Source organism: Pseudomonas hunanensis, from assembly GCF_013393325.1.
Taxonomy (GTDB): domain Bacteria; phylum Pseudomonadota; class Gammaproteobacteria; order Pseudomonadales; family Pseudomonadaceae; genus Aquipseudomonas; species Aquipseudomonas putida_P.
In genome coordinates, this window is record NZ_QJRC01000084.1 from 56,661 (window position 1) to 112,929 (window position 56,269).

Here is a 56,269-nt window from a genome sequence, read left to right on the forward strand (position 1 = left end):
AGTCGAGCTGGTCGAGCAAGCGCATGCTGCCGTAGCCCCCACGCATGCACAGGATGGCGTCGATGGACGGGTCGGCAAAGGCATCGTGCAGGTCCTGCAGGCGCTGTTGGTCCGGCCCGGCCAGGTAACCCTGGGCTTGCAGGGCCCCCGGGTAGATACGACAACGGTAGCCACGGTCAGCGAACCACTGGCTGACCTTGTGCGTATCCAGACGCGCCGCACCCGCCGGGGCGACAATGGCAAAGCAGGCGTTGGCCGGCAGTGCGGCTGGCAGGCTGGGTTGAAAGGTTTCGGCGCAATTCATCGCGGCTCCTTGCAGCGCGTGTGGCACAAACAAAAATGCCGATGCCGCCTTACGGCGTGCATCGGCATAGGTCGCTCTGCGCTAGGCTCAGAGCTTGATCTTGGCTTCGTGAGCCTGTTGGTCGGCGTGGTACGAAGAGCGCACCAGCGGGCCGGAGGCAACGTTCTTGAAGCCCATCTTGTAACCTTCTTCGGCGAACCAGGCGAAGGTGTCCGGGTGCACGAAACGTTGTACCGGCAGGTGGCTGCGCGATGGCTGCAGGTACTGGCCGAGGGTGAGCATGTCGATTTCATGCTCACGCATGCGGTGCATCACCTCGATCACTTCTTCGTCGGTCTCGCCCAGGCCGAGCATCAAGCCCGACTTGGTCGGTACGTGCGGCACCATCTGCTTGAACTTCTGCAGCAGGTCCAGCGACCAGTCGTAGTCCGAGCCTGGGCGTGCGGCCTTGTACAGGCGCGGTACGGTTTCGAGGTTGTGGTTGAACACATCTGGCGGCTCTTGCGCGGTGATCTCCAACGCAACGTCCATGCGGCCACGGTAGTCCGGCACCAGGGTTTCCAGTTGCACACCCGGCGACAATGCGCGGATTTCGCGGATGCAGTCGGCAAAGTGCTGGGCACCGCCGTCACGCAGGTCGTCGCGGTCCACCGAGGTGATCACCACATACTTCAGGCGCAGGTCGGCAATCGCGACAGCCAGGTTTTTCGGCTCGTCCAGGTCCAGCGGTTTCGGCCGGCCGTGGCCAACGTCGCAGAACGGGCAACGACGGGTGCAGATGTCACCCATGATCATGAAGGTAGCGGTACCACCGGAGAAGCACTCGCCTAGGTTCGGGCAGGAGGCCTCTTCGCACACGCTGTGCAGCTTGTGCTTGCGCAGCAGTTGCTTGATGCGGTCTACCTCGGGCGACACCGGGATCCGCACGCGGATCCAGTCGGGCTTCTTCGGCAACTCGTCGGTAGGGATGATTTTTACCGGGATGCGCGCCACCTTGTCGGCGCCACGCAGCTTGACCCCAGCTTCCACCTTCTTTGGCGCTGGGCGCGGGGTGGCATCCTGGGTAGGTATCAGGTTCGGCACGGCTTCTTGCACAGTTGTCATATTCAGTCGATTCCGCCCGTGAGGGTCGTCTGCTCAGCGTAGTCGAGGTGCTTGACCAGCTGTCCGCGCAGCCTTGTCCTGACCTCGTCGAGTTCGATCGGGCCTGCCAGATCGCGCAGCTGGGTCATGGCCAGCCCCGCATAGCCGCAGGGGTTGATTCGGCGGAATGGCGCAAGGTCCATGTCCACGTTCAGGGCAAGGCCGTGGAACGAACGGCCGTTGCGGATTCGCAGGCCGAGGGAGGCGATTTTCGCTCCATCGACATAGACGCCCGGAGCATCGGGCTTGGCCGATGCCTGCACGTCGTAACTGGCGAGCAGGCCGATCAAGGCCTGTTCGATACGGCTGACCAGCTCACGCACGCCAAAGCCCAGCCGGCGCACGTCCAGCAGCAGGTAGGCCACCTGCTGACCGGGGCCATGATAGGTCACCTGGCCACCGCGGTCAGTCTGCACCACCGGGATGTCGCCCGGCACCAGCAGGTGCTCGGCCTTGCCAGCCTGGCCCTGGGTGAAGACCGCGGGGTGCTCGACCAGCCAGATTTCATCCTGGCTGTCCGGGCTGCGCTGCTCGGTAAAACGGCGCATGGCCTCCAGCACCGGTTCATAGGGCTGCAGGCCAAGCTCGCGAAAACCGAGGCAAGCGGACATCAGAGCACCATTTTCACGATGCCGGTAGCGCGCAGGGCGCTGTTGATATCGTGCAGCTGGTTCTCGCTTTCGGCAACGATGTGCAATTGCACGGTGGTGTACTTGCCTTCCTTGCTCTGGCGTTCGGCCAGGGTGGAAAGGTCGACTTTGGCGTGCTTGCTGAGAATCTCGATGACCGTGTCCTTGAAACCGACAACGGTATCGCCGATTACCTTGATCGGGTAATCGTCGCAAGGGAATTCGATCTTATGCGACTTGACGTCTGGTTCGCTCATGGCGGAAACGGCCTCGTAAGCCGTGGCAACAACAACGCCCCCGCGAGATACGCGGGGGCATGCAGGTCACGTATCAGTTGAACAACCCGTAGAAGAATAGACGGATGCTATCCCACATACGGCGGAAGAAACCACCTTCCTCGACGCCATCGAGGGCGATCAGGTCGGCGCTGTGAACCACTTTCTCGTCCAGTTTGACTTCCACTTTGCCGATCACGTCACCTTTGGCGATCGGTGCGGTGAGCTGCGGGTTCATGGTCATCGAAGCCTGCAGGCGCTTCAATTGGCCTTTAGGCATAGTCATGGTGAGGTCGTCAGCCAGGCCAGCCTTGATCTGGCCGGTGGCGCCCTTCCAGACCGGAGCCTGGGTCAGCTCGGTGCCCTTCTGGTAGAAGGTCTGGGTTTCGAAGAAGCGGAAGCCATAGGTCAGCAGCTTTTGGGTCTCGGCAGCACGCGACTGCTCGCTGTTGGTGCCGAACACCACGGCGATCAGGCGCTGGCCGTCACGAACGGCCGAAGCCACCATGCAGTAGCCGGCTTCGTCGGTGTGGCCGGTTTTCAGGCCATCGACGGTCTTGTCACGCCACAGCAGCAGGTTGCGGTTGGGCTGCTTGATGTTGTTCCAGAAGAACTCTTTCTGCGAGTAGATCGCGTAGTGAGCCGGGTCGACGGTGATGATCGCGCGGGCCAGGGTCGCCATGTCGTGCGCCGACGAGTAGTGCTCCGGGTTCGGCAGGCCAGTCGGGTTCATGAAGTGGCTGTTGGTCATGCCCAGGTCGGCAGCCGTCTTGTTCATCATGTCGGCAAACGCATCTTCGCTGCCGGCGATGTGCTCGGACAAGGCGACCGAGGCGTCGTTACCGGACTGAATGATGATGCCGTGCAGCAGGTCGCTGACAGTCACCTGGCTGCCAACCTTGATGAACATGCGCGAACCGCCGGTACGCCAGGCGTTTTCGCTGACGGTAACCGGGTCGTTCTCACCGATTTGGCCACGGCGGATGTCCAGGGTGGCGATGTAGGCGGTCATCAGCTTGGTCAGGCTGGCTGGCGGCAGGCGCTCGTCACCGTTGTTCTCGACCAGCACGTTGCCGCTGGACGCGTCCATGAGTACGTAGGACTTGGCTGCCAGTTGTGGTGGCGCCGGCGTCATCTGCTCTGCCGCGAAGGCGGCAGGCGTGATCATCAGCAGTACAGGCAGGCAAAGTCGTTTGGCAAGGTTGGTGATGTTCATCCGTCTCTCGAAAATCGCTAATGGTCTGAGATGTTCCCTGGGCAAGATCATGTGCCCAGCGCCAGTCAGTCTAGTTTTATGGCCAGTGGCCTGGCCCGCGAACGTGCGGCTTTATGTCGCTGCGGGCAAAAGCCGTCATTGTACATGGGCGCGCCCGGCAATTCATGACAAAACCGACAGTTTGGAGTTGCCCTGCGGGACCGGGCAAGCCCGCTTCCACAGTCAGTCAGCTGTGACCAGCTTGGCCTGCCCCAAGTTCGCCAGGCGGATGCTGTCTTGTGCTTGCTGGATCTCACCTTGGCTGCCAATCGGCCCCAGGCGCACGCGGTGCAGGGTCTGCTGGTTTCGCACGATCGAGCTGATGAACACCGGCGCGCTGACCATGGTGCTGAGCTTGGAGCGCAGCAACTCGGCAGCGTCCGGGTTGGCGAAAGCGCCTACCTGCAGGAAGCTGCCGCCGTTGCCGCCGGGTACATTGTTGCCACCTACCTGAACCGGCACCACCGGCGCCGCATGCTGCTGTGGCGGCGGGGTCCATTGCTCGACGCGCCCGGTGCTGGCCGGGATCGCTTGGGTCTGCGCCACTTGTGGCTCTTTCAGCACCATCGGCGGCGTCTGGCCACGCTGGGCCCACCACTGCTGCGGGTCGATACCCTCGACGCGCACGTGCGCGGTGCCGATCTCCGCATAGCCGAGCTTTTTCGCCGCGGCATAGGACAGGTCGATGATGCGGTCGGAATAGAACGGGCCACGGTCGTTCACCCGCAGGATCACGCTACGGCCGTTGGCCAGGTTGGTCACCCGCACATAGGCCGGCAGCGGCAGGGTCTTGTGCGCCGCGCTCATGCCATACAGGTCGTACAGCTCGCCGTTAGCGGTGTTTTGCCCGTGGAACTTGGTGCCATACCACGACGCCGTGCCCTCGGCGCGGTAGTTGCGCGAGTCCTGCATCGGGTAGTACGTCTTGCCCAGCACCGTGTACGGGTTGGCCTTGTAGTTGCCGGTATGCACGGTCGGCGTGGCATCGGGGATCTTGTTCACATCCACGTCCCACCACGGTGCGCCGTCCTTGTGCGCCCGGTTGATGTCCAGGCCCGGCTGGCTGCGCACGACATTGCCACTGCTTTGCTGGGCCGGGCGGTTGGAAGAGCAACTGGCCAGCGCCACGCCGACGGCGAGGCAGGTGAACAGCTTGAAAGCGTTGCCAGAGATGATTGCACGCATTACTTGACGCCCCGTACTTGAACCAGCTGTTCCGCGAGCTGATGCACCGCCATGGCATACATCACGCTGCGGTTGTAGCGAGTGATCGCATAGAAGTTCTTCAGGCCCATCCAGTACTCGGGGCCGTTGTCGCCCTCGAGACGGAAGGCGGTAACCGGCAGATCATCGCGCAGCGAATCATGAACCGACCAGCCAAGCCCGCGCAACTCCCCTACCGTTTTCACCGGCTCGATGCCGGTAGTCAGGCCTTCGTCTGCGCGCTCACCTTCGATCCAGGCACGGCTGACCACACCCTCACCAGCCACCCAGCCGTGGCGCTTGAAGTAGCTGGCCACGCTGCCGATGGCATCGTCCGGGTTGTTCCAGATATTGATATGACCGTCGCCGTCGAAGTCCACCGCGTAGTTGCGAAAACTGCTTGGCATGAACTGCGGCAAGCCCATGGCGCCGGCGTACGAGCCCTTGAGCGTCAAGGGGTCGAGCTGTTCCTCACGCGCCAGCAGCAGGAACTCGCGCAGCTCCTTGCGGAAGAATTCGGCCCGTGGCGGGTAGTCGAAGCCCAAGGTCGACAGGGCGTCGATCACGCGGTAGTTGCCGGTATTGCGGCCGAAGAAGGTTTCCACGCCGATGATCGCGACAATGTACTGCGCCGGTACGCCGTATTCCTGCTCGGCACGCGCCAATACCGCTTCGTGCTGGCGCCAGAAGTCCACACCGCGGGCAATGCGCGCATCGGTGAGGAACATCGGCCGGTAGTCCTTCCACGGTTTTACCCGTTCGGCCGGGCGCGAAATGGCGTCGAGGATCGACTGCTTGCGCTGTACCTCACGGAACACGCCCATCAGTTGCTCAGGGGCAAAACCATAGTCGCGGCTCATTTCGCCAACGAACTCGGTTACCTGCGGCGAGCCCTCGTAATCACCGGCATGGGCCAGCTGTACAGCGCCGAACAGGCCCACCGCACCGATCCACGGCGCACAACGGGCAGCCCAGTTACGCACTGCTTGCATGAAATTGTTCACCTTATTCAAACCTGCGCGATCCATTTGCGGTGTGTATGGATCGACATCAGAACGCCAAACGCTGAAAGCAGCGTCACCAACGATGTTCCGCCATAACTGATGAAAGGCAGCGGCACGCCCACCACGGGCAGAAGGCCGCTGACCATTCCGATATTGACGAACACGTATACAAAAAAGGTCATGGTCAGGCTGCCCGCAAGCAGCTTGCCAAACAGGGTCTGTGCCTGGGCGGTGATCATCAGGCCACGGCCGATCAGCAGCAGGTAGACGATCAACAGCAGGCAGATACCGACCAGGCCGAATTCCTCACCAAGCACGGCGATGATGAAGTCGGTGTGGCTTTCCGGCAGGAAGTCCAGGTGCGACTGAGTGCCGAGCAGCCAGCCCTTGCCGAACACGCCGCCCGAGCCGATCGCCGCCTTGGACTGGATGATGTTCCAACCGGTGCCCAACGGGTCGCTTTCCGGGTCGAGGAAGGTCAGCACCCGCTGCTTCTGGTAGTCGTGCATGACGAAGAACCACATCGCCACCGCCACCGGCACCGTCGCGGCCAGCACGCTGAGGATCCAGCGCCAGCGCAGGCCACCCATGAACAGCACGAAGGCGCCGGAGGCGAGAATCAGCAAGGCTGTGCCCAGGTCGGGCTGACGCACGATCAGGATGAACGGCACGCCAATCAGCACCAGGCTGATTGCCACGTGCTTCAAATGCGGCGGCAAGGTGCGTTTGGACAGGTACCAGGCGATGGTCGCCGGCATGATGATCTTCATGAACTCCGAGGGCTGGAAGCGAATCACCCCGGGGATGTTGATCCAGCGCGTGGCGCCCATGGCGTTGTGGCCCATCACGTCCACCACTACCAGCAACAGCACCCCGGCCAGGTAGGCCAGCGGCACCCAGCGGGCCATGAAGCGCGGCTCCAGCTGGGCGATGACGAACATCGACACCAGGCCGATGCCGAACGAGGTGGCCTGCTTGAGCAGCAGGTCCCAGTTCTTGCCACTGGCCGAATAAAGGACGAACAGGCTGCCAGCCGCAAGGGTCAGCAGAATGATCAGCAGGGGGCCGTCGACATGGATGCGCTGCAGAAAGCTGGCGCGCCGACGCATCACATCCTCGCTGGAGAGCATGCGATCGAAATTGTTCATCACAGAGGCGATTCCTGGGTAACGGTGGCAGGCGCGAACTCGGGCTTGAGCCGGCCATTTTCGTCGAGCAGCCAGGCGTCCATGATCTGGCGTACCACCGGCGCGGCGACACCAGAACCGGACTCACCGTTCTCGACCATCACCGACACCACGATTTTCGGGGCCTCGGCCGGGGCGAAGGCGACGAACAACGCGTGGTCGCGGTGGCGCTCCTGAAGCTTGTTACGGTCGTACTTCTCGCCCTGCTTGATCGCCACCACCTGGGCGGTACCGCTCTTGCCGGCAATGCGGTACTGAGCACCGGCAGCGGCCTTGCGCGCGGTACCACGGGCGTTGTGCATCACCTGCTCCATGCCATGGGTGACCTTGGCCCAGTCGGACTTGTCACGCAGCACGATGTTTTCCATCGGGTTGTCGTCCACCGGCGGCTGGCCTTCGATGGTCTTGGCCAGGTGTGGGCGGTTCCACACGCCTTTGTTGGCGATCAGCGCAGTGGCTTGGGCCAGTTGCAGCGGCGTGGCCTGCATGTAGCCCTGGCCGATGCCGAGAATCAGGGTTTCGCCAGGGAACCAAGCCTGGCGACGGGTGGCACGCTTCCATTCGCGCGATGGCATCAACCCGGCAGACTCCTCGAACATGTCGAGGGAAACCCGCTGGCCGATGCCGAACTTGTTCATGTAGGTGGACAGCCGATCGATGCCCATCTTGTGCGCAAGGTCGTAGAAGTAGGTGTCGTTGGAACGCATGATGGCGGTGTCCAGGTCAACCCAGCCATCACCGGTGCGGTTCCAGTTACGGTATTTGTGATCGTAGTTGGGCAACTGGTAATAGCCTGGGTCGAACACCCGGCTGCTGGCATTGACCACGCCACTGTCCAAGCCAGCAATAGCCACCGCCGGCTTGATGGTCGAACCCGGTGGGTACAGGCCACGCAGCACGCGGTTGAACAACGGCCGGTCGATCGAATCGCGCAGCTCGGCATAGGCCTTGAAGCTGATGCCGGTGACGAACAGGTTGGGGTCGAAGCTTGGCTGGCTGACCATTGCCAGCACCTCGCCGGTCCGAGGGTCGAGCGCCACCACCGCACCGCGTCGGCCACCCAGGGCAGCCTCGGCAGCCTCCTGCAGCTTGATGTCCAGGCTCAGCACAATGTCCTTGCCCGGTTTCGGGTCGGTGCGCTTGAGCACCCGCAGCACACGGCCACGGGCGTTGGTCTCGACTTCCTCGTAACCTACCTGGCCGTGCAGGGCATCTTCGTAGAAGCGCTCGATGCCCGTCTTGCCGATATGGTGGGTGCCGCTGTAGTTCACCGGGTCGAGCGTTTTCAGCTCTTTCTCGTTAATCCGCCCTACATAACCCACCGAATGGGCGAAATGCGCACCCTGCGGGTAATGCCGCACCAGCTGGGCCACCACTTCCACGCCCGGCAGGCGGAACTGGTTTACCGCCACCCGGGCGATCTGCTCTTCGTTGAGCTCGAACAGGATCGGCACCGGCTCGAACGGCCGGCGGCCCTGGCGCATGCGCTTCTCGAACAGGGCGCGGTCGTCGTCGGTCAGCTCCAGCACTTCAACGATGGTATCCAGCACTTCCTGCCAGTTACCCGCGCGTTCGCGGGTCATCGACAGGCTGAAGCTGGGCCGGTTATCGGCGACGATCACCCCATTGCGGTCGAAGATCAGCCCGCGGGTCGGCGGGATCGGCTGCACGTGCACCCGATTGTTTTCCGACAGCGTGGAGTGGTAGTCGTACTGGATGATCTGCAGGTAGTACAGCCGCGCAATCAGCACGCAAATAAGCAGCATGATCGCCACCGCGCCGACCACGACGCGGTTGCGCACCAGGCGGGCGTCTTTCTCGTGGTCCTTGAGACGGATCGGCTGCGACATCGGACTGCTTACAGGCTCATTTGTGGTAAGGGTGCCCGGACAGCACGGTCCAGGCGCGGTAGATCTGCTCGCCGATGAGTATCCTTACCAACGGGTGCGGCAAAGTCAGCGGCGACAGCGACCAACGTTGCTCGGCGCGCGCGCAAACCTCGGGCGCCAGGCCTTCCGGGCCACCCACCATCAAATTCACCGTGCGCGCATCCAGGCGCCAGCGGTCCAGCTCGGTGGCCAGCTGCTCGGTACTCCAGGGCTTGCCATGGACCTCGAGGGTGACAATGCGTTCCCCAGGCTGCACCTTGCTCAGCATGGCTTCGCCCTCCTGACGGATCAGGCGAGCGACGTCGGCATTCTTGCCACGGGTATTCAGCGGGATTTCCACCAGCTCCAGCGACAGCTCGGTGGGCAGGCGCTTGGCATATTCATGCCAGCCTTCCTCGACCCACTTGGGCATGCGCGAGCCGACCGCAATCAGGCGCAGACGCACAGCGCTTTCCTTATTCGCGGTCTTTGAGCTTGTCGGAGTACTCGTGAGCATGGTCCGGGCTGTGGTGCTTGCCATCGGCGGCACGGCTTTGCTCGGCACCCTGCCACAGACGCTCCAGGTCGTAGAACTGGCGGGCAGCGGCGGTCATCATGTGCACGATGACGTCGTTCAGGTCCAGCAGCACCCAGTCGCTGTCGCCTTTGCCTTCTTCACCCAGTGGCTGGGCGCCCTTGGCCTTGACCGCTTCACGGACCTTTTCGGCCATCGCGTTGATCTGGCGGTTGGAGGTACCGGTGGCAATGATCATGTAGTCGGTCAGGCTGTGCTTTTCGCGCACGTCGATGACCTGGATGTCCTGGGCCTTGACGTCTTCCAGCGCTGCCTTGGTCACTGCGACCAGTTCTTCGCCGTAAATTTTTTGCTTGGTCATAAAAAACTCGTTCAACTCGTTGGATGAGGCGCCAGAGGCACCGTCAGTTGGGCGCACGATACAGTTCGTGCGCCTCGATATAGGCCAGTACGGCGTCCGGCACCAGGAACCTCACCGATTTGCCGCTGGCCAGCAGCTGTCGGATCTGTGTAGCCGACACCGCAAGCGGCGTCTGCCAGACGAACGAAATATTTCCCGCCGGGCCGGACATGGCGGTGGGATCGCTCTCCGAGCGCGCAGCCAGCAGGTTGCGCAGCTCGTCAGGGGGTTCTACGTCGGCATCCGGGCGTTGCAGCACCAGGATGTGACAGTGTTGCAGCAACTCTTCCCAGCGGTGCCAGGCAGGCAGGCCACAAAAGGCATCCCAGCCCAGCACCAGGAACAGCTGGTCGTTGCCGGCCAGTTCGGCGCGGATCGATTCCAGCGTATCGATGGTGTACGACGGCTTGTCGCGCTCCAGCTCGCGGGCGTCGACGCTCAGGCAAGCGACGCCCTGCACCGCTTCACGCACCATGGCCAGGCGATCCTGCGCGGCCACCTGTGGCGTGTCGCGGTGTGGCGGCCGGGCATTGGGCAACAGGCGCAACTCGTCCAGCCCCATGAGCTCGGCCACTTCCAGCGCGCTGCGCAGGTGGCCGATATGCACGGGGTCGAAGGTGCCGCCTAGAATGCCGATGCGCCGGACTGCCTGGGCCTTGCTCAACTCAGCAGGTCCCCTGGCCGCGCAGCTGGCCGTCACCGATTACCACGTACTTCTCGCAGGTCAGGCCTTCCAGGCCGACCGGGCCACGGGCATGCAGCTTGTCGGTGGAAATACCGATTTCCGCGCCCAGGCCGTACTCGAAGCCGTCGGCAAAGCAGGTCGGAGTGTTGAGCATGACCGACGCCGAATCGACTTCAGCCATGAACTGGCGGGCTTCACCCTGGTGTTCGCTGATGATCGAGTCGGTGTGGTGCGAGCCATAGTGGTTGATGTGCTCGATGGCCTGGTCCAGGCCATCGACGACGCGGATCGACAGGATCGCGTCCAGGTACTCGGTGTGCCAGTCGTCTTCAGTGGCCGGTTTGGCCTCGACCAGCGCGCGAGTACGCTCGCAGCCACGCAGCTCCACGCCCTTCTCCTGGAAGCGGCGGGCCATTTCCGGCAGGAAGCGCTCCGCCACCCGCTGGTCGACCAGCAGGGTTTCCATGGCCCCGCAAATGCCGTAGCGGTAGGTCTTGGCGTTGAAGGCCACATTCCAGGCCTTGTCCAGGTCGGCATGCTGGCTGACATAAACGTGGCAGATGCCGTCCAGGTGCTTGATCACCGGTACGCGGGCATCGCGGCTGATGCGTTCGATCAGGCCACGGCCGCCGCGCGGCACGATGACATCGACGAATTGCGGCATGCTGATCAGCGCGCCCACGGCTTCGCGGTCAGTGGTCTCGACCACCTGCACCACGGCTGCCGGCAAGCCGGCTTCGGCCAGGCCACGCTGGATGCAGGTGGCAATGGCGCGGTTGGAATGGATGGCTTCGGAGCCGCCACGCAGGATGGTCGCGTTACCCGACTTCAGGCACAGGCTGGCGGCATCGATGGTCACGTTCGGGCGCGACTCGTAGATGATCCCGATCACCCCCAGCGGCGTGCGCATTTTGCCGACCTGAATACCCGATGGGCGGTAGCTCATGTCGCGGATGGCACCGACCGGGTCCGGCAGGCTGGCCACCTGGCGCAGGCCGGTGATCATGCCGTCGATGCGTGCCGGGGTCAGCGCCAGGCGGTCGAGCAGCGCTGGCTCCAGGCCATTGGCGCGGCCGGCGGCCAGGTCCAGCTCATTGGCAGCAGTGAGCTCGGCACGGGCGGCGTCCAGCGCGTCGGCGGCGGCTTGCAGGGCGCGGTTCTTCTGCGCGGTGCTGGCACGGCCGATCACCCGGGAAGCCTCACGGGCAGCGCGACCCAGGCGGGTCATATAGTCAAGAACGGACTCAGTCATGGGTTCGGTGTCTTGGCGAAGGGGAAATCGGCTGATTATAACTGCCGCGCAGGTGTACGCCCAGCGGCGGGTGGCGGATGGTAGAAAATGGCAGGGGCAATGGGCAGGAAAGATGTAACCAGGGTTATCGAAAAAATCACCATCCGTTGTGGCCTTTTCGCGGGCACGCCCACGCCCACAGGGCTTTCATAAGGCCTGCCCCCTTACAACGACACTGCCAACATCACGATCGATTCAGCCTCGATTAAGCCATTCATTGCTATCATCCCGCCTCCCCAGCCACGAACCGTCCGCATGCCAGCCCTGCCCGACAGCTTTTTCGACCGTGATGCCCAAACCGTGGCCAAGGGCCTGCTCGGCAAGGTTATCCGCCATCGCCACGGCGACCTGTGGCTGGCTGCGCGGATCATCGAGACCGAGGCCTACTACCTCACCGACAAAGGCAGCCACGCCTCGCTCGGCTACACCGAAAAGCGCAAGGCGCTGTTCCTTGATGGCGGGCATATCTACATGTACTACGCCCGCGGCGGCGACTCGCTGAACTTCAGCGCTCACGGGCCGGGTAACGCGGTGCTGATCAAGTCTGCCTATCCTTGGCAGGACGCCCTCTCGGGGCCCAACAGCCTGGCGCAGATGCAGCTGAACAACCCCGACGCCAGCGGCAAGCTGCGCCCGGATGAGCGCCTGTGCGCCGGCCAGACCCTGCTGTGCCGGGCCCTGGGCCTGAAAGTACCGCACTGGGACGCCCAGCGTTTCGACGCCGAACGCCTGTACGTCGAGGATTGTGGCAACGCCGTGCCCCGGGTGATCCAGGCCGCCCGCCTGGGCATCCCACACGGGCGCGACGAGCACCTCCCGTACCGCTTCGTCGACGCCGAGTACGCGCGCTTCTGCACGCGGAACCCGTTACGTCGCGGCCAAGTCGAAGGCCGTGACTTCTTCATTCTCGAACAAGGAAGCTGAACATGGGCCAATGGCTCGACAGCCTGACCGGCTGGCTAAGCGCCAACCCCCAGTGGCTTGGCCTGGCGATTTTCCTGATCGCCTGCATTGAATGCCTGGCCATCGCCGGCATCATCGTGCCAGGCACCGTGCTGCTGTTCGCCGTCGCGGTACTGGCCGGCAGCGGCGCATTCACCCTGGGCGAAACCTTGCTGCTGGGCTTTCTAGGTGGCCTGCTGGGCGACGCCTTGTCATACACGGTGGGCAAGTACTTCCACCAGAACATCCGCCGCCTGCCCCTGCTGCGTCACCACCCGGAATGGATCGGCAGCGCCGAAAGCTACTTCCAGCGCTATGGCATTGCCAGCCTGCTGGTAGGCCGCTTCATCGGTCCGCTGCGGCCCATGCTGCCCATGGTCGCCGGCATGTTCGACATGCCACTGCCGCGCTTCATCGCCGTCAGCCTGGTGGCGGGCGCCGGCTGGTCGGTCGCGTATTTACTGCCCGGCTGGGCCACCGGTGCTGCCATGCGCCTGCCTCTGCCAGAAGGCTTCTGGCTGGATGCCGGGATCATCGCCGGTACCCTGGCGGTGCTGATTGGCCTGAGCCTGAACAGTAGCCTGCGTGACCAGCGCCACGGTACTCGGCTGGTGGCCGCCCTCAGTTTCATCGCCCTGGTCGGCGTGTTCCTCGGCTGGCCCTACCTGCATGAGTTCGACCAAGGGGTGATGACACTGGTGCAGGAACATCGCAGCCAGGCCATCGATGGCATTGTGGTCCTGGTGACGCGGCTGGGCGACTTCCGCACCCAACTGTTCCTCGGCGGCCTGCTGACCGGCCTGCTGCTGCTTGCCCGTCAGTGGCGGCATGCGTTTTTCGCCGCCGGCGCACTGATGGGCACGGCGATCGCCAACGGCACCCTGAAATGGCTGTTTGCCCGGGCCCGGCCGGAAGTGTTGACCGACCCGCTGACCAGCTACAGCATGCCCAGCGGGCACAGTTCGGCGTCGTTCGCGTTCTTTCTGGTGATGGCAGTGCTGGCCGGGCGCGGACAGCCGCCACGAATGCGCCTGACCTGGGTGATGCTGGGTTGTATTCCGGCGCTGGCGATTGCCCTGTCACGGGTTTACCTGGGGGCGCACTGGCCGACCGACATCCTAGCTGGGGCCTTGCTGGCATGTTGCGTGTGCGCGCTTAGCCTGACCCTGGTACAGCGCCAGCAGACGCTACCGGCCCTGCCGCTGCGGGTGTGGTGGCTGGTGTTGCCGGCGTGCCTGGCCTTGCTGGCGTTCTTTGCCATGCATGCACTGCCACAGGCTTTGCTCAGGTACCAATATTGAGGTCGCCAGTGCCTGCCCCTTCGGGGAGTACCCGCGAAGGGGCAGGCACAAGCAAAACAGAACCATCAGGCGAATAGCTCACCCTGAATCCGCTCCAGCAGCTTTTGGATCTCCCCCAACCGTAGCTGCGGCGAATCGATTGCCAGCAGATCCAGCTTGTCCTCTTCCATGAACGGCAGCAGGTACGCCAGCTGATTGGCCAACGCCTGACGCCCATCCACCGGGCGCGGCATGTCCAGCGCCTCGACCATGGGGTGCTCGCCCAACGCCACCAACAGCGCCATCAGGTCGTCATCGGCCTCGAGCAACGGGCTGTCCACTTGCTCCGGCAGCCATTGCACCTGCCCCACCAGCAACTGGTCCTTCTGCACTTCGGTGCTTCCCAGATTGAAGCGTCGCACGCCCTCGACACGGATACCCAGCAAGCCGTTGTCCTGCTGCACGAAGTCGCGAATGACGGCCTCGCAGCCGATCGAGGCCACCACTGGCGGAGCCTTGCCGACCTGCTCCCCTTCAAGGATGCACACCACACCAAAACCTTCGCCCTGCTTCATGCAGCGCCCGATCATGTCCAGGTAGCGCGCCTCGAAAATCTGCAAATCGAGAAAGCAGCCGGGAAACAACACGGTATTGAGCGGAAACAGCGGTAGCGTCATCACAACTCCTCAAGCCACCAGGCTGACTGCCAGCGGCAGGAACACCGCCGTGGCCACGCCCATCAGGCTCATCGCCAGCGCGGCAAAGGCGCCGCATTCGTCACTTTCCTGCAGGGCCACCGAAGTGCCCACCGCGTGTGCAGTCACCCCCAGCGACATGCCGCGCGCCTCGGGGCTGTGCACGCCAAAGCGGCTTAGCAGGGCCGGGCCGAAGATGGCCCCGATTACCCCGGTAATCAGCACGAACACCGCTGCCAGGGCCGCCACACCGCCAATTTGCTCGGCGACCAGCATGGCGATCGGCGAGGTGACCGACTTTGGCGCCATGGTCATCAGGATCATGTGCTCGGCACCGAACCACCAGCCCAGCACCAGGCAACAGAGCGTGGCGAACAGGCCTCCGACTACCAGCGTAGTAAATGTCGGCCAGAACAGCTGGCGGATACGCCGTAGGTTGAGATAGAGCGGTACAGCCAAGGCCACGGTGGCGGGCCCCAGCAGGATGTTCATGATTTCGGTGCTCTTGCGGTATTCCCTGTAATCGATGCCACACAACAGCAGCACACCGATCACCAGCAACATCGATACCAGTACAGGTTGCAGGAAGATCCAGCGGGTTTTCTCGTAGGCTGCCAGCACCACCTGGTAGGCCCCAAGGGTGATGCCGATGCCGAACAACGGGTGATGCACGACCGCATCGAGTGCACCTTGCCAGTCGAGCATCATGGCTGCTCCTCACGCTTGCCCTGGCGATGGATGAGCTTTTGCATCAGCACACCGACGAACACCAGGGTCATCAGACAAGAAATCAGCAAGGCCCCGGCAATCGCCCAGAAGTCGGCGGCAATGTCCTTGGCATACACCATCACCCCCACTGCCGGCGGCACCAGCAACAGCGGCAAGTAGCGCAACAGGCTACTGGCGGCCTCGTTCAGCGGCTTGCCCACCTCGCCGCGAGCCATGAGGAAGAACAGCAGCAACAACAGGCCGATGATCGGCCCAGGCAAGAACGGCACAAACAGGTGATTGATCGCCGTCCCCAAAAGCTGGAACAGCACCAGCCAGGTCAAACCACGCAACAGCATAAGCATCTCCCTCGGGCATGGCCGCCATTATAAGCACGCGCGGCTATAGACCGATATTCGCCGAAAAGCAGGCAACTTGACTGAAACGGTTCGCCGTGCTGATCTTGCACTTTCGTACCAACTGACAACCCGGAGAGTCCGCGATGCCCTATGTACCGGTTACAGAGCTTTCGCAGTACGTTGGTAAGGAACTGGGCCGCTCTGCCTGGCTGAAGATCGACCAGCAGCGCATCAACCTGTTCGCCGAGGCGACTGGCGACTTCCAGTTCATCCATGTCGACCCTGAAAAAGCGGCAAAAACCCCGTTTGGCGGCACGATCGCCCACGGGTTCCTGACCTTGTCACTGATTCCCAAACTGATCGAGGACATCCTGGTCCTGCCACAAGGGCTGAAGATGGTGGTGAACTACGGGCTGGACAGCGTGCGCTTCATCCAGCCGGTCAAGGTAGACAGCCAGGTTCGGCTGAAGGTGGACCTGGCCGAGGTGGTGGAGAAGAAGCCGGGGCAGTGGCTGCTCAAGGCGATTGCCACGCTGGAGATCGACGGCGAAGAAAAGCCTGCTTATATAGCGGAGTCGCTCTCGCTCTGCTTCGTCTAGGCCGCACGGTACTTGTGGGGGCGGGCTCACCCGCGAAGCATCCGCTGCGTGGCATGGCACCGGCGTTGCCGGTGTTCGCGGCTAAAGCCGCTCCCACAGGGTGTGCGCCCGGCCTCCTCTACAAACCCTGCGCACTCGCGTAAACTGCCAGCCTTCGCGCAGCCAAGGGCTGCCCCTGTCGATTTACCAAAGGTGCCCGCCATGCCCTGGCTGCAAGTACGCCTGGCCATCAGCCCGGAACAAGCCGAAACCTACGAAGACGCCCTGCTTGAAGTAGGCGCCGTCTCGGTCACGTTCATGGATGCCGAAGATCAACCGATCTTCGAACCCGACCTCAACACCACACCGCTGTGGTCGCACACCCACCTGCTGGCCCTGTTCGAGGCCGATGCCGACCCAGAGCAGGTGTTCGCCCACCTGCGCTTGCTGACTGGCGCCGAGCTGCCCGAACACCAAGCCGAGGTGATCGAGGACCAGGACTGGGAACGCAGCTGGATGGACAACTTCCAGCCGATGCGCTTCGGCCGCCGTCTGTGGATCGTGCCTAGCTGGCACGAAGCCCCGGAAAAAGATGCCGTCAACCTGTTGCTCGACCCAGGCCTGGCCTTCGGTACCGGCACCCACCCCACCACGGCTCTGTGCCTGGAATGGCTCGACGGCCAGCAACTCGACGGCACCCAGGTGCTGGACTTTGGCTGCGGCTCGGGCATCCTCGCCATCGCCGCACTGCTGCTGGGCGCCCGTGAAGCGGTAGGCACCGACATCGACGTGCAGGCCATCGAGGCTTCGCGCGACAATGCCCAGCGCAACGGCGTTGCCGATGAGAAGCTGGCACTGTACCTGCCCGAGCACATGCCAGCGATGCAGGCCGACGTACTGGTCGCCAACATCCTCGCCGGCCCACTGGTGTCGCTGGCACCGCAGTTGTCCGGCCTGGTTCGCCCAGGTGGCCTGCTGGCGCTGTCGGGTATCCTTGCCGAGCAGGGCGAGGAAGTAGCCGCCGCCTACGCCGCCGACTTTGATCTGGACCCTATCGTCGTGCGCGACGGCTGGGTGCGCATCAGTGGTCGGCGCCGCTAAGCGGGCCTAGAATACTTTTCTGCACAGCTCCCGGATTGCCGCATGACCGACAGTTTCGTCACCCAGTGCCCGCATTGCCAGACCAGCTTTCGCGTCACCCACCACCAGCTGAGCGTGGCCCGTGGCGTGGTGCGCTGCGGTCACTGCCTGCAGGTGTTCAACGCCGCCAAGCAGTTGCTGGAGCAGAACCGTGCCGGTACCGCCAGCGCGGCTGCGGCACCTGCGCCGGCACCTGCCGCGCCTGCCGAGCCGCTGATCGAGCCTGCCAGTACCCCTGAGCCTACCGTCGAAGTACGCAGCAGTACCCTTGACCAGGACTGGGCGCTTACCGCCCAGGCGCTGGACGAGCTTGACCTCGACAAGGAACTGGAACGCCTGGAGCGTCGCGGCCAAACCGCCCCGACACGCCCGGCCAGCCAGGATGACGGGCTGCAGGCACGGCGCGACGAACTGCACCTGGACGAGCACGCAGACGACCTGTTCGGCACGGCCACCGATGAGCCCTTCGAGCAGCAGCACCCGGCAGAGCCCGCCCCAGTATTGCTGCAGCCGGAACCCCTTGAGCTGGACCTGGGCCCTGCACCCGGCGAGCGCACCGAGCCGACCCTGGGCAGCAACCTTGACCTGGACATCGAAGACGAGCCGCCCGCGCACCGCGCGGCCGAAACCGATGAACAGCCCGCATTCGGCGAACCGCTGCGCGCCAGCGATGACGAAACCCCGGAAAGAGGCCTGAGTGCCCGCGACGATGAGCCGCTGGCGCTGCACCTGTCGGCGCGCGACGACGAACCCGTCGAGGTACTGCCCGGGGAGCGCCTGGAACCGGGCCTTACCGGCAAAGCCGAACGCCCCTCGCGCAAGGAGCCACTGGTCGACGTGGTCGACGATCCGCTGCAACTGGGCTGGGAAAAGCCCGCGCCTAACTGGGGCAAGCGCCTGCTGTGGGGTTTTCTGACCCTGCTGGCCGCCGGCCTGCTGGCGTTTCAGTACGTGTGGTTCCACTTCGACGAAATGGCCCGCCAGGACCAGTATCGGCCGATCTTCCAGCAAATCTGCCCGATGGTCGGCTGCCAGGTACCCACCCGCGTCGACATTGCCCGTATCAAGAGCAGCAACCTGGTGGTGCGTAGCCACCCGGACTTCAAGGGCGCATTGATCGTCGACGCGATCATCTACAACCGCGCACCCTTCGCCCAGCCGTTCCCGCTGCTGGAGCTGCGCTTCGCCGACCTCAATGGCCAGCTGATCGCCAGCCGTCGCTTCAAGCCCAGCGAGTACCTGTCCGGCGAACTGGCAGGGCGTGGCGAAATGCCCAGCCAGACGCCAATCCACATCGCCCTGGACATCCTCGACCCGGGGCCGAAGGCCGTGAATTACAGCCTGAGCTTCCGTTCGCCGGAATGAAGGGCCGGCTTGCCGGGGGCTGCAACACAGTAACAAGCCCCCGCGCTTACCAAATGTCATAAGCCGACAACTGTTCAGATTTTATCCAAATCCATCTTTATCCGGTCACCGAGAGCGGGTATCATGCCAACCCTTTTTCGAACTCCAAGATTCGGCCCCACAACAGGGATCACCTATGTCGGCGGTACGCATCGGCCAATACACACTACGTAACAACCTGATCCTCGCGCCCATGGCCGGGGTCACGGACCAGCCTTTCCGTACACTTTGCCAGCGCCTGGGCGCCGGCATGGTGGTGTCGGAAATGGTCAGCAGCGACATGAGCCTGTGGAACAGCCGCAAGTCGAGCCTGCGCCGCATCCATGAAGGCGATCCCGAGCCACGCTCGGTGCAGATCGCCGGCGGTGATGCGCAGATGATGGCGGCGGCGGCGAAGGCCAACGTCGAAGCGGGTGCCCAGATCATCGATATCAACATGGGCTGCCCGGCAAAAAAAGTCTGCAACAAAGCTGCAGGCTCTGCTTTATTGAGAGATGAAGCCTTGGTCAGTGAGATCCTCCATGCCGTGGTCGGCGCTGTGGACGTTCCGGTGACCCTGAAGATCCGCACCGGCTGGGACCGGGCGAACAAAAACGGCCTGAACGTGGCGAAGATCGCTGAACAGGCCGGCATCCAGGCGCTGGCGGTGCATGGCCGCACACGCGCCGACCTGTACACCGGCGATGCCGAATACGACACCATCGCTGCCATCAAGCAGGCGGTGTCAATCCCGGTTTTTGCCAACGGCGATATCACTTCGCCAGAAAAGGCCCGAGCGGTGCTGGACGCCACCGGGGTCGATGGCCTGCTGATTGGCCGGGCTGCCCAGGGGCGGCCATGGATCTTTCGCGAGATCGAGCATTACCTGCGCACTGGCGAACATTTGCCAGCGCCGCAGCTGGACGAAGTGGAACGCATCCTGCTGGAGCACCTGGCCGCGCTGCATGCCTTCTATGGCGATGTGATGGGCGTTCGTATCGCCCGCAAGCACGTTGGCTGGTACCTGGCAACACGACCCGGCGGCAAGGAGTTTCGCTCCCGGTTCAACGCTTTGGAAGACACACAAGCGCAGTGCGCCAACGTTCGCGCGTTTTTCAGCGAACGTCGACAGAGCCTTGAGACAGAGGACGGACAAGGGGTGGCCGCATGACGATGATGACCGAGACATTTGTGAGTGGAACAACGCCCGTGAGCGACAACGCCAACCTGAAACAGCACCTCAACACGCCGAGCGAAGAGGGCCAGACCCTTCGCGACAGCGTCGAGAAGGCGCTGCACAACTACTTCGCCCACCTGGAAGGCGCGACCGTGACGGACGTGTACAACCTGGTGCTCTCCGAAGTCGAGGCGCCCCTGCTCGAAAGCGTGATGAACTACGTGAAGGGCAACCAGACCAAGGCCAGCGAGATGCTCGGGCTGAACCGAGGCACCCTGCGCAAGAAGCTCAAGCAGTACGACTTGTTGTAAGCCAGAATCCCATCCAGAAAAGGCGGCTCCCTGAACAGAGGCGCCTTTTTTGCTGACTCCACCGCGTTATTGGAACCCGAAATGACCGACCAGACTACCCGCCTGCCAGTCCGCCGCGCCCTGATCAGCGTCTCCGACAAGACCGGTATCCTCGAATTCGCCCGTGAGCTGCAGCAGCTCGGTGTCGAGATCCTGTCCACCGGCGGCACCTACAAGCTGCTCAAGGACAACGGCGTGAACGCGGTGGAAGTGGCCGACTACACCGGCTTCGCCGAAATGATGGATGGCCGGGTCAAGACCCTGCACCCGAAAATCCACGGCGGCATCCTCGGCCGTCGCGGTACCGACGACGCCATCATGAGCGAGCACGGTATCAAGCCGATCGACCTGGTTGCGGTCAACCTGTACCCGTTCGAAGCCACCATTTCCAAGCCTGGCTGTGACCTGCCGACCGCCATCGAGAACATCGACATCGGCGGCCCGACCATGGTCCGCTCGGCAGCCAAGAACCACAAAGACGTCGCCATCGTGGTCAACGCCAGCGACTACGCCGGCATCGTCGAAGGCCTCAAGGCCGGCGGCCTGACCTACGCCCAGCGCTTCGACCTGATGCTCAAGGCGTTCGAACACACCGCCGCCTACGACGGCATGATCGCCAACTACATGGGCACCATCGACCAGGCCAAGGACACCCTTTCGACTGCCGATCGCAGCGAATTCCCGCGCACCTTCAACAGCCAGTTCGTCAAAGCCCAGGAAATGCGCTACGGCGAAAACCCGCACCAGAGCGCGGCGTTCTACGTCGAAGCCAAAAAAGGCGAAGCCAGCATTTCCACCGCCATCCAGCTGCAAGGCAAGGAACTGTCGTTCAACAACGTGGCCGACACCGACGCCGCGCTGGAGTGCGTGAAGAGCTTCGTCAAGCCAGCCTGTGTCATCGTCAAGCACGCCAACCCATGCGGCGTGGCCGTTGTGCCTGAAGAGGAAGGCGGCATCCGTAAGGCCTACGACCTGGCCTACGCCACCGACACCGAGTCGGCATTCGGCGGCATCATTGCCTTCAACCGCGAACTGGACGGCGAAACCGCCAAGGCCATCGTCGACCGCCAGTTCGTCGAAGTGATCATCGCCCCGAAAATTTCTCAGGCTGCCCGCGACGTGGTAGCGGCCAAGCAGAACGTACGCCTGCTGGAGTGCGGCGAGTGGCCAGCCGAGCGCGCTGCCGGCTGGGACTTCAAGCGCGTCAACGGTGGCCTGCTGGTGCAAAGCCGCGATATCGGCATGATCACCGCCGATGACCTGAAGATCGTCACCAAGCGTGCCCCGACCGAGCAAGAAATCCACGACCTGGTATTCGCCTGGAAAGTGGCCAAGTTCGTCAAGTCCAACGCCATCGTCTACGCCAAGCAGCGCCAGACCATCGGCGTCGGCGCTGGCCAGATGAGCCGCGTCAACTCCGCTCGCATCGCTGCAATCAAGGCCGAGCATGCTGGCCTGCAGGTGCAGGGCGCGGTCATGGCATCGGATGCGTTCTTCCCGTTCCGTGATGGCATCGACAATGCGGCTAAAGTGGGTATCAGCGCCGTGATCCAGCCGGGTGGCTCGATGCGTGATGCTGAAGTCATTGCCGCTGCCGACGAAGCCGGCATCGCCATGGTGTTCACCGGTATGCGCCACTTCCGCCACTAAATAGTTGTCGGGCCAATCCCGACCCTTGTGTCGCGATAGGGCCGCAGAGCGGCCCCAGCAAGTTCTGCTGCGAAGCTGAAACCCAGGGGCCGCTACGCGCCCCTTTCGCGACACAAGGCCGCTCCTACAGAAAGCGGGATCGGCGCCAAACAGAATTCGAGGTTTTGACATGAAAGTTTTGATCATCGGTAGCGGCGGCCGTGAGCACGCCCTGGCCTGGAAAGTCGCCCAGGACCCACGCGTGGAAAAAGTCTTCGTTGCCCCTGGCAACGCCGGCACCGCCATTGAAGCCAAGTGCGAGAACGTCGCCATCGACGTCTGCGCCCTGGAGCAACTGGCCGACTTCGCCGAGAAAAACGTCGACCTGACCATCGTCGGCCCGGAAGCGCCACTGGTCATCGGTGTGGTCGACCTGTTCCGCAGCCGTGGCCTGGACTGCTTCGGCCCAACCAAGGGCGCGGCCCAGCTGGAAGGTTCCAAGGCCTTTACCAAGGACTTCCTGGCGCGTCACAAGATCCCGACCGCCGACTACCAGAACTTCACCGAAATCGAACCGGCCCTGGCCTACCTGCAGGAAAAAGGCGCGCCGATCGTGATCAAGGCCGACGGCCTGGCCGCGGGCAAGGGCGTGATCGTCGCCATGACCCTGGACGAAGCCGAAGCCGCCGTGCGTGACATGCTGGCTGGCAACGCCTTCGGTGAAGCCGGTTCGCGTGTGGTGATCGAAGAGTTCCTCGACGGCGAGGAAGCCAGCTTCATCGTCATGGTCGACGGCCACAACGTGCTGCCCATGGCCACCAGCCAGGACCACAAGCGCGTCGGCGACCAGGACACCGGCCCGAACACCGGCGGCATGGGTGCCTACTCCCCTGCCCCGGTGGTTACTGCCGACGTGCACCAGCGCGTGATGGACCAGGTGATCTGGCCAACCGTGCGCGGCATGGCCGAGGAAGGCAACGTCTACACTGGCTTCCTCTATGCCGGCCTGATGATCGACAAAGCGGGCAACCCCAAGGTCATCGAGTTCAACTGCCGCTTCGGCGACCCAGAGACCCAGCCAGTCATGCTGCGCCTGGAGTCGAGCCTGGTGTTGTTGATCGAAGCTGCCTTCGCCAAAGCGCTGGACAAGGTCGAAGCACAGTGGGACCCGCGCCCGAGCCTGGGCGTGGTCCTGGCCGCCGGCGGTTACCCAGGTGACTATGCCAAGGGCGACGTGATCAACGGTCTGGACGCTGCCGCGAAGATCGAAGGCAAGGTGTTCCATGCCGGTACCGCGCTCAAGGATGGCCAGGTGACCACCAACGGTGGGCGCGTGCTGTGTGCCACCGCCATGGGCAGTACTGTCGCCGACGCGCAGCAGCAGGCTTATCGCCTGGCCAAGGAAGTCAGCTGGAACGGCAGTTTCTACCGTACCGACATCGGCTATCGGGCCATCGCCCGCGAGCGCGGTGAGCACCAGCAGTAAGAAACACCGGAATGCCGCAGCACTTTCAGGCTGTGGCATCCGGCTCGTCGACAGGGCCCGGCATGGGCCTTGCCTTCGACTTGGCGCGCCGCGCATAGTTAGTACCCGGCACATCGGCTAAGAAGGGATTTCGTAGTGCGTCGGCTTCGGATTGCCTCAGCTCTGATCGTCAGCTTGCTGACCCTGCTCTTCATGTTTCCGGCTGCGGCCGAACATGACGGAGGCTGGACCGTACTGCTTGACGAACAGGCCAACCTGCAACTGAGCGATGTGCGCTCCGAGCGCTACCGCAACCAGTTCAGCCCCCTGGTCCTCGCCGAGCTGGATGCTGCCCCAGCAGAACAGGCCCTGTGGCTGCACTATCGCCTGCAACCAGGCGACCAGGAACAACTGCTGCGGGTATTCGCCCCAGACCTGTCTGGCCTGGACCTCTACGCCCTGGAAGGCGACCAACTTCTGCGTCAGCTGCACCACGGGCGGCAGGCAGGCAATGCCAGCCCTACCCTGCGCGGCAGCGACCATGTACTGCCCCTGCCCAACAGCAAGCAGCCGCTGGACATCTACCTGCGCCTGGTTTCCGAGCACCAGCTGCGCCCGGCCATCAGCCTGGAGCCGGCGGCCGAGGCCGCGTCGGACCAACGCCAGCCGCTGCTGTTCGGCATGCTGTTCGGCGGCCTGGTGATGCTGATCATGCACAACCTGATCCGCTTCCTTTACAGCCGCTCCAGCACCACCCTGATCCTGGCGCTGTACCACGGCCTTATGCTGCTCAGCGGCCTGATCCTGCTGAACCTCAGCGGCCCCTGGTGGCATGTGTGGCACAGTGCACAAACGCCTGCTGCCTACCTGACGCTGGTCCTGGCTGGCCTGTCCGGACTGTATTTCACCCAGCATTTCTTCTCGCCATGCAACTCGCCACGGCTTAACCGCTTGCTGCAGGGTGAAATGTTGATTGTCGGGGTCAGCGGCCTGGTGTTGCTGTTCGTCGATACGCTGCCCCTCAACCTGATGACCTACGCCCTGATGGCGCTGGGCAGTGTGAGCATGCTGCTGGTCAGCAGCTATCACTGGTACAAAGGCTATGCACCCGGTCGCCTGTTCAGCCTGGCCATGGTGGTGTTCAACCTCGGTGGCCTGGTGCTGCTGCCAGCCCTGCTGGGCCTGACCCGCACCTCGACGCCCTGGCTGTTGTGTATCCTGCTGGGCCTGACCGTGGTCAGCGGCCTGCTGCTCAACCTGGCCGTCAGTGAACGCCTGCGGCGCATGAGCGAGGAGCGTTTCAGCGCCAGCCGCGCGCTGGCCGCCAGCGACGCCGAAATCAATGCCAAGGCCGAGTTCCTGGCCAAGATCAGCCACGAAATCCGCACCCCCATGAACGGTGTGCTGGGCATGACCGAGCTGTTGCTGGGCACACCGCTGTCGGTCAAGCAGCGCGACTACGTGCAGACCATCCACAGCGCCGGCAACGAGTTGCTCACGCTGATCAACGAAATTCTCGATATTTCCAAACTGGAATCCCGGCAGATCGAGCTGGATGATGTGCAGTTCGATCTCAACGCGCTGATCGAGGATTGCCTGAACATCTTCCGCGCCAAGGCCGAGCAACAAAACATCGAACTGATCAGCTTCACCCAGCCGCAAGTACCACGGGTCATCAGCGGTGACCCGACGCGGCTGCGCCAGGCCTTGTCGAGCCTGCTGGAAAACGCCCTGAAAAACACCGACCAGGGTGAAATTCTGCTGGTGGTGGCACTGGATCAACGCGGCGAGCTGCCACGCCTGCGCATTGCCGTGCAGGACAGCGGCGAGCCGCTGCCCGCCGCCGACCGCGACGCTTTGCTGCAAGCCGAACTGCACAGCCACCACTTCCTGTCCAGCAACAAGCTGGGCGGGCATCTGGGCCTGGTCATCGCCAAGCAACTGATCGGCCTGATGCAGGGCGAGTTCGGCATCAAGAGCAGCACTGGCATGGGCAACACCCTGTGGCTGACCTTGCCGCTGGACCCTTCGCGCCTGGAACAGCCGCCCGCCGACCTCGACAGCCCGCTGCGCGATGCCCGCGTGCTGGTGGTGGACGACAACGACACCTGCCGCAAGGTACTGGTCCAGCAGTGCAGCGCCTGGGGCATGAACGTCAGCGCGGTGCCGTCTGGCAAGGAAGCCCTGGCCCTGCTGCGCACCAAGGCGCACCTGCGCGACTACTTCGACGCCGTACTGCTGGACCAGAACATGCCCGGCATGACCGGCATGCAACTGGCCGCCAAGATCAAGGAAGACCCAAGCCTGAACCACGACATCCTGGTGGTGATGCTCACCGGCATCAGCAATGCGCCGAGCAAGGTCATCGCGCGCAACGCTGGGGTCAAGCGGATCCTTGCCAAACCAGTGGCCGGCTACACGCTGAAGACCACCCTGGCCGAGGAACTGGCCCAGCGCGGCCGCGAGCAGGCAGTGCCTGCCAGCCTGCCTGGCATCCCGCAGGCGCTGGACCTGCCTGGCGACTTCCGCGTGCTGGTCGCCGAAGACAACAGCATTTCCACCAAGGTTATCCGCGGTATGCTCGGCAAACTCAACCTTGAACCCGACACTGCCTGCAATGGCGAAGAAGCCTTGCAGGCGATGAAAGCGCAGCACTATGACCTGGTGTTGATGGACTGCGAAATGCCGGTGCTGGACGGCTTCTCGGCCACCCAGCAGCTGCGGGCCTGGGAAACGGCCAACCAGCGCCAACGCACACCGGTGGTGGCGCTGACCGCGCACATTCTTGCCGAGCACAAGGAACGCGCGCGGCTGGCGGGCATGGACGGCCACATGGCCAAACCGGTGGAATTGTCGCAGTTACGCGAGCTGATCCAGTACTGGGCCAACCAGCGCGAAGCCAAGGCAGACCCGGCGCATACTTCCTAGGCTACGCTGTCGCACAGAGAACAGTATTCGAAAGCCCGATACGGCCCCTGTGGGAGCGCAAGCTTCAGATTGCCCAAGGAATAGTGCTCATGCTCCATGAGTTGTTCAGCGTCTACCTGAAAATGCTCGTGCTCTACAGCCCGTTCTTCGTGCTGTCGTGCTTCATCAGCCTGACCCGCGGCCACTCCAGCAAGGAGCGCAAGCAACTGGCCTGGAAGGTCGCCTTCGCAGCCTTGGTCGCCAGCGTGCTGCTGTACCTGTTCGGGCGGGTGATCTTCGGCATTTTCGGCATCACCGCCGACGCCTTCCGCATCGGGGCCGGTAGCGTGCTGTTCATTTCTGCCTTGGGTATGGCCCAGGGCAAGCCGGCGGTGCAGGCCGACAACGTGCAGCAGGATGTGACCATCGTGCCGCTGACCATTCCACTGACTGTCGGCCCTGGCACCATCGGCGCCCTGCTGGTCATGGGCGTGGGCCAGCCGCATTGGGATGACAAATTGCTGGCCATCGTCAGCATCGCGCTGGCCAGCTTTACCGTCGGCCTGGTGCTGTACTTGTCACACGGCATCGAACGCATCCTTGGCGACCAAGGGCTGCAGATCGTCAGCCGGCTGATGGGGTTGTTCGTCTGCGCCTTGGCTGCGCAAATCATCTTTACCGGCATCAAGGGCTACCTGGTGCCCTAAAGGGCGTAATCCAGAATGCGTTGCAAAGAGACCTGAACGACACGTTCCTGCACTTTTGGCAAAAAGCTGTGCTCGAACGCCAGCATGTTGAAACGTATCAACTCCGCACGCACATTCCGATGGCTGCGCCTATGGCTGACGAAGCCTGCACGGAAGGCCGAACGCACATCCGCTTCATGGTAAAGCACCATGTCCACCCGGTTGACACCGGCCGGAGCGCAAGGCAGCAGCTGGAAATGCTGGCGTTCGTAGGCGCACCGCTCAAGCGACTGCAGCACCGACGGGTTGGCCAACAGCTTGCGCATGGAAATGCCGATCGCCGAGGCAAAGTGCTCGCCAGCCGTTGCCGCAATGGTTTCCAGCACCTGGTCGGCCTGACGGGCGCGCTGTCCATCCGGCCAATGAACCTGCTCGGCAGACACTGCATCCCAGCCCATATATTTGAGCTGGTTGCGGTAGTAGGCAAACCAGTCCTCGATCAACCCTTCTCGAAACGCCGTCTCGGTAGCACGTTCGGCCATTGCCAGGGCCAGTTTCACCTTGTTTTGCAAAGCGGCCGGAATACCTGGCAAGAACGAAACGATGCCCGCGCCGATCACGGCAGACGTGGCGTCACTCATGATGTGCTCCCGTTATCGGCGCATAAGGGTCAAACCGGTAAGCGCCTTGTGCATCCTTGGTTTTCATCAACGCCTGCAGTTCATCGCGCTGGCGTTGGAACCGACTGTTATCCAATGCCAGGGAAACGCCGTTGAACTCTGCCTCTCCTTGAAGCACCTGTTCACTCAGCCAAGTGCCCAGCGGGATATTCGAAATCGACTTGCCGACCTGCATCGAGATGCTGCACAGATCCAGCACCGGCCCTGCCTTGAGCACGCCCAGCTCGATCACAAGCTTCGCCCCCTGCGTCTGCTCCTGCGTGCTGTACTTCAGCAAGTGGCCAAAACCTTCCAGTGATCGGCTCAAACCCGTTTTCACCGCTGCCAGCACGGCCTCGTGACGGATAGAGCGCATTCTCAGCCATGCCTCAAGTGGCTGCACCGGCGCGGTGCGCAAGGGCTGCCCCAAGTGCTTGAGGTCGTGGGTAGTGGCCAGTTTGATCCAGCCAAGTTGGCGGTATGCATCCCTGTAGGCGGAGTACCAACGCTCGTAGTCGTTGAAGCGTGGCCCGGCATTCTTGTTGGCCAGCAACTGCGCATAAAGTATCGAATCGAACGCAGCTTGGCGTTGCTCCTCGGTGGCGCCTGTGGAATACAGCAATGCCGTCCCACCAATCAACATCAGCTGTTCAACTGAACTATTCATAGTCTTGTCTCATTGCAAACAAGCGAACAAGGCGGCGTTGGTGCAACGCCGCCGCGCTATCAGATGTCGTATTGGAGTACGTTCTCGACGCTGCGCACGCCGAGTTTGTTTTCCACGGTTTCGCGAACTTTGTCGTACACGAAGTTGTTGAGCGTGAGCACCGCGGTGCCGGCGTAGTAGTGGGTCTTGTCCAGCTTCCACTGGATGCCCAGCACGTCATCGTCCAGTGTCGGGGCAGATGCCTGGATGCAGCTCACGACCATGACCACATCGTTGCTCTCTGTTTCGATGCAGGCAGCCAGGCCAACCATGCCCCTGGATTTGTTCTTGCGTTTGTGGTCGAGCACCTTGGCGTCGTTTTCGACGGTGGTCATTTTATCGAAGGCCATCTTGGCCAGAGCACCCAGCTTGGTGCCCCCCAGCAGTGCGTTGCCAGCAACACCGATCGCCCGGACGGCAACGGCGCCTACGGTGACAGACAGCTCCGCCGACGTTTCCAGCTCGAAGGTGCGTCGAGGGATGGTAAAGCCAAGATCACGCATCACATCGATGAATTTGTCGTACCACTCCCGGCTCTGCTTTTCGGCATCGAACGCTTTGTCGGCCACTAATGTGGCGAAGTGGAAGGCGTTCTTGACGTCGTGACGGCTTTTCGCAGACATACCTGCGCCGCAGGCCAGCAGGTTGCCTTCGACCAGGATGGCGGTGTTGTTGGTGGTGACTTGTGTTTCATCGGACATGTAGAAACTCCTTGATGGTTGCCCCTTGAGTCAGGGGCAATCACCTTATCCAGCCCGCTGGCGATTCAGCGCGCTGAAGAGTTTCCGAAGCAACTAGTTGGTGGTGGGGTACCAACGCGGGGTGTAGGCCCATACCCCGCCCGACAGACGAGGGAATACGCAGGTTGTAGAGGAGCCGACCAACACCATGGTGCGCATATCGACCATTTCTGGCTGCAGCTCGGCCAAGGTGACTACCTTCAGCGTCTGCCCCGGCCTACCGATGTCACGCCCAAGGACTACAGGCGTGCTCCCGTCGCGGTGCCGACGCACCACCTCCAGCGCCACCCCTAGCTGGTGCGGCCTGGCTTTGGAGATCGGGTTGTAGAACGCCAGCACCAGGTCGGCCTGAGCCGCCAGGTCCAGGCGCTTTTCGATGATCGACCAGGGCTTGAGGTTGTCCGACAGCGACATCACGCAGAAGTCATGCCCCAGCGGTGCTCCCGCCTGGGCGGCGGTTGCCAGCGAGGCCGACACCCCTGGCAGAATCTCAAGGTCCACGCGGTGCCAGGCGGGGTCGCTGGACTCATGCAACGCTTCAAGCACCGCAGCGGCCATGGCGAACACGCCCGGGTCACCCGACGAAACCACCACCACCGAACGGCCCTGGGCCGCCAGCTCGAAGGCATGCCGGGCGCGCTGCATCTCTTCACGGTTGTCGGTGCAGTGCAGGATCTGGTCATCACGGAACGGCCCGGCCATGCGCACGTAGGTTTCGTAGCCGAGCACATCCTCAGCCTGTGCCAGTTCGGCCTTGACCGCCGGCACCATCAATTGCGCCGCACCTGGACCAAGGCCGATAACCGCCAGACGACCGCGACGGCGGCCGATTTGTGCTACATCGACCGGCGCAGGCGCCACCGCGATGACTACATCCCCATGCGTTATCAACTCGGCATTGGGCAATGCCGCAGCAACCATGCTGGCCACGTCGCCTGGGTTGCTGGCAAAGCGCAAGGCGACACCCAAGGTCTGCGCAGCCTCGTGCAAGGCACTGTCGGCCATGGCGCGCTCGTCCGCCAGCACGCAGGCTACCGATGGCTCGGCGATGCCGGCCTGCTGCAATGCCGCACGCATGCTGTGCAGGTTGCCACCGGCAACACCCACGACCACCGAGCGCGGGTGGATCAGCAGTTCGTCGCGGTTGGCCGGGCGCACCTGATGCCCCACATGGATGGTGCGCTGCGCCGCTTCGCTGGCGGGCAACTGCACCTGCTGCAACCACGGGGCGTCACCCTCGATGCGCACCGACTCACCTGCCAGCAAATCGGAAACGAAACGCTTGCCTTGCTCGATGTCCGCCAGTGCGTAACCTTGCGGCGGGTTCAACAGGCAAGTGCCGAAGCGCAGCTCACCACTGGTGGTAATGGCGGCGGCAACGCCCAGCGCTTCTGCGATTTCGCGCGCCATCAGGTTGACCCCACCGAGGCCACCGAGCAACGGCACTACCGCGCTGCCATCCTCGGCCACGGCCAGTACCGGCGGCTCGCTGCCCTTCTCGCTAAGCACGCTGGCCAGGCTGCGAATGACGATACCGGCAGCACACAGGGCAATGATCGGCGTGTCCTGCTGGTACAGCCCGCGCAGGGTATCGCCGAACGCGGTGTACGACTGGTCTGCCCCCTCGACACGCCCCTGCAGGCCATGGATTGTGGCCTGTGGGTAGCACTGCTGGATTCGCTGCGCGGTGGCCAGGCTACCCGGGCCAAGGATGACGATTGCCGGTGCCTTGTGCATGTTCAACCCTGCCATTTTTCCCCCGGCACGATGATCAGCGAGAAGTACGGCGACGACTGCGGGTCGACCTGGTCCAGCGGCACGATCTTCTGGTTGGCCATGGTCGCCCGTTCCACATACAGCGCACGCCCGTCCAGGCCCAGTTCGGCCAGCACTTCGCGCACCTTGGGGAAATTGCGCCCAAGCTTCATGATCACCGCTGCATCGGCATCGGCCAGGCGGCGCTTGAGCTCTTCGGCGGGCAACACACCAGACAATACCGACAGGCTCTGGTTGCGGTACACCAGCGGCGCGCCCAGTACCGAAGCACCACCAAGCATCGAGCAGACACCGGGGATCACTTCGGCCTCATAGCGCTGCGCCAGGCGGTCATGCAGGTACATGTAGGAGCCGTAGAAGAACGGGTCACCTTCGCAGATCACCGCCACGTCGCGGCCAGCATCCAGGTGCTCGGCCACTTGCACGCTGGCTTCGTCGTAGAAGTCGCTGATCACCTGCTCATAGGACAGCGGCGCCGGCAGGGCTTCGGTGGTTACCGGGTAGACCAGCGGCAGCAGGGTCTGCTCGGGCTGCAGGTGTGCTTCGATGATCCCAAAAGCGTTACCACGCTTGCCCTTGGCCACGAAGTAACCGACCACCGGCGCCTCGCGCAGCAGGCGCAAGGCCTTGAGGGTAATCAGTTCCGGGTCGCCAGGGCCCACGCCCAGGCCCAGCAGTCGTCCACGCGGCAGCATCATTCCACCTCCGTGGCCAGGGCGTTGACCGCGGCGGCAGCCATCGCGCTACCGCCCAGGCGGCCTTGCATGATCACGAACGGCACGCCGCGGCTGTCGGCGGCGAGCATGGCCTTGGACTCGGCAGCGCCGACGAAACCGACCGGAAAGCCGAGGATCAGCGCAGGCTTGGGTGCGCCAGCATCGAGCATTTCCAATAGGTAGAACAGGGCGGTGGGGGCGTTGCCGATCACCACCACGCTGCCTTCCAGGTACGGCCGCCACAGCTCCAGGGCCACGGCGGAACGGGTGTTGCCGGCGTCTTTGGCCAAGCCCGGCACGCTGGGGTCGCGCAGGGTGCAAATGACTTTGTTGTCTGCTGGCAGCCGGGCCCGGGTAATGCCTTCGGCCACCATGTGCGCATCGCACAGGATCGGCGCGCCGTTGAGCAGCGCCTCTCGCCCGGCCCGTCCGGCACCTTCGGAAAACTGCAGGCCATCGATGGCGTCGACCATGCCGCAGGCGTGGATCACGCGCACGGCGAGCTTTTCCAGGTCGGCGGGGATCCGCTCGAGCTTGGCTTCCTCTCGGATGATCCGAAAGGAATTGCGATAGATCTCCTGACCATCGCGGATGTAGTCAATCATCAAGGTGCTCCGTCGGCAGGTCGAGCATGGCGCCTGCTTCATTCAAGGTAAGGTCGGTGGCGCGCAGGGCACCGAAGCCCGGCTGGCGCGCATCACGCAGGTACAGGTCGTAACGGCCCGGCGAACGGGCCAGCAGCGTGGCCGGGGCAACATGGGCCACGGCGCAGGAACGAGGGCAACCGGACAGGTGCACGCTGGCGGGCACGCCAGGGCCCAGCAGCGCGGCCAAGGCAACGGCGTCGGCCTTGGTCTCGCCAAGGGCCTTGGCGCAGCCGCTGGCACCGGTGCAGGCGCTGATGCGCGCCAGGGGTTCGTGGTCATGGCACAGCAAACCCAGCGCAGACAGTTCGGCTTGGGCTTGGTCGATGTGTTGTGCTTGCAGGTTGGTCAGCACCAGGCTTTGCCAGGGGCTCAGACGCAGGCTGCCATCGCCCAGTTCGCGGGCAATGCGCGCGGCACCACGCAGCATGGCGGGGGTCAGGCGGCCTTGCGGCGGGGCCACGCCAAGGGCAACACCGTGCGTCTGGGGCAGCGTGCCCAACCACGAGGCGCGGTGCTCTTCACGGCGCCATCCGAGCACGGCGGCATCACGGCGGATATCCAGGCCCAGCCCGTCGACGAAATCAGTTGCCGAGTGCACTTCAAGCAACTGGCGCATGCGCGACTGCGTCGGGGTTGCCAGGTCGAGGAAGCGTTCCAGCACTGCGCGCACCAGCGCCAGGCCCTGCGCCAGCGGCACCGCGCCGAGCACTTTGCCGTCCGCCGGGCAGCCCGCCAAACCAAACGCCAGCCAGGTCTGCTGCAGCAGGCGTAGGGGCGATAGCCACAAGTCATGGGGGTGCTCAAGCATGGCCAGGCGTTCGCCAGCATCCAGTTGCACGGCGAACTTGGCCGACAACTGGTGAAAGCGCGGGGTGCCTTCCAGCAGGTCGAGGATCTGCCCGGCCAGCGGCCGCGCGTCCAGCAGCATGGCCGGGTCATGCCCGGCCAGCGGGCTGAGCATCAGGTTGCGCACATCGTCACCGGCCGCCTCGCGCGGGCCCAGGCCGGCTGCGAGCAGGGTCTCGACCAAAGCACGATGCTCGCTGCCAATGCCGCGGATCTGCAGGTTGCCACGGTTGGTGGCCTCGATCACACCACCGGCAAAACGCTCAGCTGCCGCCGCTACCGCTTCGGCCTGCTCGGCCAGCAGCAGGCCGCCAGGCAGCTTGATGCGGCAGATGCCGCCATCACGGGCACTGACGATGCGCCACAACCCCGGGCAGGCCGAGGGGCGAGACGAAACGTTGGGGGCATGGGCCTGCGTCAAAGGGGTATCCGGCAATCTGTGAAAATGCGCTTGAGTGTAGAAGGCGCGGTATTATGCCTGCTTTGTCCGGCGGCATGAAAAGCCGGTGGTCGAGCACCGTTCGAGTTTTAGCTGAAATGTTGGGGCTGCCATGCAGCTCCAACATATTGAAGAGGTACACATGGCACCCTGGCTGACAGTAGTAGGCATCGGCGAAGACGGCTTCAGTGGCCTGGGCAAACAGGCCCGGCGTGCGCTGTTGGGCGCTGCGCGGATCTTCGGCAGCCCACGCCAGCTGGCCCTGCTACCGCGCTGCGTGCCCGGCGAGCGGCTGGGCTGGCCAAGCCCGTTTTCGCTGGCCCCGGTGCTGGCCCTGCGTGGCGAGCCCGTGTGCGTACTGGCCAGCGGCGACCCGATGTTCTACGGCGTCGGTGCCAGCCTTGCACGCCAGGTACCCGCCGATGAAATGCGCGTACTGTCGATGCCCACCTCTTGCGCACTGGCCGCCGCCCGCCTGGGCTGGCCGCTGCAGGATGTGCAGGTGGTGTCTCTGGTAGCCCGCCCCCTGGCGGCGCTCAATGCTCACCTGCACAGCGGCGTACGTTTGCTGGTGCTGAGCAACGACGGCGACAGCCCGGCGGCCATTGCCACGCTGCTGCGCGAGCGTGGCTACGGGCCAAGCCGCCTGCGTGTGTTCGAACACCTGGGAGGCCCGCACGAACGTGTGTTGGCCGGCACCGCCCAAGACTGGCCACACGCCGATATCGCAGCGCTCAACCTGGTGGCCATCGAATGCCTGGCCACGCCCGAAGCGCCGCGTCTGCACCGGCTGGCCGGGCTGCCGGACAGCGCCTTCCGGCATGACGGCCAACTGACCAAACGCGATGTTCGCGCCATCACCCTGGCGCGCCTGGCGCCGCAGCCCGGTGAACTGCTGTGGGACGTGGGCGCGGGCTGCGGCTCGATCGGCATCGAATGGATGCGCGCCCACCCGGCCTGCCGCGCGCTGGCCATCGAGGCCGACGAAGGCCGCCAAGGCTTCATCGAACATAACCGCGATGCATTGGGTGTACCCGGCCTGCAGCTGGTGCGCGGCAAGGCCCCAGCGGCACTGCAAGGCCTGGAACGCCCGGATGCGATCTTCATCGGCGGCGGCGTCACCCGCGAGGGTGTGCTCGACCTGTGCTGGGCCAGCCTGCGCCCCGGTGGCCGGCTGGTAGCCAACGCGGTAACCCTGCAAAGCGAACTGGCCCTGGCGTCTTTTCGCGAGCAGCACGGTGGTGAGCTGACCCGCATCCATGTCGCCCACGCCCAGCCCTTGGGTGCGTTCGACACCTGGCGCCAGGCGCTGCCGATCACCCTGCTGGATGTGGTGAAGCCCGCCGATGCGTGAAGAGACCCGCGAACAGCCCGCGCCCCTGCGCAGCGGCCTGACCACCGGCAGCTGCGCCACCGCCACCAGCCTGGCGGCCGCTCGCTTGCTGCTGAGCGGCGAAACCAGCGATGCCGTCAGCATTACCTTGCCCAAGGGCAAGGTGGTGCAGATGCGCCTGGAGTTCTGCCGATTAGCCGGCGAAAGCGCCGAAGCCGGCACACTCAAGGACGCTGGCGACGACCCGGACGTGACCCACGGCGCCCTGCTCTACAGCCAGGTGCGCTTGCTGGACGAGCCAAGCATCCGCTTTGTCGCCGGCAGCGGTGTCGGCACCGTGACCCGGCCGGGGCTGGTGCTTGCGGTGGGTGAGCCGGCCATCAACCCGGTGCCGCGCCGCATGATCAGCGAGCACCTGCAACGCCTGGCCGACGAATGCGGCTACTTCGGCGGCTTCGAGGTCACGGTCAACGTGCAGGGCGGCGAACAGCTGGCACTCAAGACCATGAACCCGCGCCTGGGCATCCTCGGCGGGCTGTCGATCCTCGGCACCAGCGGCATCGTGCGGCCGTTCTCCTGTGCGGCCTATATCGCCTCGATCCACCAAGGTATCGACGTGGCCCACACCAACGGCTACACGCATATCGCCGCCTGCACTGGCAACGCCAGCGAAGACACCATGCGCCGGGTCTACGGCCTGCCGGAAATCGCCCTGATCGAAATGGGCGACTTTGTCGGCGCGGTGCTCAAGCACCTGCGCAAAGTGCCGGTGCCGCGCCTGACCCTGTGTGGTGGTTTTGGCAAGATCAGCAAACTGGCCGCCGGGCACATGGACCTGCACAGCCGCCATTCCAGCATCGATCTGCCGCAACTGGCGGGCTGGGCTGCAGACATTGGTGCTGACGCAGCGCTGCAGGCCGCCATCATCGGTGCCAACACTAGCCAGCAAGCGCTCGCGCTGGCGCATGCGGCCGGCATTGCCCTCGGGGACGCGGTATGCGCCCACGCCCTGGCGTTCGCCCGCAGCGTGGTGCCGGCGCAGGTGCAAGTGGAAGTGTTCGCCATCGACCGCCAAGGCGGTATCGTTGGCCGGGCAGGTGTGCAATGACTGCGCGCATCCTGCTGCTGGGCGGTGTCACTGAAGCCCTGGCCATCGCTCGTCGCCTCGGCCCGCAGCATGTCTACAGCCTGGCCGGTATCGGCCGCGTACCGCAGGACCTGCAATGCCAGGTACGGGTCGGCGGCTTTGGCGGCGCCGAGGGGTTGGCCAACTACCTGCGCGAGGCGTGTATCACCCTACTGGTCGATGCCACCCACCCCTACGCTGCACAGATCAGCCGCAATGCTGCCAGCGCTGCGCGTAGCGCCGGCGTCACGTGCTGGGCCTTGCGCCGCCCGGCCTGGCAAGCGCAAGCGGGGGACGACTGGCGTGAGGTCGAGGACTGGGCGGGGCTGAGCGAGGCACTCAAGCCGTTCCGCAGGCCTCTGTTCACGCTAGGCCGCGAGCCGTTGCAACACCTGGGCGAGATTCCGCCGGAGCAGTTCTGGACGTTGCGGGCGCTGGAAGCCTGCCCAGGCAATGAGCGCTGCGAAGTGATCGGTGCACGCGGGCCGTTCCATATCGAGGATGAACGGGCATTGTTCCAGCGTCGCAGCATCGATGTGCTGATCAGCAAGAACAGCGGCAGCGTGGCGACCGAACCAAAGCTGGAGGTAGCACGGGAGCTGGGCGTACCGGTGTTGGTCCTGAAGCGGCCAGCTTTACCGGATGTGGACCGCGCTTTCGAATCACCCTCAGACCTGGCTGCAGCGCTCGACCTGTAATCTCAAACTACGTACGGCGGCGGTCCTACAACCATTTCGGATCTTTCTGGCAACTTGTCAAATGGCGCTGCATCACTGTCCTCCCTTAAACTCAACACCCCTCCCCCGCAAGGTTTCACCCATATGGAAATGCAATGGTGGATCTGGCTGGTCTTCGGCATCGCGCTGATCCTGCTCGAACTGGTCCTGCCGACGTTCTTCATCCTCTGGTTCGGCATCGGTGCCGTGTTGGTCTCGCTGATCTCGCTCGCTGCTCCCAGCCTGCAACTGGACATGCAGGTGCTGCTGTGGGTACTGCTGTCATCAGTCACCACGGCGCTCTGGTTCAAGCTGTTCCGACGCAAGCAGCCAGATGTGCGCTGGACCGCCGACAGCGTGATCGGCGAAGTGGGCCTGCTGACCGCTGGGGTGTCGGAGTTCCACAAAGGCCGCGTGCGTTTCCAGAAGCCGATTCTCGGCAACGAAGAATGGACATGCATCGCTGACAGCGAAATCCCGGCCGGCGAACGGGTGCGCCTGACCGCCATCGAGGGGAACACCGCCCGCGTCGTCCGGGCCTGAATCCGCACAAAAAGGAATTAAAGCACCATGACCAGCCTCATCGTCGTCGGCGCCATCGCCCTGTTCGTCCTGATCACCGTGTTCAAAGGGGTGCGCATCGTGCCCCAAGGCGAGGAATGGATCGTCGAGCGCCTGGGCCGCTATCACAGCACGCTCAAACCGGGCCTGAACATTCTCATCCCGTACATGGACGTGGTCGCCTACCGCCTGCCGACCAAGGACATCATCCTCGATGTGCAACAGCAGGAAATCATCACCAGGGACAACGCCGTAATCGTCGCCAACGCCCTGTGCTTCGCCAAGGTGGTCGACCCGCAGAAAGCCTCGTATGGCGTGCAGAATTTCTCGTTCGCTGTCACCAGCCTGACGATGACCTCGCTGCGCGCCATCGTCGGCGCCATGGACCTGGACGAAGCGTTGTCCAGCCGCGAGCAGATCAAGGCCCGCCTGCGCGAGGCAATGTCCGAGCAGACCGAAGACTGGGGCGTTACCGTGCGTTCGGTGGAAATCCAGGACATCAAGCCTTCGGAAAACATGCAACTGGCCATGGAACGCCAGGCCGCCGCCGAGCGTGAGCGCAAGGCCGATGTAACCCGCGCCGAAGGTGCCAAGCAGGCAGCGATCCTTGAAGCCGAAGCACGCCTGCAGGCAGCCAGGCTGGATGCAGAGGCGCAGATCAGCCTGGCCGAGGCCTCGGCGCGGGCGATTTCGCTGGTCAAGGAAGCGGTGGGCAACGAGACCGTGCCGGCCATGTACCTGCTGGGCGAGCGCTATATCGGGGCCATGGAGAACCTGGCGGGCAGCAACAATGCCAAGGTGGTGGTGTTGCCGGCGGACCTGCAAGAGACCGTGCGCGGGTTGATGGGCCGTAACAAGGCTTGAGATTGTCGGGGGCTGCTGCGCAGCCCCGTTACCCGACCACCTGCGTCACTTCACCGCACCCCGTCATTTTTACCTATACTCCGCCTTACAATACCCACCACGATTCCTGACCGGATCTCTCCATGCCCCCACGTCGGCACATTGCCTGGATAGCCTGCCTTGCAGTGCTGTTCAACCTGCTGGCCATGCCGCTGTCCTCTGCTGCGCCCAAGGGCCCGGCCGAGCAGCTGCTGTGGGGGGCTTTCTGTTCCAGCATGGCCAACAAGGCCAACGTCGATGTCCAGGCCCTGGCCAAGATCGACCTCGGCCCGCAAAGCGACGACAGCGCCAGCATGATGAATTGCTGGTGCTGCTCTGGCGCCGCGCCGCTGCTGGCCCTGCCCGGCTACCCGCCACAGTTGCACAACCCGCCGACACTGCTCGCCGGCCTGTTGCCGCCGCCTGCCAAGTACCAACCCACGCCGCGCCAACTCTGGCCTGCGCTAAACCCCCGTGCCTCTCCGCTGGCCTGAGTTCATCACGCTGTCTGCCTGAACCTGAACAGAAACGGAGATTCACCATGCTCAAGCACGCCCTCGTCATGGCCGCCCTGCTGCTGCCTGGCGCCTTTGCCAATGCCCACGAATACAGCGTGGGTGACCTGCACATTGCCCACCCCTGGTCGCTGCAGCTGCCACCCAACGCGCCCAACGTCGCCGCGTATTTCGTGGTGCACAACAATGGCCAGGCCGACGACCGCCTGCTCAGTGTCGACAGCCCCATCAGCGATGACGCGCAACTGCACGAACATGCCATGAGCGCCAGCGGCGCCATGAAGATGCAACAGGTGCCCAGCGTGGTGGTGCCTGCCGGCAAGGACCTGACCTTCGCCCCCAGCGCCTACCATGTGATGCTGATGCAGCCCAAGGACCGCGGCCTGCTCACGGATGGCAAACGCTTCCCGTTGACCCTGCATTTCGAAAAGGCCGGCGACATCACCGTCGAAGTGGCTGTGCAGAAGCAGGCGCCAGCGGACCAGCCGCAAGCCCACGAACACGCGCACTGACACCTGCTGACAGGCACTCGCCATGAGCCTGCCGCGCAACAGCATCAGCCGTACCACCCGCCCTGACCGCAGGCGCGCCGGTGGCGGATGGCTGAGCCTGTTCGCCATGTGGATGATCTTCATCGGCCCGCTGATTTCCCAGTCGATGCCGATGGACCACCACGCCGGCATGAGCATGCCAATGGACATGCCGATGGCGGCTGCCCATCAGCATGGCGGCGACAGCCATCACGGCCATGGCGGCGATGGCCAACTGCACGTGATGTGGGAAAAGTGCGGTTACTGCAGCCTGTTGTTCAATTGCCCGGCCCTGCCCCAGGCCCTCAGCCCGCTCAGTGCCGGCAGCGTAATCCCCACCAGCCATCTGCTTGCGCCAACGCACCAGGGCCATGCCCGGCAGGCTGTATTCCCCGGTGCGCGCAGCCGCGCCCCGCCTTCCTCGATCAGCGTCTGAACCCACATTTTGCGCACGGAGCCAGGAGGCTTCGCGCTAACTCATGACTGATCGACTGGAATCATTATGTCCGGCTGCACCCCTGTTTTTGCCTTGTCCCTGCGTGGGACTCTCGCCGCCGTGTGCGGCTCGCTGCTCGCGCCCGTGGCCCTGGCCGCCGACCCTGGCCATGAAGGTCATGCGCACGACGCACCCGAGCTGAGCCCGACGGTCATCACTGCCGTGGCGCCCAGTTCGCCACTGACCGTGGTCACCAACCCGAAAGACCCGCGCCAACCGGTGCCGGCCAGCGACGGCGCCGACTACCTGAAGACCATCCCAGGCTTCTCGGCGATCCGTGCCGGCGGCACCAACGGCGACCCGGTGTTGCGGGGCATGTTCGGCTCACGCCTGAACATCCTCACCAACGGCGGCCTGATGCTGGGCGCTTGCCCTAACCGCATGGACGCGCCCACCTCTTACATTTCGCCGGAAACCTACGACCGCCTGACTGTGATCAAAGGCCCGCAAAGCGTGATCTGGGGCCCCGGTGGTTCGGCAGGCACCATCCTCTTCGAGCGCGAGCCCGAGAAGTTCGGCGCCCTCGGCAGCCGCGTGAACGCCAGCCTGCTGGCCGGCTCCAACGGCCGCTTCGACAAAGTGCTGGATGCCGCCGCCGGCAACAGCCAGGCCTACGCCCGCTTCGTCGGCAACCAGTCACGCTCGGATGACTACCACGACGGCAACGACGACACCGTGCCATCGCGCTGGGAAAAGTGGAACGGCGATGTCGCCCTCGGCTGGACGCCAGACCAGGACACCCTGCTGGAGCTGACCGCCGGCAAGGGCGATGGCGAGGCCCGCTACGCCGGGCGTGGCATGGACGGCTCGCAGTTCAAGCGCGAAAGCCTGGGCCTGCGCTTTGAAAAGTCCAACCTCGGCGAGGTGCTCGACAAGGTCGAGGCACAGGTCTACTACAACTACGCCGACCATGTGATGGACAACTACAGCCTGCGCACACCGTCGGGCAGCGGCATGATGGGCATGCCGATGGTCAGCAACGTCGACCGCCGCACCCTGGGCGCACGCATCAAAGCCACCTGGCGCTGGGCCGATGTGCAGCTGATCAGCGGCATCGACGCGCAAACCAACGAACATCGCCAGCGTGGCGGCATGGGTGTGGACGCACACAAGGGCCAGGCCTGGACCAAGGACGCTGACTTCCACAACTACGGCGCTTTCAGCGAACTGACCTGGTATGTCAGCGGTGAAGACCGGCTGATTACCGGCGCCCGCCTGGACCGCGCCTCAGCCCGTGACTTCCGTAAAGGCAGCGCCACCGAAGGCGATACCCGCGCCGACACTCTGCCCAGCGGTTTTATCCGCTACGAGCACGACCTGGCAGCCCTCCCGGCCACCACTTACATTGGCCTCGGCCATGCCCAGCGCTTCCCTGACTACTGGGAGCTGTTCTCGCCCAAGCTGGCACCGCCTGGGGCGGCCAACGCCTTCGACGGCATCAAGCCAGAGAAGACCACCCAACTCGACTTCGGCATCCAGTACCGCACCGAACGCCTGGAGGCCTGGGCGTCGGGCTATGTCGGGCAGATCCGCGACTACATCCTGTTCGACTACCGCACCGGCATGATGGGCATGAGCACTTCCCGGGCACAGAACATCGACGCCCGCATCATGGGCGGCGAACTGGGCGCGGCCTACCTGCTGACCGAAAACTGGAAGGCCGACGCCACGCTGGCCTACGCTTGGGGCAAGAACAGCAGTGATGGCAAAGCGCTACCTCAAATGCCACCACTGGAAAGCCGTCTGGGCCTGACCTACAGCCGCGATGTGTGGAGCGTCGGCGCACTGTGGCGGCTGGTGGCTGCGCAAAACCGCATTGCCGAGAACCAAGGCAACGTGGTCGGCAAGGACTACGACAAGAGCGCCGGCTTCGGCGTGTTCTCGCTCAACGGCGCCTACAAGGTGAACAACAACCTCAAGCTCAGCGCAGGGGTCGACAACCTGTTCGACAAAACCTACGCCGAGCACTTGAACCTGGCCGGGAACGCCGGGTTCGGCTACCCGGCTACCGATCCTCAGCCGGTCAACGAGCCAGGCAGGACCTTCTGGACCAAGGTCGATTTCAGCTTCTGACAACAACAACGGGCGTAGCTTCGGTTGCGCCCATCAGCTGGTCAAACAGGAGGTTCCCATGAGAGGAACACGCGGCAATTTCTATAACCTGGCCTGGCGTTGGCACTTCTATGCGGGGCTGTTCGTGGCCCCGTTCATGATCCTGTTGGCGATCACCGGGATCATCTACCTGTTCAAGCCGCAGCTCGACCCGCTGCTGTACCGCGACTTGATGGTGGTCGAAGCCGGCCACCACCGGCAGGGCGCGGACATGATGCTGGCCGAAGTACGCCAGGCTTACCCCAAGGGCCATGTCGGCCAGTACCTGCCGCCACTGAGCGCCGAGCGCAGTGCACAGTTCGTGGTGCATGACGGCGGGCGCGAACTGAACGTTTTCGTCGACCCCTACAGCGGCAAGGTCCTCGGTGAGCAGGACGGCAAGCAGAACCTGCAGGCCATCGCCCGTGCGCTGCATGGTGAACTGATGGTCGGCACGCTCGGCGACCGCCTGGTGGAACTGGCCGCCGGCTGGGGCATCGTGCTGGTGGTGTCGGGCCTGTACCTGTGGTGGCCACGCGGACGCAATGGCGCTGGCGTGCTGTGGCCCCGGTTCAGTGCGCGCGGCCGCTTGTTCTGGCGCGACCTGCATGCGGTAACTGGCTTCTGGGGTTCGGCCCTGTTGTTGCTGATGCTGGTCAGCGGCATGACCTGGACCGGCCTGTGGGGCAAGCAGTATGCCGATTTGTGGAACCGCTTCCCGGCCGCCATGTGGAACGACGTGCCCAAGTCGGACCAACAGGCGGGTGAGCTGAACAACGCACACCGCCAAACCGTGCCCTGGGCGATGGAAAACACGCCAATGCCGCAGTCTGGCGCACACGCCGAACACGCCGGCCACTCCATGATGTCAGACATGCCCGCAGCGCCTCAGGTGAGCGTGCAGCAGGTCGAGGACATCGCCACTTCGCGCCAGGTCGAGCCGGGCTACAGCATCACCCTGCCCACCACTGCCGACGGGGTGTTCACCATTGCCGTGTTCGCCGACGACCCGCGCAACGACGCTACCTTGCATGTCGATCAATACACCGGCAAGGTTCTGGCCGATGTGCGCTGGCAGGACTACAGCCCGGTCGCCCGCGCCACCGAGATGGGCGTGATGCTGCATGAAGGCAAGATGTTCGGGGCGTTCAACCAGGTCGTCATACTGCTGGTGTGCCTGATGATTCTGCTGGGCTCGGTGAGCGGCCTGGTGATGTGGTGGAAGCGCCGGCCAGCCGGTGGGCTGGGCGTGCCGCCGCTGCGTCATGACCTGCCGCGCTGGAAGACGGCGGTGGGGGTAATGCTGGTGCTCGGCGTGATGTTCCCGCTGGTGGGGGTTTCGATGGTGGTGATGTGGGTTGTCGATAGCCTGGTGGTAAGGCGCCGTCGGATGCTGGTTCAGGCTTGAGATTGCCGGGGGCGCTTTGCGCCCCTTTCGCGACACAAGGCCGCTCCTACAGGAATGCGCGATCATTGTAGGAGCAGCCTTGTGTCGCGAAAGGGCTGCACAGCAGCCCACAGCTGCCACCCAAAAGTAGAGTCGATCTGTCGCGCCCTGAACTGGAACGCGCGTGTTAGCCTAGCCGGCTACCTCAGACAAGAAGACCGACCTTACAAGGGAATGCAGCCTATGACGCAAACCTCACCCTCAACGCCAGATGAACAGCATCTGCAGCGCAACCTGACCAACCGCCACATCCAGCTGATCGCCATCGGCGGCGCGATCGGTACCGGCCTGTTCATGGGCTCGGGCAAAACCATCAGCCTGGCCGGGCCGTCGATCATCTTCGTCTACATGATCATCGGCTTCATGCTGTTCTTCGTCATGCGCGCCATGGGCGAACTGCTGCTGTCGAACCTGAACTACAAGTCGTTCATCGACTTTTCCGCCGACCTGCTCGGCCCCTGGGCCGGCTATTTCACCGGCTGGACCTACTGGTTTTGCTGGGTGGTCACCGGCATCGCCGACGTGGTCGCCATCGCCGCCTACACGCAGTTCTGGTTTCCCGACTTGCCACAGTGGATACCGGCGCTGACCTGCGTCGGGCTGCTGCTGTCGCTGAACCTGGTGACGGTGAAAATGTTCGGCGAGCTGGAATTCTGGTTCGCCCTGGTCAAGATCGTCGCCATCCTTGGCCTGGTCGCGACTGGCCTGTACATGGTGATCACCGGCTTCACCTCGCCCAGCGGGCGCACCGCACAGCTGGCCAACCTGTGGAATGACAGCGGCATGTTCCCCCATGGCCTGATGGGCTTCTTCGCCGGTTTCCAGATCGCGGTGTTCGCCTTCGTCGGCATCGAGCTGGTGGGTACCACCGCCGCCGAAGCGAAGAACCCGGAGCGCACCCTGCCGCGGGCGATCAACTCGATCCCGATCCGCATCATCGTGTTCTATGTGCTGGCGCTGATCGCGATCATGGCCGTGACCCCATGGCGCGACGTGGTGCCAGGCAAGAGCCCGTTCGTCGAACTGTTCGTGCTGGCGGGCCTGCCGGCAGCGGCGAGCATCATCAACTTCGTGGTACTGACCTCGGCGGCCTCGTCGGCCAACAGCGGCGTGTTCTCCACCAGCCGCATGCTCTACGGCCTGAGCCAGGAGGGTGATGCGCCCAAGGCCTTCGAGAAGCTGTCGAGCCGCTCGGTACCGGCCAACGGCCTGTACTTCTCCTGCACCTGCCTGCTGCTGGGCGCGGTACTGATCTACCTGGTACCGGACGTGGTCGAGGCGTTCACCCTGGTGACCACGGTGTCGGCGGTGCTGTTCATGTTCGTCTGGACGCTGATCCTGCTGTCGTACCTGAAGTACCGCAAAAACCGCGCAGCGCTGCACCAGGCGTCGAAGTACAAGATGCCCGGCGGGCGCTTCATGTGCTACGTGTGCCTGGTGTTCTTCGCCGGCATCCTGGTGCTGCTGAGCCTGGAGGCCGACACCCGCTCGGCGCTGGTAGTGACGCCGATCTGGTTCATGATTCTGGCGGTGACGTATCAGTTCGTGCGCAGCAGACGCCATCCACGCGGCGCTACGCCACAGGTGGAGCAGAGCCAGCGCTAAGCCGCCGAGGCAGTGGCTCACGATACGCGTGGGCCATTCGGTTCGACTCAGAGCTTAAGCGCGATGCTGACCCTCATCGGGCTCGCGCTACCCTCAAAGGATTTGCTGACCACTTGTAACGGCAAGATCCCGTTGTACCAACCTGCCGGCAACCCTGGATTCTGCGAGGCGTCGGCCTGCAACGACAACTCGAGTCTGGGCAGCCGCCCCTCGCAGTCGCTACCAATGGCATGCATCCCGGTCCAGGTGCAGGCAGGTCCCATCCTGCGTGAGGCGGTCATCTTGACTGTAAAAACCTTGCCATCACCGTCGTGCACCAGGCGCACCTGTAGCGGTGTACCTGCCGGTGCCTGGTCCACAACTTGAGTCGGGCCGACCTCTTCCGAGAGCGCGACAAAAGCACCTTCCCTGGAATGGATACCCTCGACAATCAGAGGCTCGTGTCCCAAAGGGCTGTAATAGAAGCCGCGCAGTCCTTCGAAGGCTGGACTGTAGTTACTGAGCCGATTGGCACTTTCACGCCACACCCTGGCCATGTCCGCTGTCGAGGGGTCGCCAAGGGCCTGGCCGTCATACATGACCTGGGGGTTCGAGTAATACGGGACATTGTTCCCACACATGAAGGTGTGCGCGCCATTGGCCGTCTGGTAACCATGGAAATAGTACTCAAGCTCACCCGTATAGCAGTGTTGGCCGCCGGCGTTATGGCCTACCTCGTGGCGAAATGCCAACGGCGCCTCGACGCCATTGATACTCGACCACTGGCGTACATGGGCGAGCCCGCCTTGGAACAGCGTTCCGGAAAAGGCGACATTGATGTCATGGAAGTAGTCTTCGCGCAGCGGCGTCATCAAGTCACGGATCGCATTCAGCCCCGCGGCATCCACCACATGGTCGGTGTCGGTGACAGTGATACCGACCAACCGCAGCTGTATACCTGGCAACTCGGAGTTGCGAAGGCCCAGGTTGGCTGTCTCCAGCTCGGCCAAGGCATACGCCACGGGGTCTCCTTCCAGCTTGGAAAGTGCCTTGGCGGTAAACAGGACCAGCGCATCGACGGTGGCCACTTGTTGTTGCCCACTGCCGATGGCCTCCGCACGCTCGGGCTTGGCATCGGGGTCGGGGGACCTGTTCATGTCGGCAGGCGACTGCTTCAGTATGCGTTTGCCTTTAGCATCGACATACAGGACACCTACCTCGTCGGGCCGGTCGATGATCGCGGTGAGCGCACCTGCCGGATCCAGGACCATTACCAGCGAGCCTTTGACCAGCTGCTTGTTCCGATCGATGAGATTGCCACCCTCGACGGTGTATCCCTGGGTAGTGCGCTGCGAATGAACCAGCGCATAGTCGTATATGCCCACCGCTTCCTTGCCCGCCCTAGCCACCATCGATGTCCTTGCCTGAAGTGCATCGAAGGATGCACATCCACCCAGGGGTAGCGCTGATACGAGCACGGATAAGGAAAGGGACAGCGCTTTGACCAAGCCTGAGAAGTTCATGCTGAATGCCCGCTGGTTTGAACATGTCCCAGACACTACGCGGCACAAGCGCGCCCTGATACTGGCAAAAATATCAGGGGAACAGCCTTTGGCCGTAAAGCCAATCAAGATGAAGTGCCGAACAGCGGCTCCAATGCTGTGCACACAAACCCCTCAAGCACCAACCTGGACCTCGCCAACGCCCCATCACCTCGCACAACCCTTCTATTACGCCAGTTTCGCCACTAGGCACACCCCTTGCAACGCCCCTCCCCGCTGCCCAACACCCTAAAAGAACTCAGCGGAGAGAGCACATGAAGCGTCGCAGTCTGATCAAGGCTTTTACCCTCAGCGCATCGATTGCGGCGATGGGCCTGAGCTGGAGCATCCAGGCCGCCGAGACCATCAAGGTCGGCATCCTGCATTCGCTTTCCGGGACCATGGCCATTTCCGAGACCTCGCTCAAGGACATGGCGCTGATGACCATCGACGAAATCAACGCCATGGGCGGTGTGAACGGCAAGATGCTCGAGCCGGTAGTGGTCGACCCAGCCTCCAACTGGCCGCTGTTCGCTGAAAAGAGCCGTCAGTTGCTGACCCAGGACAAGGTCGCCGTGGTGTTCGGCTGCTGGACCTCGGTGTCGCGCAAGTCAGTGCTGCCGGTGTTCGAAGAGCTCAACGGCCTGCTGTTCTACCCGGTGCAGTACGAAGGTGAAGAGATGTCGCCGAACGTGTTCTACACCGGCGCCGCGCCCAACCAGCAGGCGATTCCGGCCGTGGAATATTTGATGAGCGAGGACGGCGGTAGCGCCAAACGCTTCTTCCTGCTGGGCACCGACTACGTCTACCCGCGCACCACCAACAAGATTCTGCGCGCCTTCCTGCATAGCAAGGGTGTGGCCGACAAGGATATCGAAGAGGTGTACACGCCGTTCGGCCACGCCGATTACCAGACCATCGTCGCCAACATCAAGAAGTTCTCCGCCGGTGGCAAGACGGCGGTCATTTCCACGGTCAACGGCGACTCCAACGTGCCGTTCTACAAGGAGCTGGCCAACCAGGGCCTGAAGGCTACCGACGTGCCAGTGGTGGCCTTCTCGGTGGGCGAAGAGGAGCTGCGCGGCATCGACACCAAGCCACTGGTGGGCCACCTGGCGGCGTGGAACTACTTCGAATCGGTGGATAACCCGGTGAACCAGAAGTTCGTCGCCGACTGGAAGGCCTATGCCAAAGCCAAAGGTCTGCCGGGTGCCGACAAGGCCGTAACCAACGACCCGATGGAAGCCACCTATGTGGGCATCCACATGTGGGCGCAAGCAGTGGAAAAAGCCAAGTCCACCGACGTCGACAAGGTGCGTGAGGCGCTGGCCGGGCAGAGCTTCAAGGCGCCCTCGGGCTTCACCCTGACCATGGACAAGACCAACCACCACCTGCACAAGCCGGTGATGATCGGCGAGATCCAGGATGACGGGCAGTTCAGTGTGGTGTGGGAAACCGAGCAGCCGCTGCGGGCGCAGCCTTGGAGCCCGTTCATTCCGGGCAACGACAAGCGCCCGGACTATGCAGTGAAAGGTAACTGAGCACTGGGGCCGCCATGCGGCCCCATCGCGAGCCAGCTCGCTCCTACAAATGAGGTGCTTCCCCTGTAGGAGCGAGCTGGCTCGCGATGTATCCACCGCCGATCTCCAGGATTACCCGCATGCTCAGACTCCTGCTCACCCTGCTCCTGCTACTGCCGCTGGCAACCCAGGCCAGCGAGGGCGAATTCTTCCTTACCGCCAAGCCCGGCGAGCAAGCCCGTCTGCTCGAAGGCTGGGCGGCGCAACCCGATGCCGCGCGCCTGCCACTGCTGAATGAACTGCGCCAAGGCCGCATCGCCGCCGATGACACCCGCAAGTTACGCCTGAACAACCGCCTGCGCGGCCTGATCGACAACGCCCTGGCCAGCCACCAGTTGCTCAGCGACAACAGCGACACCCGCCTGGCCGCCGCCCAACACCTGCAAAAAAGCGCACAACCGGCGCAGATGGCCTTCCTCGACCGGCGCTTCGCCGCCGAGCCGGACGCCGCCGTCCACGCCGCCCTGGGCCTGGCCCTGGCCAACCTGCAACTGGGCGCCAGCGAACCCGCCGTTCGCCTGGCCGCCGTGCGCCTGCTGGGTGAAACCGGCGACCCGCTGGCCCGCACCCGCCTCGAAGCGCTGCTGCAACCGGATGCGGAAGCCGATGCCGGCGTACGCACCGCCGCCGAAACCAGCCTGGCCCAGGTCAAGCGCAAGCTGCTGGTCGGCGAACTGCTCGGCCAGGCATTCAGTGGCCTTTCGTTGGGTTCGATCCTGCTGCTGGCGGCGCTCGGCCTGGCGATCACCTTTGGCCTGCTCGGGGTGATCAACATGGCACACGGCGAGATGCTGATGCTCGGCGCGTACAGCACCTACATGGTCCAGGTGCTGCTGCAGCGCTACGCCCCAGGCGCCATTGAGTTCTACCCGCTGATCGCCCTGCCGGTGGCCTTCGCGGTCAGTGCCGGTGTGGGCATGGCGCTGGAGCGCGCGGTCATCCGCCATCTGTACGGCCGCCCACTGGAAACCCTGCTGGCTACCTGGGGCATCAGCCTGATCCTGATCCAGGCCATTCGCCTGCTGTTCGGCGCGCAGAACGTCGAGGTGAGCAACCCGGCCTGGCTGTCCGGCGGTATCCAACTGCTGCCCAACCTGGTGCTGCCGTACAACCGCCTGGTGATCATCGGTTTCGCCCTGGCCGTGGTCCTGCTCACCTGGCTGCTGCTCAACCGCACGCGGCTGGGCCTGAACGTGCGCGCAGTCACCCAGAACCGCAACATGGCGGCTTGCTGCGGGGTGTCCACCGGGCGCGTCGACATGCTCGCCTTTGGCCTGGGTTCTGGCATCGCCGGGCTCGGCGGCGTAGCCCTGAGCCAGGTCGGCAACGTCGGCCCCGATCTGGGCCAAAGCTACATCATCGATTCGTTCTTGGTGGTGGTGCTGGGCGGCGTGGGGCAACTGGCCGGCAGCCTGTGGGCCGCCTTCGGCCTTGGCATCGCCAACAAGCTGCTGGAGCCGCAGATCGGTGCCGTGCTCGGCAAGATCCTCATCCTTGCGTTGATCATTCTGTTCATCCAGAAGCGTCCGCAAGGCCTGTTCGCCCTCAAGGGACGGGTAATCGACTGATGAACCAGCCACTGCTTGTCACCGCTACGCAAAAGGCCGGGCCACGCCTGACCCTGGCCATCGGCGCCGTCGTCGTGCTGCTGCTCGTCGCCCTGCCGCTGCTCTCGCTGCTGCCGGCGGACCATGCCCTGCAGGTGTCGGCCTACACCCTGACCCTGGTCGGCAAGATCCTCTGTTACGCCATCGTCGCCCTGGCCCTGGACCTGGTCTGGGGCTATGCCGGGCTGCTGTCGCTGGGCCATGGCCTGTTCTTCGCCCTGGGCGGCTATGCCATGGGCATGTACCTGATGCGCCAGGCGGCCGGCGACGGCCTGCCGGGGTTCATGACCTTTCTGTCGTGGACCGAGCTGCCGTGGTACTGGGCCGGCACCCAGCATTTTGCCTGGGCCCTGTGCCTGGTGGTGCTGGCACCGGGGCTGCTGGCGCTGGTGTTCGGCTGGTTCGCCTTCCGCTCGCGGATCAAGGGCGTGTACTTCTCGATCATGACCCAAGCCCTGACCTTCGCCGGCATGCTGCTGTTCTTCCGCAACGAAACCGGTTTTGGCGGCAACAACGGGTTTACCAACTTCCGCACCATCCTCGGCTTCGACATTACCGCGCAAGGCACTCGCGCGGTGCTGTTCCTGCTCACGGTCGGCCTTTTGCTGGCCAGCTTGTACCTGTGCTGGCGCCTGACCCGCAGCAAGTTCGGCCGCCTGCTCACGGCGGTGCGCGATGCCGAAAACCGCATGATGTTCTGCGGCTACGACCCACGCGGCTTCAAGCTGCTGGTGTGGGTCCTGAGCGCCGTGCTGTGCGGCCTGGCCGGGGCGTTGTATGTGCCACAGGTGGGCATCATCAACCCCAGCGAAATGTCGCCGACCAACTCCATCGAAGCCGCCGTGTGGGTGGCCTTGGGCGGGCGCGGCACGCTGATCGGCCCGTTGCTCGGCGCCGGCCTGGTCAATGGCATGAAAAGCTGGTTCACCGTGGCCTTCCCGGAGTTCTGGCTGTTCTTCCTGGGCGCACTGTTCATTCTTGTCACCCTGTACCTGCCCAAGGGCGTGGTCGGCCTGTTGAAGAAAAGGAGCCAGCCATGAGAGGCGTGCCCCCGGTTCACCCGGAATTCATGTTGGAGCCGGTGTTCGACCACCTCGGCGCCGGTCGCGACGCCATCGGCCTGGGCCAAAGCCGCAAGGCTGGCCTCGACACCCGCCACGGCACGGTGCTGAGCCTTGAAGACATCAGCGTCAGCTTCGATGGTTTCAAGGCGCTCAACGCGCTGAACCTGTACATCGGTGTGGGCGAGCTGCGCTGCATCATCGGTCCCAACGGCGCCGGCAAGACTACGATGATGGACGTGATCACCGGCAAGACTCGCCCTGACACCGGCAGCGCTTTCTTTGGCGACACCCTCGACCTGACCCGCATGAGCGAATACCAGATCGCCCAGGCCGGCATTGGCCGCAAGTTCCAGAAGCCCACGGTATTCGAGGCGCTGACAGTGTTCGAAAACCTGGAGCTGGCGCTGAAGGCCGACAAGTCGGTATGGGCCAGCCTGGCAGCGCGGCTGAGCGGCGAGCAACGCCAGCGCATCGAAGAGGTGCTGAGCACCTTGCGCCTGCTGCCCCTGGCCCAGCGCCAGGCTGGCTTGCTGTCGCACGGACAGAAGCAGTTTCTGGAGATAGGCATGCTGCTGGTGCAGGAGCCGAAGTTGCTATTGCTGGATGAACCGGTGGCGGGCATGACCGATGCCGAGACCGAGTTCACCGCCGAGTTGTTCAAGGGCCTGGCTGGCACGCATTCGTTGATGGTGGTGGAGCATGACATGGGCTTTGTCGGCAGCATCGCCGACCATGTCACGGTGCTGCACCAGGGCAGTGTGCTGGCAGAAGGGTCGCTGGAGCAGGTGCAGGCGGATGAGCGGGTGGTCGAGGTGTATCTGGGCCGATGATCAATCGAGGACATGACATGCTTAAAATCGACACCCTGCACCAGTACTACGGCGGCAGCCACATCCTGCGTGGCCTGTCTTTCGAAGCCAAGGTCGGCGAGGTTACCTGCCTGCTGGGCCGCAACGGCGTGGGCAAGACCACCCTGCTGCGCTGCCTGATGGGCCTGGTACCCGCCCGTGACGGGCGTATCGAATGGGAAGGCAAGCCCATCACCAGCCTCAAGCCCCAGCAACGGGTCCACGCTGGTATCGCCTACGTGCCCCAGGGCCGCGAGATATTCCCGCGCCTTACCGTCGAGGAAAACCTGCTGATGGGCCTGTCGCGCTTCCCCGCCCGTGAAGCCCGCGAAGTGCCGGCCTTCATCTACGAGCTGTTCCCGGTGCTGGAGCAGATGAAGCAACGCCGTGGCGGCGATTTGTCTGGCGGCCAGCAGCAACAGCTGGCCATCGGCCGCGCCCTGGCCAGCCGCCCGCGCCTGCTGATTCTCGACGAGCCCACCGAAGGCATCCAACCTTCGGTGATCAAGGAAATCGGCGCCGTAATCCGCCGCCTGGCGCAGCGCGGCGACATGGCGATTCTGCTGGTGGAGCAGTTCTACGACTTTGCCGAAGAACTGGCCGACCAATACCTGGTCATGTCCCGCGGCGAAATCGTCCAGCGCGGCCGCGGTGAAAACATGCAAGCCGAAGGTGTGCGCGGGCTGGTAACCATTTAATCTGCATTCAACGACCCTGCGAGACGCTGTCATGAGTTACGAAATCCGCGATGCCCTGCCCACCGACGTGCCCGGCATCCTCGACATCTACAACGACGCCGTGCGCAACACCACGGCGATCTGGAACGAAACGCCGGTAGACCTGGCCAACCGCCAGGCCTGGTTCGAAGCGCGGGCGCAGCAGGGTTATCCGATCCTGGTCGCGGTAGATGAGACAGGCGTGCTGGGCTATGCCTCGTTTGGCGACTGGCGGCCGTTCGAGGGCTTTCGCCTGACCGTGGAGCACTCGGTGTATATCCGGGGTGACCAGCGCGGAAAAGGGCTGGGACCGGTGTTGATGGCAGCGCTGGTCGAGCGTGCGCGTGGTTGCGGCAAACATGTGATGGTGGCGGCCATCGAGAGTGGCAATGCGGCCTCGGTGCGCCTGCATGAGCGACTGGGCTTCGTGGTGACCGGGCAGATGCCGCAAGTGGGGGTGAAGTTTGGCCGCTGGCTGGATTTGACCTTCATGCAACTGGTGTTGAACCCAGGGGCCGAACCAACCTGAAATACGGCCCATTGTGGGAACGGCCTTGCGCGACGCAAGGCCGCTCCCACAGGCGCCAGCATGATCGCCTACATCTGGGTAAACCTGCCCAGCCGCTGGCGCAGCATGCTGTTCTCGCTGCGCAACTGCTGCACTTCCTGCAACAGCTCCAGCGCCAGCGCCACCCCTTCCCACTCCAGTTCCAGCTCCTGGTGCAGCTTGGCCGCACGCCTGGTCAGCAGCGGCGCCTGATCGTCGAACAACCAGTCCTCCGGCGTTCGCCCGGAAGGTTCGACAATGCCGTGCTCGACGATTTCGATCACGCAGTCCGCCGTGACATCGGCTTCCTGACACAGGGTACGCATGTCCAATTGAACGATCAGGGTGCTGCTCATGATCACTTACTCCATTGTGCCCTCGGGTTGAACGCGGCCTTTTCGGAAAGCTTGGCCCACAGTTCACGGGTAGACTCGTCAGACGTGGTCGGCATCACCACTTTGAGCTGCGCGTAAAGGTTGCCGCGCTCGCCCTGCTTGTTCGCCAGGCCCTTGCCGGGTACGCGCAGGCGCTGCCCGCTCTGGCTGTCCGGGCGAATGGTCAGGTTGATCTTGCCCTCCAGGGTCGGTACCGCCACCTTGGCGCCCAGGGCAGCCTCCCACGGTGCCAAGGGCACGGTGATGATCAGGTCATGGCCTTCGACATCGAACAGTGGGTGCGGCGCCATGCGAAGGGTCAGGAACAAGTCGCCATTGGCCCCGCCACCGCTGCCCGGTGCGCCCTGGCCCTTGAGGCGAATGCGCTCGCCGTCGGTCACCCCGGCCGGAATTTTCACGTTCAGGGTCTTGGTGGTAAAGCCGGTGCGCTGGCCCATGGCATTGGTTTGCGGCACCTGGAAGCTGATCTGCTTGGACTCCTTGCTCAGGGTTTCTTCAAGGAACACTGCCAGTTCAAGCTCCACGTCCTGCCCCCGCCTGCCTGCACTGCGTTGCTGCTGCCGAGCGCCACCGAAGGGGTTGCCGCCCCCGCGCCCACCGAAGATCGAGCTGAAGAAGTCGGAGAAATCGCCGCCTTCGAAGCCACCGCCACGGTTTTCCCAGCCCGGTGGCGCCTGGAACGGCCGGCCATGCTGGCCGCCGTACTTGCGAATTTCATCGAACTCGGCACGTTTCTGCGCGTCGCCCAGCACTTCGTAGGCCTCGTTGGCCTCTTTGAACTTGTCCTCGGCGTCGCGCTCCTTGCTGACATCGGGGTGATACTTGCGCGCCAGCTTACGGTACGCGGCCTTGATCGCCTTGTCGTCCGCCGTGGGCTCTACGCCGAGTATCTTGTAATAGTCTTTGAAGTCCATCTGTGGATCACCAATGTGAATGTGCGTGTTGCAACAGAAGATAGGGGTCAAGCATAGCCTTTCAAGACCGCCTTGGGTTTGCCCCATGGCAGACGACTGGTCTTGATTCTGTAGCCAAGTGGCATAAACTGCGCGGCCGTTTTCGCTCCGGAAGCTGATTTCCCATGTCTGACGTATCCCCGGCCCGCGCCCTGGGCATCGATTTTGGCACCTCCAACTCCACGGTCGGCTGGCACCGCCCTGGCGTGGAGTCGCTGATTGCCCTGGAAGACGGCAAGATCACCTTGCCCTCGGTGGTGTTCTTCAATATCGAAGAGCGGCGCCCGGTGTATGGCCGCCTGGCGCTGCACGAGTACCTGGAAGGCTACGAAGGCCGCCTGATGCGCTCGCTGAAAAGCCTGCTGGGCTCGAAGCTGATCAAGCACGACACCAGCGTGCTGGGCAGCGCCCTGCCGTTCAAGGACCTGCTGGGCATGTTCATCGGCGAGCTGAAAAAACGTGCCGAAGCCGCTGCGGGCCGTGAATTCGACCAGGTGGTGCTGGGCCGCCCGGTGTTCTTCGTCGACGAAGACCCGGCCGCCGACCAGGAAGCAGAAGATACCCTTGCCGAAGTAGCGCGCAAGATCGGCTTCAAGGACGTCTCGTTCCAGTACGAGCCGATTGCCGCAGCCTTCGACTACGAGTCGAGCATCAGCCGCGAAGAGCTGGTGCTGATCGTCGACATCGGCGGTGGTACCTCGGACTTCACCCTGATCCGTCTGTCGCCCGAGCGCCACTTGGTCGCCGAACGCCAGAGCGACATCCTCGCCACCGGCGGCGTGCACATCGGCGGTACCGACTTCGACAAACAGCTGAGCCTGCAGGGCGTGATGCCGCTGTTCGGCTACGGCAGCCGCATGAAGAGCGGCGCGCTGATGCCCACCAGCTACCACCTCAACCTGGCCACATGGCACACCATCAACGCCCTGTACTCGCAAAAGTCGCAGTTGGCGCTGGGCAGCATGCGCTACGACATCGAGGACAGCTTCGGTATCGACCGCCTGTTCAAACTGATCGAGCAACGCGCCGGGCACTGGCTGGCGATGGAAGTGGAAGCCAGCAAGATCGAACTGACCGAGCACGACAGCCGCCGCATCGACCTGCGCCGCGTCGAGCCCGAGCTGACGGCAGAACTGACACGTGCGCTGTTCGAAGAGGCCATCGACGGCCTGCTGGAGCGGGTGCGCGGTAGCGTGACCGAGCTGTTGGCCAAGGCTGGCGTGAGCGAAGGGCAGGTCGACACGGTGTTCTTCACCGGGGGTTCCAGCGGAATTCCGGCGCTGCGCAACAGCGTGTCGGCGATGCTGCCGAATGCGCGGCATGTGGAAGGCAACATCTTTGGCAGCATTGGTAGCGGCCTGGCCATCGAGGCCCGCAAGCGTTACGGCGCAGCCTGAGCCATCTTGGGGCTGCTTTGCAGCCCCAGCACGCTGTCAGACCAGCTCCGCCCGCTTCAGCTCACTCTTCAGGTAGGCATAGTAGATCGGCCCTGCCACCACCCCAGGCAGCCCGAACGCCGCCTCGAACACCAGCATCGCCAACAGCAGTTCCCACGCCTTGGCACTGATCTGCCCGCCCACGATCCGCGCGTTGAGGAAATACTCGACCTTGTGGATGACGATCAGGTAACCCAGCGCTGCCGCCGCCACCCAGATCGACAGCGACAAGCCGACAATGGTGATCAGGGTGTTGGACATCAGGTTGCCGATCACCGGTAGCAGGCCCAACAGGAAGGTCAGCACGATCAGCGTCTTGGTCAACGGCAGGTGCACACCGAACAACGGCATCACCACCGCCAGGAAGATGCCGGTGAAGGCCGTGTTGAGCAGCGAAATCTTGATCTGCGCGAAGACGATGTTGCGAAACGCCTTCACCAGCAGATTGAGGCGTTCGAACAGCGCCGCCGCCAGGGGCTTGCGCCGGGAAACATCGGGAATGCGCTGCAAGGCGATGATGGCGCCGAGGATCATGCCGATCAGTAGCGTGACGAACATGTGCGCCATGCCCTTGCCCACCAATTGCAAATCGCTCAGGTGGCTCTTGATCCAGTCGCCGATGGCGACCTTGAACTCTGCGGCACTGGCGGGCAGGTAGCCTTCGATGAAGGGTGGCAGCTGGCCGCGGGCACGC

The 56,269-nt window shown here is 63.6% G+C and carries 56 protein-coding genes (2 of these 56 only partly in view); 29 read left to right on the top strand and 27 right to left on the bottom strand.

From position 1 onward, the window contains the following. From DM807_RS11370 to DM807_RS11430, 13 genes are all read right to left on the bottom strand, one after another. On the bottom strand, positions 1-304 hold the 5' end (the start) of the coding sequence (locus DM807_RS11370) for a S66 peptidase family protein (protein ID WP_012274370.1). 635 nt of this gene lie to the left of the window's left edge; only the first 304 of its 939 coding nucleotides appear in the window; the start codon lies at positions 302-304; its stop codon lies off the left edge, out of view. Between the two features lie 87 nt (positions 305-391). Next, the gene (lipA, locus tag DM807_RS11375) at positions 392-1,408 is read right to left on the bottom strand and encodes a lipoyl synthase (RefSeq protein ID WP_012274371.1); all 1,017 of its coding nucleotides are present in this window, start codon (positions 1,406-1,408) and stop codon (positions 392-394) included. Between the two features lie 2 nt (positions 1,409-1,410). Then, positions 1,411-2,058, bottom strand: coding sequence for a lipoyl(octanoyl) transferase LipB (gene lipB / locus DM807_RS11380; RefSeq protein ID WP_012274372.1), 648 nt, complete (start codon positions 2,056-2,058; stop codon positions 1,411-1,413). Further along, positions 2,058-2,333, bottom strand: a complete 276-nt coding sequence (locus tag DM807_RS11385; RefSeq protein ID WP_003249736.1) for a DUF493 domain-containing protein — start codon at positions 2,331-2,333, stop codon at positions 2,058-2,060. Before DM807_RS11385 ends, lipB begins: the two co-directional genes overlap by 1 nt. Before the next feature lie 73 nt (positions 2,334-2,406). Beyond that, positions 2,407-3,567, bottom strand: coding sequence for a D-alanyl-D-alanine carboxypeptidase family protein (locus DM807_RS11390; RefSeq protein WP_012274373.1), 1,161 nt, complete (start codon positions 3,565-3,567; stop codon positions 2,407-2,409). Positions 3,568-3,789: 222 nt separating this feature from the next. Then, positions 3,790-4,791, bottom strand: a complete 1,002-nt coding sequence (locus tag DM807_RS11395; RefSeq protein ID WP_060514263.1) for a septal ring lytic transglycosylase RlpA family protein — start codon at positions 4,789-4,791, stop codon at positions 3,790-3,792. Then, a complete protein-coding gene (gene mltB / locus DM807_RS11400; RefSeq protein WP_012274375.1) occupies positions 4,791-5,801 on the bottom strand; it encodes a lytic murein transglycosylase B in 1,011 nt (336 codons plus the stop codon). Before mltB ends, DM807_RS11395 begins: the two co-directional genes overlap by 1 nt. A gap of 17 nt (positions 5,802-5,818) precedes the next feature. Beyond that, positions 5,819-6,922 carry a rod shape-determining protein RodA gene (gene rodA / locus DM807_RS11405; RefSeq protein ID WP_049773313.1) on the bottom strand — a complete coding sequence of 368 codons (1,104 nt, stop codon included), beginning with the start codon at positions 6,920-6,922 and terminating at the stop codon, positions 5,819-5,821. Positions 6,923-6,960: 38 nt separating this feature from the next. Continuing rightward, on the bottom strand, positions 6,961-8,850 hold the full coding sequence (mrdA, locus tag DM807_RS11410; RefSeq protein WP_179027391.1) for a penicillin-binding protein 2: 1,890 nt from the start codon (positions 8,848-8,850) through the stop codon (positions 6,961-6,963). Between the two features lie 16 nt (positions 8,851-8,866). Then, positions 8,867-9,334: a 23S rRNA (pseudouridine(1915)-N(3))-methyltransferase RlmH gene (rlmH, locus tag DM807_RS11415; protein WP_012274378.1), complete on the bottom strand. Its 468-nt coding sequence runs from the start codon at positions 9,332-9,334 to the stop codon at positions 8,867-8,869. 10 nt (positions 9,335-9,344) lie between these two features. Next, positions 9,345-9,764: a ribosome silencing factor gene (gene rsfS, locus DM807_RS11420; protein WP_009685825.1), complete on the bottom strand. Its 420-nt coding sequence runs from the start codon at positions 9,762-9,764 to the stop codon at positions 9,345-9,347. Positions 9,765-9,807: 43 nt separating this feature from the next. Beyond that, a complete protein-coding gene (nadD, locus tag DM807_RS11425) occupies positions 9,808-10,467 on the bottom strand; it encodes a nicotinate-nucleotide adenylyltransferase (RefSeq protein WP_012274379.1) in 660 nt (219 codons plus the stop codon). A gap of 1 nt (position 10,468) precedes the next feature. Next, complete coding sequence (locus DM807_RS11430; RefSeq protein ID WP_060493402.1) at positions 10,469-11,740, bottom strand: glutamate-5-semialdehyde dehydrogenase; 1,272 nt, start codon at positions 11,738-11,740, stop codon at positions 10,469-10,471. 294 nt (positions 11,741-12,034) lie between these two features. Here DM807_RS11430 and DM807_RS11435 point away from each other — a divergent pair, with 294 nt between their 5' ends. Next, positions 12,035-12,703 carry a DNA-3-methyladenine glycosylase gene (locus DM807_RS11435; protein WP_012274381.1) on the top strand — a complete coding sequence of 223 codons (669 nt, stop codon included), beginning with the start codon at positions 12,035-12,037 and terminating at the stop codon, positions 12,701-12,703. A gap of 2 nt (positions 12,704-12,705) precedes the next feature. Then, positions 12,706-14,022, top strand: a complete 1,317-nt coding sequence (locus DM807_RS11440) for a bifunctional DedA family/phosphatase PAP2 family protein (RefSeq protein ID WP_069942916.1) — start codon at positions 12,706-12,708, stop codon at positions 14,020-14,022. Between the two features lie 65 nt (positions 14,023-14,087). Here DM807_RS11440 and DM807_RS11445 read toward each other — a convergent pair whose 3' ends face one another. The 3 genes from DM807_RS11445 to DM807_RS11455 are packed head-to-tail and all read right to left on the bottom strand — an operon-like array spanning position 14,088 to position 15,763. Then, positions 14,088-14,678: an LON peptidase substrate-binding domain-containing protein gene (locus tag DM807_RS11445; protein WP_012274383.1), complete on the bottom strand. Its 591-nt coding sequence runs from the start codon at positions 14,676-14,678 to the stop codon at positions 14,088-14,090. 9 nt (positions 14,679-14,687) lie between these two features. Continuing rightward, on the bottom strand, positions 14,688-15,404 hold the full coding sequence (locus tag DM807_RS11450; RefSeq protein ID WP_012274384.1) for an LrgB family protein: 717 nt from the start codon (positions 15,402-15,404) through the stop codon (positions 14,688-14,690). After that, entirely contained in the window at positions 15,401-15,763 is a 363-nt protein-coding gene (locus tag DM807_RS11455) for a CidA/LrgA family protein (protein WP_012274385.1), read from the bottom strand. The genes DM807_RS11450 and DM807_RS11455 overlap by 4 nt, the downstream gene beginning before the upstream one ends. Before the next feature lie 143 nt (positions 15,764-15,906). On the opposite strand from DM807_RS11455, the gene DM807_RS11460 reads away from it, so the two are divergent. The 9 genes from DM807_RS11460 to DM807_RS11500 all read left to right on the top strand — a co-directional run bounded on the left by DM807_RS11460 (position 15,907) and on the right by DM807_RS11500 (position 27,099). Next, positions 15,907-16,362, top strand: a complete 456-nt coding sequence (locus DM807_RS11460) for a MaoC family dehydratase (protein WP_012274386.1) — start codon at positions 15,907-15,909, stop codon at positions 16,360-16,362. Between the two features lie 201 nt (positions 16,363-16,563). Beyond that, positions 16,564-17,442, top strand: coding sequence for a 50S ribosomal protein L11 methyltransferase (gene prmA, locus DM807_RS11465; RefSeq protein ID WP_012274387.1), 879 nt, complete (start codon positions 16,564-16,566; stop codon positions 17,440-17,442). Between the two features lie 42 nt (positions 17,443-17,484). Then, positions 17,485-18,846: a DUF3426 domain-containing protein gene (locus DM807_RS11470; RefSeq protein ID WP_069942920.1), complete on the top strand. Its 1,362-nt coding sequence runs from the start codon at positions 17,485-17,487 to the stop codon at positions 18,844-18,846. A gap of 175 nt (positions 18,847-19,021) precedes the next feature. After that, positions 19,022-20,035 (top strand): tRNA dihydrouridine synthase DusB, encoded by a 1,014-nt coding sequence (gene dusB, locus DM807_RS11475; protein WP_012274389.1) that lies wholly within the window; start codon positions 19,022-19,024, stop codon positions 20,033-20,035. Further along, positions 20,032-20,352 carry a DNA-binding transcriptional regulator Fis gene (gene fis / locus DM807_RS11480; protein ID WP_012274390.1) on the top strand — a complete coding sequence of 107 codons (321 nt, stop codon included), beginning with the start codon at positions 20,032-20,034 and terminating at the stop codon, positions 20,350-20,352. Before dusB ends, fis begins: the two co-directional genes overlap by 4 nt. Before the next feature lie 81 nt (positions 20,353-20,433). Continuing rightward, positions 20,434-22,041 (top strand): bifunctional phosphoribosylaminoimidazolecarboxamide formyltransferase/IMP cyclohydrolase, encoded by a 1,608-nt coding sequence (gene purH, locus DM807_RS11485; protein ID WP_060514268.1) that lies wholly within the window; start codon positions 20,434-20,436, stop codon positions 22,039-22,041. A gap of 169 nt (positions 22,042-22,210) precedes the next feature. Further along, positions 22,211-23,506, top strand: coding sequence for a phosphoribosylamine--glycine ligase (gene purD / locus DM807_RS11490; protein WP_012274392.1), 1,296 nt, complete (start codon positions 22,211-22,213; stop codon positions 23,504-23,506). Between the two features lie 135 nt (positions 23,507-23,641). After that, positions 23,642-26,413: a hybrid sensor histidine kinase/response regulator gene (locus DM807_RS11495; protein ID WP_012274393.1), complete on the top strand. Its 2,772-nt coding sequence runs from the start codon at positions 23,642-23,644 to the stop codon at positions 26,411-26,413. An 89-nt stretch (positions 26,414-26,502) separates the two neighbouring features. Continuing rightward, positions 26,503-27,099 (top strand): MarC family protein, encoded by a 597-nt coding sequence (locus DM807_RS11500; protein WP_012274394.1) that lies wholly within the window; start codon positions 26,503-26,505, stop codon positions 27,097-27,099. Here DM807_RS11500 and DM807_RS11505 read toward each other — a convergent pair. From DM807_RS11505 to cobG, 7 genes are all read right to left on the bottom strand, one after another. Further along, a complete protein-coding gene (locus DM807_RS11505) occupies positions 27,096-27,719 on the bottom strand; it encodes a hypothetical protein (protein WP_179027392.1) in 624 nt (207 codons plus the stop codon). The genes DM807_RS11500 and DM807_RS11505 overlap by 4 nt on opposite strands. Next, the gene (locus DM807_RS11510) at positions 27,712-28,404 is read right to left on the bottom strand and encodes a hypothetical protein (RefSeq protein ID WP_082425686.1); all 693 of its coding nucleotides are present in this window, start codon (positions 28,402-28,404) and stop codon (positions 27,712-27,714) included. The genes DM807_RS11505 and DM807_RS11510 overlap by 8 nt, the downstream gene beginning before the upstream one ends. 59 nt (positions 28,405-28,463) lie before the next feature. Next, positions 28,464-29,144 (bottom strand): hypothetical protein, encoded by a 681-nt coding sequence (locus DM807_RS11515; RefSeq protein ID WP_060514270.1) that lies wholly within the window; start codon positions 29,142-29,144, stop codon positions 28,464-28,466. A 93-nt stretch (positions 29,145-29,237) separates the two neighbouring features. Continuing rightward, positions 29,238-30,935, bottom strand: coding sequence for a precorrin-3B C(17)-methyltransferase (gene cobJ / locus DM807_RS11520; RefSeq protein ID WP_179027393.1), 1,698 nt, complete (start codon positions 30,933-30,935; stop codon positions 29,238-29,240). Beyond that, positions 30,923-31,657: a precorrin-2 C(20)-methyltransferase gene (locus DM807_RS11525; protein WP_171577229.1), complete on the bottom strand. Its 735-nt coding sequence runs from the start codon at positions 31,655-31,657 to the stop codon at positions 30,923-30,925. Before DM807_RS11525 ends, cobJ begins: the two co-directional genes overlap by 13 nt. Next, entirely contained in the window at positions 31,654-32,280 is a 627-nt protein-coding gene (locus DM807_RS11530; protein WP_012274400.1) for a precorrin-8X methylmutase, read from the bottom strand. Before DM807_RS11530 ends, DM807_RS11525 begins: the two co-directional genes overlap by 4 nt. After that, positions 32,273-33,604, bottom strand: a complete 1,332-nt coding sequence (gene cobG, locus DM807_RS11535; protein ID WP_012274401.1) for a precorrin-3B synthase — start codon at positions 33,602-33,604, stop codon at positions 32,273-32,275. The genes DM807_RS11530 and cobG overlap by 8 nt, the downstream gene beginning before the upstream one ends. Before the next feature lie 145 nt (positions 33,605-33,749). Between cobG and DM807_RS11540 the strand changes: the two genes are divergently transcribed. The 11 genes from DM807_RS11540 to cycA all read left to right on the top strand — a co-directional run bounded on the left by DM807_RS11540 (position 33,750) and on the right by cycA (position 44,909). Further along, the gene (locus DM807_RS11540; protein ID WP_060493409.1) at positions 33,750-34,961 is read left to right on the top strand and encodes a bifunctional cobalt-precorrin-7 (C(5))-methyltransferase/cobalt-precorrin-6B (C(15))-methyltransferase; all 1,212 of its coding nucleotides are present in this window, start codon (positions 33,750-33,752) and stop codon (positions 34,959-34,961) included. Next, positions 34,954-36,048, top strand: coding sequence for a cobalt-precorrin-5B (C(1))-methyltransferase (locus DM807_RS11545; RefSeq protein WP_012274403.1), 1,095 nt, complete (start codon positions 34,954-34,956; stop codon positions 36,046-36,048). The genes DM807_RS11540 and DM807_RS11545 overlap by 8 nt, the downstream gene beginning before the upstream one ends. Further along, entirely contained in the window at positions 36,045-36,764 is a 720-nt protein-coding gene (locus DM807_RS11550; protein ID WP_179027394.1) for a cobalt-precorrin-6A reductase, read from the top strand. Before DM807_RS11545 ends, DM807_RS11550 begins: the two co-directional genes overlap by 4 nt. Before the next feature lie 123 nt (positions 36,765-36,887). Then, entirely contained in the window at positions 36,888-37,325 is a 438-nt protein-coding gene (locus DM807_RS11555) for an NfeD family protein (RefSeq protein WP_012274405.1), read from the top strand. 27 nt (positions 37,326-37,352) lie between these two features. Continuing rightward, positions 37,353-38,207: an SPFH domain-containing protein gene (locus tag DM807_RS11560; protein ID WP_012274406.1), complete on the top strand. Its 855-nt coding sequence runs from the start codon at positions 37,353-37,355 to the stop codon at positions 38,205-38,207. A gap of 122 nt (positions 38,208-38,329) precedes the next feature. Next, a complete protein-coding gene (locus DM807_RS11565) occupies positions 38,330-38,719 on the top strand; it encodes a DUF2946 domain-containing protein (protein ID WP_012274407.1) in 390 nt (129 codons plus the stop codon). A gap of 47 nt (positions 38,720-38,766) precedes the next feature. Further along, positions 38,767-39,252 (top strand): copper chaperone PCu(A)C, encoded by a 486-nt coding sequence (locus DM807_RS11570; protein WP_179027395.1) that lies wholly within the window; start codon positions 38,767-38,769, stop codon positions 39,250-39,252. A gap of 22 nt (positions 39,253-39,274) precedes the next feature. Further along, entirely contained in the window at positions 39,275-39,706 is a 432-nt protein-coding gene (locus tag DM807_RS11575; RefSeq protein WP_012274409.1) for a DUF2946 domain-containing protein, read from the top strand. 66 nt (positions 39,707-39,772) lie between these two features. Further along, the gene (locus DM807_RS11580; protein ID WP_060493413.1) at positions 39,773-41,839 is read left to right on the top strand and encodes a TonB-dependent copper receptor; all 2,067 of its coding nucleotides are present in this window, start codon (positions 39,773-39,775) and stop codon (positions 41,837-41,839) included. A gap of 58 nt (positions 41,840-41,897) precedes the next feature. Then, on the top strand, positions 41,898-43,265 hold the full coding sequence (locus DM807_RS11585; RefSeq protein ID WP_179027396.1) for a PepSY-associated TM helix domain-containing protein: 1,368 nt from the start codon (positions 41,898-41,900) through the stop codon (positions 43,263-43,265). Positions 43,266-43,487: 222 nt separating this feature from the next. Then, entirely contained in the window at positions 43,488-44,909 is a 1,422-nt protein-coding gene (gene cycA, locus DM807_RS11590) for a D-serine/D-alanine/glycine transporter (protein WP_012274412.1), read from the top strand. A gap of 47 nt (positions 44,910-44,956) precedes the next feature. Here the strand turns inward: cycA and DM807_RS11595 are convergent, their stop codons facing one another. Then, positions 44,957-46,411 (bottom strand): M12 family metallo-peptidase, encoded by a 1,455-nt coding sequence (locus DM807_RS11595; RefSeq protein WP_179027397.1) that lies wholly within the window; start codon positions 46,409-46,411, stop codon positions 44,957-44,959. Between the two features lie 293 nt (positions 46,412-46,704). Here DM807_RS11595 and urtA point away from each other — a divergent pair, with 293 nt between their 5' ends. From urtA to DM807_RS11625, 6 genes are all read left to right on the top strand, one after another. After that, positions 46,705-47,970: an urea ABC transporter substrate-binding protein gene (urtA, locus tag DM807_RS11600; RefSeq protein WP_179027398.1), complete on the top strand. Its 1,266-nt coding sequence runs from the start codon at positions 46,705-46,707 to the stop codon at positions 47,968-47,970. Positions 47,971-48,056: 86 nt separating this feature from the next. Next, on the top strand, positions 48,057-49,577 hold the full coding sequence (urtB, locus tag DM807_RS11605; protein ID WP_425326926.1) for an urea ABC transporter permease subunit UrtB: 1,521 nt from the start codon (positions 48,057-48,059) through the stop codon (positions 49,575-49,577). Beyond that, the gene (gene urtC / locus DM807_RS11610) at positions 49,577-50,656 is read left to right on the top strand and encodes an urea ABC transporter permease subunit UrtC (protein ID WP_012274416.1); all 1,080 of its coding nucleotides are present in this window, start codon (positions 49,577-49,579) and stop codon (positions 50,654-50,656) included. Before urtB ends, urtC begins: the two co-directional genes overlap by 1 nt. Then, a complete protein-coding gene (gene urtD, locus DM807_RS11615; RefSeq protein WP_012274417.1) occupies positions 50,653-51,510 on the top strand; it encodes an urea ABC transporter ATP-binding protein UrtD in 858 nt (285 codons plus the stop codon). The genes urtC and urtD overlap by 4 nt, the downstream gene beginning before the upstream one ends. Positions 51,511-51,527: 17 nt before the next feature. Continuing rightward, on the top strand, positions 51,528-52,226 hold the full coding sequence (gene urtE, locus DM807_RS11620) for an urea ABC transporter ATP-binding subunit UrtE (protein WP_060493417.1): 699 nt from the start codon (positions 51,528-51,530) through the stop codon (positions 52,224-52,226). 31 nt (positions 52,227-52,257) lie between these two features. Beyond that, positions 52,258-52,773, top strand: a complete 516-nt coding sequence (locus DM807_RS11625; protein WP_012274419.1) for a GNAT family N-acetyltransferase — start codon at positions 52,258-52,260, stop codon at positions 52,771-52,773. Positions 52,774-52,841: 68 nt separating this feature from the next. Here DM807_RS11625 and DM807_RS11630 read toward each other — a convergent pair whose 3' ends face one another. Together DM807_RS11630 and cbpA are read right to left on the bottom strand one after the other, a co-directional pair. Beyond that, a complete protein-coding gene (locus DM807_RS11630) occupies positions 52,842-53,147 on the bottom strand; it encodes a chaperone modulator CbpM (protein WP_012274420.1) in 306 nt (101 codons plus the stop codon). 2 nt (positions 53,148-53,149) lie between these two features. Then, the gene (cbpA, locus tag DM807_RS11635; RefSeq protein ID WP_179027400.1) at positions 53,150-54,100 is read right to left on the bottom strand and encodes a curved DNA-binding protein; all 951 of its coding nucleotides are present in this window, start codon (positions 54,098-54,100) and stop codon (positions 53,150-53,152) included. Positions 54,101-54,264: 164 nt separating this feature from the next. Here cbpA and DM807_RS11640 point away from each other — a divergent pair, with 164 nt between their 5' ends. Then, the gene (locus DM807_RS11640; protein ID WP_012274422.1) at positions 54,265-55,536 is read left to right on the top strand and encodes an Hsp70 family protein; all 1,272 of its coding nucleotides are present in this window, start codon (positions 54,265-54,267) and stop codon (positions 55,534-55,536) included. Positions 55,537-55,572: 36 nt separating this feature from the next. Here the strand turns inward: DM807_RS11640 and DM807_RS11645 are convergent, their stop codons facing one another. Further along, positions 55,573-56,269, bottom strand: the 3' portion of a protein-coding gene (locus DM807_RS11645) for an AI-2E family transporter (RefSeq protein ID WP_012274423.1). It continues 311 nt past the right edge of the window; 697 of the gene's 1,008 nt are visible here — the last part of the coding sequence; its start codon lies beyond the right edge, outside the window; the stop codon is at positions 55,573-55,575.

Excerpts from the sequence above, each read along its gene's own strand:
- lipA (WP_012274371.1), bottom strand. The coding sequence starts at position 1,408 with ATGACAACTGTGCAAGAAGCCGTGCCGAACCTGATACCTACCCAGGAT.
- lipB (WP_012274372.1), bottom strand. The coding sequence starts at position 2,058 with ATGTCCGCTTGCCTCGGTTTTCGCGAGCTTGGCCTGCAGCCCTATGAA.
- DM807_RS11385 (WP_003249736.1), bottom strand. The coding sequence starts at position 2,333 with ATGAGCGAACCAGACGTCAAGTCGCATAAGATCGAATTCCCTTGCGAC.
- DM807_RS11390 (WP_012274373.1), bottom strand. The coding sequence starts at position 3,567 with ATGAACATCACCAACCTTGCCAAACGACTTTGCCTGCCTGTACTGCTG.
- DM807_RS11395 (WP_060514263.1), bottom strand. The coding sequence starts at position 4,791 with ATGCGTGCAATCATCTCTGGCAACGCTTTCAAGCTGTTCACCTGCCTC.
- mltB (WP_012274375.1), bottom strand. The coding sequence starts at position 5,801 with ATGCAAGCAGTGCGTAACTGGGCTGCCCGTTGTGCGCCGTGGATCGGT.
- rodA (WP_049773313.1), bottom strand. The coding sequence starts at position 6,922 with ATGCGTCGGCGCGCCAGCTTTCTGCAGCGCATCCATGTCGACGGCCCC.
- mrdA (WP_179027391.1), bottom strand. The coding sequence starts at position 8,850 with ATGTCGCAGCCGATCCGTCTCAAGGACCACGAGAAAGACGCCCGCCTG.
- rsfS (WP_009685825.1), bottom strand. The coding sequence starts at position 9,764 with ATGACCAAGCAAAAAATTTACGGCGAAGAACTGGTCGCAGTGACCAAG.
- DM807_RS11430 (WP_060493402.1), bottom strand. The coding sequence starts at position 11,740 with ATGACTGAGTCCGTTCTTGACTATATGACCCGCCTGGGTCGCGCTGCC.
- DM807_RS11435 (WP_012274381.1), top strand. The coding sequence starts at position 12,035 with ATGCCAGCCCTGCCCGACAGCTTTTTCGACCGTGATGCCCAAACCGTG.
- DM807_RS11440 (WP_069942916.1), top strand. The coding sequence starts at position 12,706 with ATGGGCCAATGGCTCGACAGCCTGACCGGCTGGCTAAGCGCCAACCCC.
- DM807_RS11445 (WP_012274383.1), bottom strand. The coding sequence starts at position 14,678 with ATGACGCTACCGCTGTTTCCGCTCAATACCGTGTTGTTTCCCGGCTGC.
- DM807_RS11450 (WP_012274384.1), bottom strand. The coding sequence starts at position 15,404 with ATGATGCTCGACTGGCAAGGTGCACTCGATGCGGTCGTGCATCACCCG.
- DM807_RS11455 (WP_012274385.1), bottom strand. The coding sequence starts at position 15,763 with ATGCTGTTGCGTGGTTTGACCTGGCTGGTGCTGTTCCAGCTTTTGGGG.
- DM807_RS11460 (WP_012274386.1), top strand. The coding sequence starts at position 15,907 with ATGCCCTATGTACCGGTTACAGAGCTTTCGCAGTACGTTGGTAAGGAA.
- prmA (WP_012274387.1), top strand. The coding sequence starts at position 16,564 with ATGCCCTGGCTGCAAGTACGCCTGGCCATCAGCCCGGAACAAGCCGAA.
- DM807_RS11470 (WP_069942920.1), top strand. The coding sequence starts at position 17,485 with ATGACCGACAGTTTCGTCACCCAGTGCCCGCATTGCCAGACCAGCTTT.
- dusB (WP_012274389.1), top strand. The coding sequence starts at position 19,022 with ATGTCGGCGGTACGCATCGGCCAATACACACTACGTAACAACCTGATC.
- fis (WP_012274390.1), top strand. The coding sequence starts at position 20,032 with ATGACGATGATGACCGAGACATTTGTGAGTGGAACAACGCCCGTGAGC.
- purH (WP_060514268.1), top strand. The coding sequence starts at position 20,434 with ATGACCGACCAGACTACCCGCCTGCCAGTCCGCCGCGCCCTGATCAGC.
- purD (WP_012274392.1), top strand. The coding sequence starts at position 22,211 with ATGAAAGTTTTGATCATCGGTAGCGGCGGCCGTGAGCACGCCCTGGCC.
- DM807_RS11500 (WP_012274394.1), top strand. The coding sequence starts at position 26,503 with ATGCTCCATGAGTTGTTCAGCGTCTACCTGAAAATGCTCGTGCTCTAC.
- DM807_RS11505 (WP_179027392.1), bottom strand. The coding sequence starts at position 27,719 with ATGAGTGACGCCACGTCTGCCGTGATCGGCGCGGGCATCGTTTCGTTC.
- DM807_RS11510 (WP_082425686.1), bottom strand. The coding sequence starts at position 28,404 with ATGAATAGTTCAGTTGAACAGCTGATGTTGATTGGTGGGACGGCATTG.
- DM807_RS11515 (WP_060514270.1), bottom strand. The coding sequence starts at position 29,144 with ATGTCCGATGAAACACAAGTCACCACCAACAACACCGCCATCCTGGTC.
- cobJ (WP_179027393.1), bottom strand. The coding sequence starts at position 30,935 with ATGGCAGGGTTGAACATGCACAAGGCACCGGCAATCGTCATCCTTGGC.
- DM807_RS11525 (WP_171577229.1), bottom strand. The coding sequence starts at position 31,657 with ATGATGCTGCCGCGTGGACGACTGCTGGGCCTGGGCGTGGGCCCTGGC.
- DM807_RS11530 (WP_012274400.1), bottom strand. The coding sequence starts at position 32,280 with ATGATTGACTACATCCGCGATGGTCAGGAGATCTATCGCAATTCCTTT.
- DM807_RS11540 (WP_060493409.1), top strand. The coding sequence starts at position 33,750 with ATGGCACCCTGGCTGACAGTAGTAGGCATCGGCGAAGACGGCTTCAGT.
- DM807_RS11545 (WP_012274403.1), top strand. The coding sequence starts at position 34,954 with ATGCGTGAAGAGACCCGCGAACAGCCCGCGCCCCTGCGCAGCGGCCTG.
- DM807_RS11550 (WP_179027394.1), top strand. The coding sequence starts at position 36,045 with ATGACTGCGCGCATCCTGCTGCTGGGCGGTGTCACTGAAGCCCTGGCC.
- DM807_RS11555 (WP_012274405.1), top strand. The coding sequence starts at position 36,888 with ATGGAAATGCAATGGTGGATCTGGCTGGTCTTCGGCATCGCGCTGATC.
- DM807_RS11560 (WP_012274406.1), top strand. The coding sequence starts at position 37,353 with ATGACCAGCCTCATCGTCGTCGGCGCCATCGCCCTGTTCGTCCTGATC.
- DM807_RS11565 (WP_012274407.1), top strand. The coding sequence starts at position 38,330 with ATGCCCCCACGTCGGCACATTGCCTGGATAGCCTGCCTTGCAGTGCTG.
- DM807_RS11570 (WP_179027395.1), top strand. The coding sequence starts at position 38,767 with ATGCTCAAGCACGCCCTCGTCATGGCCGCCCTGCTGCTGCCTGGCGCC.
- DM807_RS11575 (WP_012274409.1), top strand. The coding sequence starts at position 39,275 with ATGAGCCTGCCGCGCAACAGCATCAGCCGTACCACCCGCCCTGACCGC.
- DM807_RS11580 (WP_060493413.1), top strand. The coding sequence starts at position 39,773 with ATGTCCGGCTGCACCCCTGTTTTTGCCTTGTCCCTGCGTGGGACTCTC.
- DM807_RS11585 (WP_179027396.1), top strand. The coding sequence starts at position 41,898 with ATGAGAGGAACACGCGGCAATTTCTATAACCTGGCCTGGCGTTGGCAC.
- cycA (WP_012274412.1), top strand. The coding sequence starts at position 43,488 with ATGACGCAAACCTCACCCTCAACGCCAGATGAACAGCATCTGCAGCGC.
- DM807_RS11595 (WP_179027397.1), bottom strand. The coding sequence starts at position 46,411 with ATGAACTTCTCAGGCTTGGTCAAAGCGCTGTCCCTTTCCTTATCCGTG.
- urtA (WP_179027398.1), top strand. The coding sequence starts at position 46,705 with ATGAAGCGTCGCAGTCTGATCAAGGCTTTTACCCTCAGCGCATCGATT.
- urtB (WP_425326926.1), top strand. The coding sequence starts at position 48,057 with ATGTATCCACCGCCGATCTCCAGGATTACCCGCATGCTCAGACTCCTG.
- urtC (WP_012274416.1), top strand. The coding sequence starts at position 49,577 with ATGAACCAGCCACTGCTTGTCACCGCTACGCAAAAGGCCGGGCCACGC.
- urtD (WP_012274417.1), top strand. The coding sequence starts at position 50,653 with ATGAGAGGCGTGCCCCCGGTTCACCCGGAATTCATGTTGGAGCCGGTG.
- urtE (WP_060493417.1), top strand. The coding sequence starts at position 51,528 with ATGCTTAAAATCGACACCCTGCACCAGTACTACGGCGGCAGCCACATC.
- DM807_RS11625 (WP_012274419.1), top strand. The coding sequence starts at position 52,258 with ATGAGTTACGAAATCCGCGATGCCCTGCCCACCGACGTGCCCGGCATC.
- DM807_RS11630 (WP_012274420.1), bottom strand. The coding sequence starts at position 53,147 with ATGAGCAGCACCCTGATCGTTCAATTGGACATGCGTACCCTGTGTCAG.
- cbpA (WP_179027400.1), bottom strand. The coding sequence starts at position 54,100 with ATGGACTTCAAAGACTATTACAAGATACTCGGCGTAGAGCCCACGGCG.
- DM807_RS11640 (WP_012274422.1), top strand. The coding sequence starts at position 54,265 with ATGTCTGACGTATCCCCGGCCCGCGCCCTGGGCATCGATTTTGGCACC.